The organism is Pseudomonas sp. GW821-FHT07E12 (assembly GCF_058986605.1).
Genome location: NZ_JBYSVX010000030.1, coordinates 1 through 57671 on the forward strand (window position 1 = coordinate 1; position 57671 = coordinate 57671).

51 protein-coding genes, 2 tRNA genes and 1 pseudogene (1 of these 54 running past the window's edge) are annotated in these 57671 nt (G+C 65.0%); 13 read left to right on the top strand and 41 right to left on the bottom strand.

Annotation, left to right across the window (positions count from 1 at the left end; all coding sequences use genetic code 11):
- Positions 1 to 291: 291 nt before the first annotated feature.
- The gene (locus tag AC3WJE_RS15330; protein WP_493731685.1) at positions 292 to 2643 is read right to left on the bottom strand and encodes a hypothetical protein; all 2352 of its coding nucleotides are present in this window, start codon (positions 2641 to 2643) and stop codon (positions 292 to 294) included.
- Positions 2644 to 2808: 165 nt separating this feature from the next.
- On the opposite strand from AC3WJE_RS15330, the gene AC3WJE_RS15335 reads away from it, so the two are divergent.
- On the top strand, positions 2809 to 3666 hold the full coding sequence (locus AC3WJE_RS15335) for an NAD(P)-dependent oxidoreductase (protein WP_493731686.1): 858 nt from the start codon (positions 2809 to 2811) through the stop codon (positions 3664 to 3666).
- A 222-nt stretch (positions 3667 to 3888) separates the two neighbouring features.
- Here the strand turns inward: AC3WJE_RS15335 and AC3WJE_RS15340 are convergent, their stop codons facing one another.
- From AC3WJE_RS15340 to AC3WJE_RS15400, 13 genes and pseudogenes are all read right to left on the bottom strand, one after another.
- Positions 3889 to 4185, bottom strand: coding sequence for a flagellar basal body rod protein FlgC (locus tag AC3WJE_RS15340; RefSeq protein ID WP_493731687.1), 297 nt, complete (start codon positions 4183 to 4185; stop codon positions 3889 to 3891).
- Between the two features lie 38 nt (positions 4186 to 4223).
- Positions 4224 to 5780 (bottom strand): DUF5597 domain-containing protein, encoded by a 1557-nt coding sequence (locus AC3WJE_RS15345; protein WP_493731688.1) that lies wholly within the window; start codon positions 5778 to 5780, stop codon positions 4224 to 4226.
- A gap of 95 nt (positions 5781 to 5875) precedes the next feature.
- Positions 5876 to 8164, bottom strand: a complete 2289-nt coding sequence (locus AC3WJE_RS15350; protein ID WP_493731689.1) for a S9 family peptidase — start codon at positions 8162 to 8164, stop codon at positions 5876 to 5878.
- A gap of 126 nt (positions 8165 to 8290) precedes the next feature.
- Positions 8291 to 9862: an APC family permease gene (locus tag AC3WJE_RS15355; RefSeq protein WP_493731690.1), complete on the bottom strand. Its 1572-nt coding sequence runs from the start codon at positions 9860 to 9862 to the stop codon at positions 8291 to 8293.
- A 173-nt stretch (positions 9863 to 10035) separates the two neighbouring features.
- Positions 10036 to 11874, bottom strand: a complete 1839-nt coding sequence (locus AC3WJE_RS15360) for a DUF885 domain-containing protein (protein WP_493731691.1) — start codon at positions 11872 to 11874, stop codon at positions 10036 to 10038.
- Positions 11874 to 13706: a DUF885 domain-containing protein gene (locus AC3WJE_RS15365; RefSeq protein ID WP_493731692.1), complete on the bottom strand. Its 1833-nt coding sequence runs from the start codon at positions 13704 to 13706 to the stop codon at positions 11874 to 11876. The genes AC3WJE_RS15360 and AC3WJE_RS15365 overlap by 1 nt, the downstream gene beginning before the upstream one ends.
- Positions 13707 to 13862: 156 nt before the next feature.
- On the bottom strand, positions 13863 to 15065 hold the full coding sequence (locus tag AC3WJE_RS15370; RefSeq protein WP_493731693.1) for a M24 family metallopeptidase: 1203 nt from the start codon (positions 15063 to 15065) through the stop codon (positions 13863 to 13865).
- Positions 15062 to 16660, bottom strand: coding sequence for an aldehyde dehydrogenase family protein (locus AC3WJE_RS15375; protein WP_493731694.1), 1599 nt, complete (start codon positions 16658 to 16660; stop codon positions 15062 to 15064). The genes AC3WJE_RS15370 and AC3WJE_RS15375 overlap by 4 nt, the downstream gene beginning before the upstream one ends.
- A gap of 276 nt (positions 16661 to 16936) precedes the next feature.
- Positions 16937 to 17842 (bottom strand): dihydrodipicolinate synthase family protein, encoded by a 906-nt coding sequence (locus AC3WJE_RS15380; protein ID WP_493731695.1) that lies wholly within the window; start codon positions 17840 to 17842, stop codon positions 16937 to 16939.
- Positions 17839 to 19194, bottom strand: a pseudogene (locus AC3WJE_RS15385) (FAD-dependent oxidoreductase); the annotation flags it as partial. The pseudogene AC3WJE_RS15385 and the gene AC3WJE_RS15380, both read right to left, overlap by 4 nt.
- A gap of 4 nt (positions 19195 to 19198) precedes the next feature.
- The gene (locus AC3WJE_RS15390) at positions 19199 to 19456 is read right to left on the bottom strand and encodes a (2Fe-2S)-binding protein (RefSeq protein WP_493731696.1); all 258 of its coding nucleotides are present in this window, start codon (positions 19454 to 19456) and stop codon (positions 19199 to 19201) included.
- Positions 19453 to 20583, bottom strand: a complete 1131-nt coding sequence (locus AC3WJE_RS15395) for an NAD(P)/FAD-dependent oxidoreductase (protein ID WP_493731697.1) — start codon at positions 20581 to 20583, stop codon at positions 19453 to 19455. The genes AC3WJE_RS15390 and AC3WJE_RS15395 overlap by 4 nt, the downstream gene beginning before the upstream one ends.
- Complete coding sequence (locus AC3WJE_RS15400; RefSeq protein WP_493731698.1) at positions 20565 to 21503, bottom strand: proline racemase family protein; 939 nt, start codon at positions 21501 to 21503, stop codon at positions 20565 to 20567. Before AC3WJE_RS15400 ends, AC3WJE_RS15395 begins: the two co-directional genes overlap by 19 nt.
- 172 nt (positions 21504 to 21675) lie before the next feature.
- On the opposite strand from AC3WJE_RS15400, the gene AC3WJE_RS15405 reads away from it, so the two are divergent.
- From AC3WJE_RS15405 to AC3WJE_RS15425, 5 genes are all read left to right on the top strand, one after another.
- Complete coding sequence (locus AC3WJE_RS15405) at positions 21676 to 22383, top strand: helix-turn-helix domain-containing protein (protein ID WP_493731699.1); 708 nt, start codon at positions 21676 to 21678, stop codon at positions 22381 to 22383.
- Positions 22384 to 22531: 148 nt separating this feature from the next.
- Positions 22532 to 23512, top strand: a complete 981-nt coding sequence (locus tag AC3WJE_RS15410; protein ID WP_493731700.1) for an MBL fold metallo-hydrolase — start codon at positions 22532 to 22534, stop codon at positions 23510 to 23512.
- A 75-nt stretch (positions 23513 to 23587) separates the two neighbouring features.
- Positions 23588 to 24904 carry a signal recognition particle-docking protein FtsY gene (ftsY, locus tag AC3WJE_RS15415; protein ID WP_493731701.1) on the top strand — a complete coding sequence of 439 codons (1317 nt, stop codon included), beginning with the start codon at positions 23588 to 23590 and terminating at the stop codon, positions 24902 to 24904.
- 167 nt (positions 24905 to 25071) lie between these two features.
- Positions 25072 to 26130, top strand: coding sequence for an A/G-specific adenine glycosylase (gene mutY, locus AC3WJE_RS15420; RefSeq protein ID WP_493731702.1), 1059 nt, complete (start codon positions 25072 to 25074; stop codon positions 26128 to 26130).
- A gap of 25 nt (positions 26131 to 26155) precedes the next feature.
- Complete coding sequence (locus AC3WJE_RS15425; RefSeq protein WP_493731703.1) at positions 26156 to 26431, top strand: oxidative damage protection protein; 276 nt, start codon at positions 26156 to 26158, stop codon at positions 26429 to 26431.
- Positions 26432 to 26452: 21 nt separating this feature from the next.
- Here the strand turns inward: AC3WJE_RS15425 and AC3WJE_RS15430 are convergent, their stop codons facing one another.
- The 3 genes from AC3WJE_RS15430 to AC3WJE_RS15440 form a co-directional block, all read right to left on the bottom strand.
- Entirely contained in the window at positions 26453 to 26911 is a 459-nt protein-coding gene (locus AC3WJE_RS15430; protein WP_493731704.1) for a DUF6491 family protein, read from the bottom strand.
- An 86-nt stretch (positions 26912 to 26997) separates the two neighbouring features.
- A complete protein-coding gene (locus AC3WJE_RS15435; RefSeq protein ID WP_493731705.1) occupies positions 26998 to 27219 on the bottom strand; it encodes a hypothetical protein in 222 nt (73 codons plus the stop codon).
- Position 27220: 1 nt separating this feature from the next.
- Complete coding sequence (locus AC3WJE_RS15440) at positions 27221 to 27502, bottom strand: hypothetical protein (protein WP_493731706.1); 282 nt, start codon at positions 27500 to 27502, stop codon at positions 27221 to 27223.
- Between the two features lie 648 nt (positions 27503 to 28150).
- Here AC3WJE_RS15440 and AC3WJE_RS15445 point away from each other — a divergent pair.
- From AC3WJE_RS15445 to AC3WJE_RS15455, 3 genes are all read left to right on the top strand, one after another.
- On the top strand, positions 28151 to 28432 hold the full coding sequence (locus AC3WJE_RS15445; protein WP_493731736.1) for a YkgJ family cysteine cluster protein: 282 nt from the start codon (positions 28151 to 28153) through the stop codon (positions 28430 to 28432).
- 74 nt (positions 28433 to 28506) lie between these two features.
- The gene (locus AC3WJE_RS15450; RefSeq protein WP_493731707.1) at positions 28507 to 28650 is read left to right on the top strand and encodes a hypothetical protein; all 144 of its coding nucleotides are present in this window, start codon (positions 28507 to 28509) and stop codon (positions 28648 to 28650) included.
- A gap of 9 nt (positions 28651 to 28659) precedes the next feature.
- The gene (locus tag AC3WJE_RS15455) at positions 28660 to 29136 is read left to right on the top strand and encodes a YaiI/YqxD family protein (protein WP_493731708.1); all 477 of its coding nucleotides are present in this window, start codon (positions 28660 to 28662) and stop codon (positions 29134 to 29136) included.
- 87 nt (positions 29137 to 29223) lie between these two features.
- Here the strand turns inward: AC3WJE_RS15455 and AC3WJE_RS15460 are convergent, their stop codons facing one another.
- The gene (locus AC3WJE_RS15460; RefSeq protein WP_493731709.1) at positions 29224 to 29433 is read right to left on the bottom strand and encodes a cold-shock protein; all 210 of its coding nucleotides are present in this window, start codon (positions 29431 to 29433) and stop codon (positions 29224 to 29226) included.
- Positions 29434 to 29753: 320 nt separating this feature from the next.
- Positions 29754 to 29829, bottom strand: a tRNA-Phe gene (locus AC3WJE_RS15465).
- Positions 29830 to 30313: 484 nt separating this feature from the next.
- Here AC3WJE_RS15465 and AC3WJE_RS15470 point away from each other — a divergent pair.
- The 4 genes from AC3WJE_RS15470 to dxs all read left to right on the top strand — a co-directional run bounded on the left by AC3WJE_RS15470 (position 30314) and on the right by dxs (position 35627).
- Complete coding sequence (locus AC3WJE_RS15470) at positions 30314 to 30787, top strand: LEA/WHy family protein (RefSeq protein WP_493731710.1); 474 nt, start codon at positions 30314 to 30316, stop codon at positions 30785 to 30787.
- A 45-nt stretch (positions 30788 to 30832) separates the two neighbouring features.
- Positions 30833 to 32620 carry an acyl-CoA dehydrogenase C-terminal domain-containing protein gene (locus tag AC3WJE_RS15475; protein WP_493731711.1) on the top strand — a complete coding sequence of 596 codons (1788 nt, stop codon included), beginning with the start codon at positions 30833 to 30835 and terminating at the stop codon, positions 32618 to 32620.
- A gap of 307 nt (positions 32621 to 32927) precedes the next feature.
- Positions 32928 to 33488, top strand: a complete 561-nt coding sequence (locus AC3WJE_RS15480; RefSeq protein WP_493731712.1) for an HNH endonuclease — start codon at positions 32928 to 32930, stop codon at positions 33486 to 33488.
- 228 nt (positions 33489 to 33716) lie between these two features.
- Positions 33717 to 35627, top strand: a complete 1911-nt coding sequence (gene dxs / locus AC3WJE_RS15485; RefSeq protein ID WP_493731713.1) for a 1-deoxy-D-xylulose-5-phosphate synthase — start codon at positions 33717 to 33719, stop codon at positions 35625 to 35627.
- A gap of 118 nt (positions 35628 to 35745) precedes the next feature.
- Here dxs and AC3WJE_RS15490 read toward each other — a convergent pair whose 3' ends face one another.
- The 22 genes from AC3WJE_RS15490 to infC all read right to left on the bottom strand — a co-directional run.
- Positions 35746 to 36753 carry a TraB/GumN family protein gene (locus AC3WJE_RS15490; RefSeq protein ID WP_493731714.1) on the bottom strand — a complete coding sequence of 336 codons (1008 nt, stop codon included), beginning with the start codon at positions 36751 to 36753 and terminating at the stop codon, positions 35746 to 35748.
- Between the two features lie 67 nt (positions 36754 to 36820).
- Positions 36821 to 37300, bottom strand: coding sequence for a cupin domain-containing protein (locus tag AC3WJE_RS15495; RefSeq protein ID WP_493731715.1), 480 nt, complete (start codon positions 37298 to 37300; stop codon positions 36821 to 36823).
- 52 nt (positions 37301 to 37352) lie between these two features.
- The gene (locus AC3WJE_RS15500) at positions 37353 to 38180 is read right to left on the bottom strand and encodes a WecB/TagA/CpsF family glycosyltransferase (RefSeq protein WP_493731716.1); all 828 of its coding nucleotides are present in this window, start codon (positions 38178 to 38180) and stop codon (positions 37353 to 37355) included.
- A 5-nt stretch (positions 38181 to 38185) separates the two neighbouring features.
- On the bottom strand, positions 38186 to 38980 hold the full coding sequence (locus AC3WJE_RS15505; protein WP_493731717.1) for a polysaccharide pyruvyl transferase family protein: 795 nt from the start codon (positions 38978 to 38980) through the stop codon (positions 38186 to 38188).
- 175 nt (positions 38981 to 39155) lie between these two features.
- The gene (locus AC3WJE_RS15510; RefSeq protein ID WP_493731718.1) at positions 39156 to 39950 is read right to left on the bottom strand and encodes a polysaccharide pyruvyl transferase family protein; all 795 of its coding nucleotides are present in this window, start codon (positions 39948 to 39950) and stop codon (positions 39156 to 39158) included.
- Between the two features lie 40 nt (positions 39951 to 39990).
- A complete protein-coding gene (locus AC3WJE_RS15515) occupies positions 39991 to 41184 on the bottom strand; it encodes a GumK N-terminal domain-containing glycosyltransferase (protein ID WP_493731719.1) in 1194 nt (397 codons plus the stop codon).
- A gap of 40 nt (positions 41185 to 41224) precedes the next feature.
- Positions 41225 to 42718: a lipopolysaccharide biosynthesis protein gene (locus AC3WJE_RS15520; protein WP_493731720.1), complete on the bottom strand. Its 1494-nt coding sequence runs from the start codon at positions 42716 to 42718 to the stop codon at positions 41225 to 41227.
- Complete coding sequence (locus AC3WJE_RS15525) at positions 42715 to 43755, bottom strand: glycosyltransferase (protein ID WP_493731721.1); 1041 nt, start codon at positions 43753 to 43755, stop codon at positions 42715 to 42717. Before AC3WJE_RS15525 ends, AC3WJE_RS15520 begins: the two co-directional genes overlap by 4 nt.
- Positions 43752 to 44894, bottom strand: a complete 1143-nt coding sequence (locus tag AC3WJE_RS15530) for a glycosyltransferase family 4 protein (RefSeq protein WP_493731722.1) — start codon at positions 44892 to 44894, stop codon at positions 43752 to 43754. Before AC3WJE_RS15530 ends, AC3WJE_RS15525 begins: the two co-directional genes overlap by 4 nt.
- A gap of 28 nt (positions 44895 to 44922) precedes the next feature.
- Complete coding sequence (locus AC3WJE_RS15535; protein WP_493731723.1) at positions 44923 to 46017, bottom strand: acyltransferase family protein; 1095 nt, start codon at positions 46015 to 46017, stop codon at positions 44923 to 44925.
- Entirely contained in the window at positions 46014 to 47330 is a 1317-nt protein-coding gene (locus tag AC3WJE_RS15540) for a hypothetical protein (protein WP_493731724.1), read from the bottom strand. Before AC3WJE_RS15540 ends, AC3WJE_RS15535 begins: the two co-directional genes overlap by 4 nt.
- Before the next feature lie 73 nt (positions 47331 to 47403).
- Positions 47404 to 48852 (bottom strand): undecaprenyl-phosphate glucose phosphotransferase, encoded by a 1449-nt coding sequence (locus AC3WJE_RS15545; protein ID WP_493731725.1) that lies wholly within the window; start codon positions 48850 to 48852, stop codon positions 47404 to 47406.
- A 261-nt stretch (positions 48853 to 49113) separates the two neighbouring features.
- Positions 49114 to 50520, bottom strand: coding sequence for a GumC family protein (locus tag AC3WJE_RS15550; RefSeq protein ID WP_493731726.1), 1407 nt, complete (start codon positions 50518 to 50520; stop codon positions 49114 to 49116).
- A complete protein-coding gene (locus AC3WJE_RS15555; protein ID WP_493731727.1) occupies positions 50517 to 51125 on the bottom strand; it encodes a polysaccharide biosynthesis/export family protein in 609 nt (202 codons plus the stop codon). Before AC3WJE_RS15555 ends, AC3WJE_RS15550 begins: the two co-directional genes overlap by 4 nt.
- A 691-nt stretch (positions 51126 to 51816) precedes the next feature.
- Positions 51817 to 51893, bottom strand: a tRNA-Pro gene (locus AC3WJE_RS15560).
- 73 nt (positions 51894 to 51966) lie between these two features.
- Positions 51967 to 52323 (bottom strand): MerR family transcriptional regulator, encoded by a 357-nt coding sequence (locus AC3WJE_RS15565; protein WP_493731728.1) that lies wholly within the window; start codon positions 52321 to 52323, stop codon positions 51967 to 51969.
- Positions 52304 to 52603 (bottom strand): integration host factor subunit alpha, encoded by a 300-nt coding sequence (locus tag AC3WJE_RS15570; RefSeq protein WP_002811076.1) that lies wholly within the window; start codon positions 52601 to 52603, stop codon positions 52304 to 52306. Before AC3WJE_RS15570 ends, AC3WJE_RS15565 begins: the two co-directional genes overlap by 20 nt.
- 22 nt (positions 52604 to 52625) lie before the next feature.
- Positions 52626 to 55004 carry a phenylalanine--tRNA ligase subunit beta gene (pheT, locus tag AC3WJE_RS15575; RefSeq protein WP_493731729.1) on the bottom strand — a complete coding sequence of 793 codons (2379 nt, stop codon included), beginning with the start codon at positions 55002 to 55004 and terminating at the stop codon, positions 52626 to 52628.
- A gap of 119 nt (positions 55005 to 55123) precedes the next feature.
- The gene (pheS, locus tag AC3WJE_RS15580) at positions 55124 to 56119 is read right to left on the bottom strand and encodes a phenylalanine--tRNA ligase subunit alpha (RefSeq protein ID WP_493731730.1); all 996 of its coding nucleotides are present in this window, start codon (positions 56117 to 56119) and stop codon (positions 55124 to 55126) included.
- 256 nt (positions 56120 to 56375) lie between these two features.
- Entirely contained in the window at positions 56376 to 56735 is a 360-nt protein-coding gene (gene rplT / locus AC3WJE_RS15585; RefSeq protein WP_003484828.1) for a 50S ribosomal protein L20, read from the bottom strand.
- A 10-nt stretch (positions 56736 to 56745) separates the two neighbouring features.
- Positions 56746 to 56943: a 50S ribosomal protein L35 gene (gene rpmI / locus AC3WJE_RS15590; RefSeq protein ID WP_010342861.1), complete on the bottom strand. Its 198-nt coding sequence runs from the start codon at positions 56941 to 56943 to the stop codon at positions 56746 to 56748.
- 293 nt (positions 56944 to 57236) lie between these two features.
- Positions 57237 to 57671: the 3' portion of a translation initiation factor IF-3 gene (gene infC / locus AC3WJE_RS15595; protein WP_493731737.1), read on the bottom strand. The gene runs 93 nt beyond the window's last position; only the last 435 of its 528 coding nucleotides appear in the window; its start codon lies beyond the right edge, outside the window; it ends in the stop codon at positions 57237 to 57239.

Consider the following 57671-nt stretch of genomic DNA (forward strand, 5'->3'; position numbering starts at 1 on the left):
TCCATGGATCTTCGATCCCCGGCCATCGGGCATAGCCCGATGGCGCTCAGCACCACGCGAGCCAGTGGCTCGCAAGCAGTGGCGCTTCGCCCCCGCGTTCGCGGGGATGACGGTAGAGACATAGTGGGGAACGGCAGAGAGATGGCGCGGAAGTCGCTGGGTCCCCGCCTTCGCGGGGACGACGGTAGAGGCACCCCGCGCAAGCAGCCACCCTCAGTAAGGCGATGCAAGCGCAAACATCCTCCTATCAGAAAAATTCAAACATCCAGCCGCACGAACTCAAACACAAACTCAAACATACCGCGCCAACACCACCACACTCCCCCCACCCTTCACCGGCAAAGCAACCCGATCACGCTTAGGCCCACCCAACGACACCAAACGCCCATCCACCCGCACCTCATGCAAAGTCTTCCCCGCAGGCACACGCAAACTGAGCCAGACCTGCGACGGCGCACGCTCCGGCAGCTCGACACGTCCGCTGATCGTGCCCTTTCCCGGATCAGCCTGCAGATGAAGGCTCACCCGCCCCCACGGCGTCGGCGCATCACGCAACACGATCGGCTTGCCACTTCCCAGCCAATCGCGAGGCAACGCACGTGCGAAATACAACGCGTCGTCCTGATCGAACACCAGCATCCAGCGCAACAGCAGCGGCACCGTCATCTGCGCCGGCATGCAGAACAGCGGCATGCCGCCGGTGATGCCGGCGACCTCACCTGCAGTCCAGCTGCCACGCGTATGCGCCTGGTAACGGTGCGCGTACAGGAACAGCAGGTACTCCTCGACCCGGTCCAATCGCAGCAACTGCTGCGCATGACCGTAGGAGATGAAGCCCAGGATGTCACGCCCTTCCGGCGTCGGCTTCCAGATGTTGGAAACGATGCCAAGCGTGGTGCCGCCATGGCCGCGCAGGCAGTCGATCACCAGATTCGCCAGATCCGACGGCAGCACATCGGCCTGCAACAACTCGGCATAGGCACGGTGCGACCACAGCTGCTCGCTCTTGCTCGGATCTTCCTGCGACATCGCCTCACGGAAGGTCTGCGTGGTGCCCGGCAATGGCCCGAGGTACGGCGGTGAGAGATCGCGACGGATATCGCCACGAATGCTCTGCAGCAGACGTACGCGCAGCTGTTTGGCACGTGCGCGCCACTGCGTGACCTCGGCGCCACTACCGCCGAGCGTGGTCCACACCGCAGCAAGATCTTCCCAGCCACGGATCGCCAACGCACTATTGGCAAAGTACGGCTTCCACCACAGCGACGGATCCGGATACAGACAGGCATCGGACTCGTTCCAGCCGTGGATCAGGCCGTAACCACGATCGTTCTTCGGCAGCACCAATGCGGCGTCGTGCAGCTCGACCAGGATCTGCGCGGTGGCTGCGATTTTTCCGCGATGCTTGCGCAACAACGCGGCATCGCCGGTGTAGCGCAGGTAACGCGCCAGCAGCGACAACGTGAGCCCGAACTGCCCCGTCTCCGGGCCACGCATGTTGATCAAGCCATCAGGCTGGGTGTACTCGGACAAGTAGTTGTCGAGCACCGCCGTCGCCTGCGCGAAACGTCCCCATTCGAGGTTGGCGTACAGCGAGCTGGTGAAGGTGTCCTGGAAGCCGTCGTACTCATTGCCGTAGTAGTCGCGATCGACCGCGCCGTACTTGGGATAGACCCCAAGCGGGCGTACCACCAGCTCGCGCGCGAAGGCGAAACTCGCCATGTCGGCCCAGCTCGGATCGGGCAACTTCACCACCGTGGTATCGGCCAGACGCGCCTGCCAGTAACCGGCGAAATCGATCAGGCCGCGATAGAAGTCCTCAGCACTCGCGCCACTGCGACGTGGCGGATATTCCGGATAGCTGTAGCCGTAGACAGTCTTCACCGCCTTGCCGTTCTCCACCCGCACCGCGCGATGCCAGGTCTGCACCACGAAACGGTCGTGCGCGTTCACGTCGGCAAACACGATCAGGTCGTACCAGATGCCTTCGCCGGCCGGCACCACCTTGTGCACCGCCGGCAACCAGCCACCGAGCAGGCCTTCCTCGCGATGCGCAACCTTGTCGGCATCCGCCAGCTCGGGAAAGTACTGGATCGCCCGGTAGGTGCGGCTGCGCCCGTCCGGGTAGATCTGCATGGTGTCGTTGCCCTGCACCGTGCCGACAAAGGTGGTCCATGGCAGACGGCCACCGTAATCCTTCGGATCCAGCCGCGATGCCGGCGGCGGCGCGGCATCGCGCACCTCGTGCTCGCGCGGGTCACCGTCGCGCAGCAGATGATCGGCGAGCAGATCGGCCTCGGCCATCGCCACCTCGGCCAGCTTCATGCCGAAGTACGGCATGCCCGCACTGCCCCACACCGCCTCGGTGCGCTTGCCCAGGTCGAGCACGCCCTCCGCGCAGGCCAGCACCAGCGCCCCCTGCGGCGTGCGCAGATCCTCGTGCACGACCCACGCCTGATCGCGATGCCGGAATCCGCACAACTGCGTGAATCCCTCCAGCTCCGTGGCGACCACGGGACGCAGCGCCGGCGCGACCGGGACGAGGTCGTGCGCCGGATCCGCATCGACACGGGAAAACGCCGGCGCAATGCCGGCAAAGGCAGTTGCGGCGATGCCGCCACGCAGGAAGCTTCGGCGATCCATGGTCGTGATTCTCCAAGTCTGGACTTAGCGCATCGTGCGCAATGGCGCCTTTCCCGTCTTGTGGCCTGACGCTGGCCGCAATGCGGAATCGTGCACAGCTGAGCATCTCCACGGGGCACCGGGACGCCGGCGTATGCTGAAGGTCCTCCCCCACCGAGTGCCACCATGCCCACCGCCGTCCCTTCCATCGCCCTGGTCGCGCCGGGCGCGATGGGCGCCGCGCTTGGCGCGCGCCTGCATGCGCACGGCATCCGCGTACTGACCTCGCTGCACGGCCGCAGCGACGCCAGTACCGAACGTGCCCGCCACGCCGGCCTGGAGCCCGTGGCCGACGAAGCCGGGCTGTTGCAGGCCGAGGTATTCCTGTCGGTGGTGCCACCGAACCGGGCACTGCCGCTGGCGCGCCATTTCGCCACGCTGGTGCGGGCCGGGCATGCCGGGCCGCCGCCGATCTACGTGGACCTCAACGCGATCAATCCCGACAGCGCACGCGAAGTCGGCACCGAGATCGCCCGTGCCGGCGCGGCCTTCGTCGATGGCTGCATCATCGGCCTGCCGCCGGGCATGGACGGTCCCGGACCGACGCTGCACCTCGCCGGCGAACCGGCACCTGAAGTGGTCACGCGACTGCGTGCGGGAGGACTGGATGCACACGACATGGCGGCCCCGATCGGCGCCGCTTCCGCACTGAAGATGGCTTACGCCGGCATCAACAAGGGCCTGACCGCACTCGGTGCCTGCATGTTGCTGGCCGCCGAGCGCCACGGCGCGCGCGAAGCGCTGCTGGCCGAACTGGGCCACAGCCGCCCGGAACTGCTGCGGCGCCTCGGCCCGGCCCTGCCCGACATGCTGCCCAAGGCCTACCGCTGGGCCCCGGAGATGGCCGAGATCAGTGACTTCGTCGGCGCCGAACTACCCGAGAACGGCATCTATCGCGCGATGGAAGCATTCTTCGCGCGCCTGGCCGCACTGGAAGCCGACGCTCCCGAACGGGCCCAGCTCGCCCGCGGCACCTCTTCGTAAAGCGGAGCTTGTGCAAGCGTCCCTCTCAGGACTCCCCCGGACTCCTCAAAGGATTTTTCTGTGGGAGGGACTTCAGTCCCGACGCTATCCGACGCCGCTACGCTTACCCCTTCGCTCGTCGCGACTGAAGTCGCTCCCACAAGAGGCTTCTGCGCCTCCGAGCCAGCACTTGGCATCATCAGGACTGGCAAAGGCGTTCGCCTGCGCCACCCGGATCCGCCCTCAAGCCAGCATGTCGAGCAGGCTGCCGATCATCTCGTCGCTGCGCGACACCACCACGGCGTTGGCCTCGAAGTCGCTGCTGGCCGACACGCTGTAGACCAGGTCGGTCGTCATGCCGTCGGCGTCATCAGGCGCAGCGACCAGGCTGCCAGTGACGCCACCGTCCGGTAGCGCACTGGCATCCACGCCCACACGCTGTGCGTCCGGCACCATCGCGCTGGCGATATTGCTTGCCGCTGCGGTCTGCCGCAGTTGCGCGACGTTCATTCCAGAGGTAGCGATCGAGGCAATGCTCATGACGTGGGTCCAAGGGGGATGCGCTGGACCGCTGTCGCTCAGTACGTCCCGACCCGCACGCGCATGATCGGCGGATCGGACGCCCGGAAGTTGAGGCCGTAATCGGTCTCGTCGCCGTTGAGCACTTTCTCCAACTGCCAGCGCCCGTCGACGTACCGACCCTGCTCCACCCGCAACAGTTGTCCATGCAGGTTATCGGCCGCCTGGCGGGAAAATTCAGCTCGCGCGGCGAAACCGGTAACCAGGAATTCGTCCGGGCCGAGCTGGGCCACCAGCAAACGACCGGCATGGTCGGTAGTGCCAGGCAGGATCGGCGGCGCTTCGCCCCAGTGCGGCGCGCCAAACGACACCGTGACCTGCCAATCGCCGAATTTCAGCACGCGCTGCGGCTGGCCGGGCTGCTCGGTGATGGCCTGCAACCGGCCTTCGGCACTGGCCTTGGCCAATACTCGATCGATCGGCGCCACCAATCCGAAGCTGGCCTTATGCGCGGCGATCGCGGCGCGGTTGGCCTCACTGTCGGCATTATCGTCGATACCGAACACCGAGAAGCCGACGCCGCCCTGCCCCAACACATGGAACAGGTAGGGCGCAGTGGTCGCGTCGAACCCGGTCTCGGAAATCCACGCCGGGTTGTCCGGACGCGCGTACTGACCGACGACCTTGGTGAACTCGTTGTAGTCGTCGGTATACAGATCAGTGCCGATGAAATCGACCGACGGCGTGGCCGCGCGCCATAGCTCGAACACGTTGACGGTGGCGCCGCCGGACGGATAGTCCAGGCCCGGATAGCGCTTGCCCTTGTAGCGCAGCCAGGTGTTCACATACATCGGCAACGGGTACTCGCGCTTGCCGGCGGCGGTGACCTGTTCGATGTAAGCAGCGACGCTGTAGGCGTTGAACGCCTCGGCGGCATCGCTGCCGAACACCTGTTGCCAGCTGCCAGCCGGCTTGCCCAGCTTCGCGACGATTTCCGTCGGCACCGGCCGGGCGAAAGCGGCCTCGCCGAGCGGACCGAAATCGCGCACGGTGCCGATCGCGCCCGGTTCGTTCTCGACCTGGACCAGGATCACCGTGCGCTTGTCGCCATCGACCTTGCGCAGGTGGCGCATCAGCGCGGCGAATGCACGCTCGTCCGCCTCCACATTGGCCGGCGCATGTGGCGAAAGCACGTCGACCGGTTCGCCGTTGGCGTCGCGCATGCGCGGATAACGCGCCTCATCGCGCTTGATCCATTCCGGTACGTAGTGCATCTGACCGTTCTTCCAGGTGCCGAACCACAGCAATGCCAGGCGCAGCCCGCGTTGCCGCGCCTGGGCGATCAGCAGGTCGATGCTGCTCGTGTCGTAGCGACCCGGCTCGGGCTCGAACTGTTCCCAGTACACCGGCGCTTCAACCGTGTTGACGTTCAGTGCCTGCGCTTCGTCCATCGCCTTCGGCAGCACCGCCGGCCACACGCTGGAGTTGTGCAGCTGCGCGGCGAGCACCAGATACGGCGCGCCGTCCACGTACAGCGTGTGGCGGCCGTTGTCGGTGACGTAGCGTGGAATCTCCTCGGCCCATCCCAGCAGCGGAAACAGCAGCCCGAACAACATCAGCGCTCGTTGTGGGAAGGACTTCAGTCTCGACGCTTTACCGGTAAGTCTTGTCGGGACTGAAGTCCCTCCCACATTCCTGATATCGGGCTTCATTACGGTTTTTCCTCCAGCGAATTCCAGCGAGGTGTCGGCACGCCTTGCAGATGGCGCACGAAAAAGTCGTACATGCGGCGGGTGACGTAATCGATCGGCCCGCTGGAGCGTCCGACCGCGTGTTCACCACCCGGCACATCGAGCAGATCGAAATCCTTGCCGGCGGCGATCAAGGCATTGACCACCTGTGCGGTCGAGGCCGGATCGACGTTGCTGTCCTGCTCGCCGACGATCAGCAGCAGGTCGCCGCGCAGCTTGCCGGCGTTGACCACGCCGGAAGCGCGCGCATAGCTGTCGTCCACCGGCCAGCCCATCCACTGCTCGTTCCAGCTGATCTTGTCCATGCGATTGTCGTAGCAACCGGCCATCGCCACGCCGGCCTTGTAGAAATCCGGATGACGTTCCAGCGCGCCGAGCGTGCTCTGGCCGCCGGCCGAAGCACCATAGATGCCGACACGGGTGATGTCGTAAGACGGATCCCGCGCCGCCATCGCCTTGTGCCAGGCGATGCGGTCGGGGAAGCCGGAATCGCCGAGGTTCTTCCAGGCCACATCATGGAAGGCCTTGGAACGATTGGCCGTGCCCATGCCATCGATCATCACCACGATGAAGCCGAGATCGGCCAACGCCTGCATGCCGATCTGCTTGTCGCCGCCGGAGTGATAGCCGAACGGCCAGAACGTCTTCGGCACGAATGAGTCGTGCGGACCGGCGTAGATGTTCTCGATCACCGGATACTTCCTGGCCGGGTCGTAGTCGCGCGGACGCACCACCATGCCCCAGATATCGGTCTTGCCGTCGCGCCCCTTGGCGGTGAAGCTCTGCGGTGGCTTCCAGCCGGCGGCGAGCAGACGCGAGATATCGCCGTGCTCCAGCGTGCGCACCGGCACGCCATCGATACGATGCAGCTCGGCGACCGGCGCCAGATCGGGGCGCGAATACACATCCACGTACCATGCGCCGTCGTCGGAAATCGCCACGTCATGGTCGGCATCGGCGTGGGTGAGCCGGGTCAGGTGCGAACCGTCGAAGTCCACCGCGAACAACTGGCGGTAGTACGGATCCTTGCCCGCATCCATGCCGCTGGCCGCGAACCAGATCCGGCGCTGGCGGTCGTCCACCCGCAGCACGTCGCGCACCACCCAGTCACCGTGGGTGATCGCGCGCTTCACGCGGCCGCTGCTGCCGTCGATCAGATACAGGTGACGCCAGCCGTCACGCTCGGAAATCCAGATGATCTCCTTGCCCAGATCGTCAACTTCATGGGCGAAGCTCCGGTCGGCGTAAACGAAGGTCTTGGCGTTCTCTTCCACCGCTGCGTGCGGCTTGCCGCCGGCGGCATCCACCGCGATCACCCGCATGCGCTGAAAACCGCGCTGCACGTACTGGAAGCTGAAACTGCCGCCGTCGGCACGCCACTGGATCGGTGACAACGAGTACGGATTGCTGAACAACGCATCGTCGATCTCGCGGCGCGCACCATCCACGCCGAACAGCACCGGCCGCTCGATATCGACCGCATCGCCCGGCTTGGGATAGAGCTGGGTACGCACGCGTGGCTGCAACTGGTCCGACGGCGAGGACTCCACCCGCGTCACCAACCGCGCATCGCCGGGCTTGACCCGATACAGCGCGAAATGACGCGAATCCGGCGCCCAGGCAATGCTTTCCGGATCGTAAAAAGCGTCAACACGACCATCGTTGGTGAGCTGTGCAACGCGACCATCACTGAGATGGCGCAGCGCCACGTCATAGCCCTCGACATACGCTTCCCACTGCCCGTCCGGCGAGCGATGCGGAGTGTTGTCGGCCGGCACGCGCAGATCGCGTACCACGCCGAAACCGTGCGGACGCTGTTTGTCCGGTTCCTGCGCGCAGACATAGTCGGTCAGCGTGCAGCGCCACGATGCATAGTCGATACCGAAGCGGATCGCGCCATACGGGTCGGCACCCGCACTGACGTAGTAGAAGCGATCGAACGGCAGTCGCAGCGGCGCATAGCTGCGACCGCCGGCCTTCGACAACGCCTGCGCCAATCGCGACGCATCAAACGCCGGCTGCGTCGCACTGCTGGCCGGATCGCCGAGTACGAAAGCGAATCCGCCCTCGACCGTCTTGCGGTAGTAGAAGCGCCCGTCATCGCGCCACTGCGCCGGGAAGGCGACATCACGGGTCAGGCCACTCCATGCCTCGCGCAGGCCCAGTGAGCGCGCGTAGTCGGCAGGTGCCGGCGTGGCCTGAGCAGTGCCAAGCCAGCCGAGCAGCAGTACGGCAAGGATTTTTCTCATGCGTTCCCCGATATCTCCGGTAATGCTCTCGTAGGAGCGGCTCTGGGTGGCCTAGGGCCATCAGCCGCGATGAGGCTTTCCCGGTAAAGCCTCATCGCGGCTGAAGCCGCTCCTACAAAGGCAAAACTACTCCCCGTCATCCTCTTCCAGCGCCAGTTCGTCGCTGCGCAGGCCCGTACGCGCGCCCCAGTGGTAGACGAAGAACGCGATCACCGCCACCGTCAACGTGTCCCACGGATGCGCGATCGCACCGGTGCCACCGAAGGTGCCCAGGTACGACACGCCCATCACCAGCACATAGAAACCGATCAACCAGAGCGAACCGCGCACCTGCCGCAGCAGGCGTGGGCGCGCCTCGCGCGACGGCAGCCGGAACAGCACGTAGGCCACGAACACCAGCACCTGCAGGCCGAGCAGCCACGACAGCGTCTTCCACGTCGACCAATACACGATCAACGCGGCGACCACGAACGAAAGCGGCCCCAGTACACCGAACGCGCTCACCCGGAACGGCCTCGGCAACTCCGGTGCACTGCGCCGCAGCGCCGCCACCGTCACCGGCGCCACCGCGTAGCTCAGCACCAGCGCGGCGGATACCACGTTGATCAGCGTCTCCCACGACGGGAACGGCAGCGTCCAGAACACCGACAGCGCAAAGCTCAGCCACAGCGCCGGGCGCGGGATACCGGACTTCTCGTCGATCCTGGTCAGCACCGGCAGGAAGCCACCACTGCGCGCCCAGCCGTAGACCACGCGCGGCGTGGCGTTCATGTAGATGTTGCCGGTGCCGCTGGGCGAGACCACCGCGTCACAGACCACCAGCGTCGCCAACCAGCCCATGCCCAGCGCCAGCGCGATGTCGCGGTATGGCAGCGAGAACGCCTTGTCGATGCCGGCCCATCCACCGCTCAGATGATCGGCCGGAATACCGCCCAGGAACGCCAGCTGCAGCAACACATAGATCACCGTGGATAGCGCCACCGACAGGATCAGCGCGATCGGGATCGTGCGTTGCGGATCGCGCACCTCGCTGGCGACCGAGACGATCGGAGTCAGGCCGAGGTAGGCGAAGATGATGCCGCCGGCCGAGATCGCCGCCTCGACGCCGGCCGCACCGAACGGTGCGAAACCGTGCACCTGCAGGTTGTCGGTATTGAAATGCGTCAGCAGCAGCACGATCACCAGCACCGGCACCACGAACTTGAACACGCTGACGATGTTGTTGGCCAGCGCGAACGTCTTCACGCTGAAGTAGTTGAGCAGGAAGAACAGCACCAGCAGGAAGAACTGCAACAGCCAACCCGCCACGCTGGGATGCGAGCTGTCCGGCTGGCTCAATGACGGGAACCAGGCCGCGGCGTACTGGCGACAGGCCTCGACCTCGATCGCGATCAGGCTGGAGAACGCGATCAAGGTGATGAAACCCATCAGCGAGCCGAGCAGCACACCGTGGGAATACTCCGGATAGCGCACCACACCGCCGGCACGCGGCAACGCCGCGCCGAGTTCGCAGTACACCAATCCCAACAGCAACACCGCGATGCCGCCGACTACCCAAGACAGGATGCCGGCCGGCCCGGCGATCGCCGAGACGTGGCTGGCAGCGAACAGCCAGCCGGAACCGAAGATCGAACCGAGCCCGATGAAGGTCAGGTCGGTCAGGCTCAGACTCTTGTGGAACTTGCCTTGTGCTGCCATGGATTTCCCCCTGGAATGAAGTGATCTAGCTCCCCTTCTCCCCTGGGGAGAAAGTGCCCCGAAGGGGCGGATGAGGGTTCGGGCGAAGCCTCGTGCAATCCAAACATCACGAGGCTTCGCCCGTGCCCTCACCCCAACCCCTCTTTCGGTGGGAGAGGGGCTTCAGTCCATGCCTACTGCTCGCCTGCCGCGAAATCCGCCCAAGGCGACTTACCACCACCGGCGATGAACCGATCGATCTGCGCTTCCAGCACCGGCAGCGGCACCGAACCGGTCTGCAGCACAGCATCGTGGAACGCACGGATGTCGAACTTCTCGCCCAGCGCCGCCTCGGCCTTGTGGCGCAGCTCCAGGATTTTCAGCTCGCCGAGGTAATACGACAGCGCCTGCCCCGGCCACGCGATGTAGCGATCGACCTCGGTGGTGACCTCGTGCTCGCTCAGCGCGGTGTTGTCGCGCAGGTAAGCGATCGCCTGCTCGCGGCTCCAGCCGTAATGATGGATGCCGGTGTCGATCACCAACCGGCACGCACGCCACATCTGGTAAGTCAGATAACCGAAGCGATCGTAGGGCGTCTCGTACATGCCCATCTCCTGCCCCAGATACTCCGAGTACAGCGCCCAACCCTCGCCGTAGGCGGAGATGTAGCCGTAACGTCGATAGTCCGGCAGCGTGGTGTCCTCCGCCGCCAGCGGCATCTGCAACGCATGGCCGGGCGAGGACTCGTGCAGCGTCAACGCCGGCAGGTTGTACAGCGGCCGCGACGACAGGTTGTAGGTGTTGACCAGATAGATGCCCGGGCCACCGCGACCACCGGTGTAGAACGGCGCCAGATCGGCCGGCACCGGCTCGATCGCGAAACGCCTGCGCGGCAGCCTGCCGATGTAATCGCCGACCTTGGCATCTACGCGCTTGGCGATCCAGGCTGCATCCTTGAGCAGTTCCTCCGGTGTCTTCGGATAGAACTGCGGATCGGTACGCAGGAAGTGCAGAAACGCCGGAAAGGTCTGCTCTCCGGCCGGCGTCTTGAAGCCGCTGGCGACGATGGTCTCGTCCATCTGCCTGCGCAGCTGTGCCACTTCCTTCAAGCCCAGCTCGTGGATCTGCTCAGGGCTCAGGTCCAGCGTGGTGTATTCCCGGATCTGCGCACGGTAGTAGTCCTTGCCATCGGGCAACGCTTCGCCCGCCAGGCTGGTGCGCGCCTTCGGGAAATACTCCTGGCGCATGAAGCCGAGCAGCTTGGAGTACGCCGGCACCACCTTGGCGGAAATCACCGCAAGTGCCTGCTTGCGCAGCTCGGCCTGCCTGGCTGCCGGGATCGTCGCCGACATCCGCTTGAACGGGGTGTAGAACAGGTTGGATTCGCCCGTCGCATTGGCGACATCGGCGATCGATTCATCGCGCCCGTCCAGCGTCACCCGCGGCTGGCTGAAACCACGCGCCAGACCGGCACGCATGTTGGCGATCTGTTCGTCGAAGTAACGCGGGATGTCGGCCAGTTGGCCGAGGTAACGCCGATAGTCCTCGGCGGTGCGGAAACTGCCTCGCGCGGTGAAGCCGAGATCATTCCAGAACGCGGTGTCGCTGTTGAACGGCATCTCCCAGGCGTGGAAACGCTGCTGGTCGAGAAACACCTCGATCTGCTGGCGATAGACCTGGTAGTTGACCAGTTCGGGCTGCGGCAATTGATCCTGCGGGATCGCGTCCAGTTCGCGTATGACCTGCTGCCAGTACGCGGTACGCGCCTGCTGCGTGGCCGGATCGACCTTGGGCAGGTGATCGGCGGCCGCACCCGGGCCGTTCTCGTCATCGGCCCCGGCGAACTGCTGCTGCCGCCACTTCCACTCGCGCTCGTACAGCGCCTTGAAGCGCGTGGCGGCATCGGCGCCCGGTGCAGCTTTTTCTGTGGAAGGGACTTCAGTCCCGAGAGAACTTGCATGACCCGCGGTCGGGACCGAAGTCGCTCCCACAGCCAGCCACCAGGCCAATGCGAATGCCATGGGGCGTCGCATCACACGCCCTCCTTCGCCGGCGCGGTGCTGGCCTTGACCTTCGCGATCCAGGCCTCGATGCGTGCATCCAACAGGTCCAGCGGCATCGCACCGCCGCCGAGGATGGCGTCGTGGAAAGCACGGATGTCGAACTTGCCGCCCAGTTCCTTCTCGGCCTTGGCGCGCAGCGCCAGGATTTCCAGCTGACCGATCTTGTAACCCAGCGCCTGCCCCGGCCAGACGATGTAGCGATCGGTCTCGGCCTGGATGCTCGGCTCGTCATCGGACGGATGCGCGTGGAAGAAGTCGACCATCTGCTGGCGGGTCCAGTGCTTGTAGTGCACGCCGGTGTCGAGCACCAGCCGGTTGGCGCGCAGCAGCTCGCCGGCCAGATGACCGTAGCGGCTGTAGGGATCCTTGTAGAAGCCGATCTCCTGGGCCAGGCGCTCGGCATACAGCGCCCAACCTTCGATGAAGGCGTTGTAGCCGGCCTGCTGCCGGAACGGCGGCAGCGGCAGCGTCTGCGCGAGCGAGATCTGCAGGTGATGGCCCGGCACGCCCTCGTGGTAGGCGGTGGTCTCGATGTTGACCAGCGTGCGCTCGGTGGCATCGTTGGCGTTGACCATCACGATCGCCGGCTTGGTGCCTTCCGGATTGCTCTGCCAGTACTCGGCACCCGGCGCCTCGCGACGGAACGCCGGCATCGCCTGCACGATCAGCGGGGTCTTCGGCAGATGCCCGAACAGCTTGGGCAGCTCCGGCTCCATGCCGGCGATGTAGCCGCGATACAGATCGAGGATCTGCTCGCTGTTCTTGGCGAAGTGCGACTTGTCGGTGTCCACCGCCTTGCGGAAGCTCGCCAGATCCTTGTAACCCAGCGAGGTCGCGATCGTGGTCATCTCGCCTTCGATCCGCGCCACTTCCTGCAAGCCGATCTGATGGATCTGCTCGGGCGTCTTGTCGCTGGTGGTCTGGATGTGGATCGCGAACGCGTAGCGCTTGTCGCCATCCGGCAGCGACCACAGGCCTTCGTGCTCGCGGCCCTTGGCTGCGTATTCGTCCTGCACGAACACGGCCAGCTTCTCGTAGGCCGGACGCACCTGCTGATCGACTGCCGCCACCAGTTGCTTGCGCAGTTCGTCGCGCTGGGCGGCATCGGGCACGGCCTTGTCGAGCTTCTTCAGCGGCGAGGCGAACGGGCTGTCGGCGCCCTTCGATGCGGCGATCTTGCGGATCTGCCCGGGCAGCTTCTCCAGCAGGTAGCGCGGCTGCACCAGCCCATCCTTCGCACCCTGGCGCGAGACCTCGATCACCTGATCGATCAATCCCGGCACCGCTTGCAGACGCTTGATGTAGTCCTGGTAGTCCTTGGCGCTCTCGAACGTGAACGCGTCGCCATAGCCGGCCAGCGCCAGTTGGATGCCGCCGACCGGCTCCAGCGGCATTTCATAGTTCTTCAGATCGATCGAGTCGAGCGCGTCCTGCAACTGGCGCAGCATCATCTGCAGGCTCAGCTGGCGCTGCTCGTCGAGCGTGGCCGGATCCATGGACTTGAAGCGCTGCAGGAAATCGTCGGTGGCCTTGCGGTCGGCCTCGACCGCGGCCAGCGAGTGATCGCTCCAGCGATCGTTGTAGCGCTTGTCGCCGATGATGCTGGCGAATTCCGGGTTGTGTTCGAGCTGGTACTGCCATTGCGTATCCAGCAGCGTGTCGAAAGCCTGCGCGGCCTGTTCCGGCGTGGCGCTGGCGCTGGCCGACTCCGCCTTCGGCGCGGCCGGCGGCTGGGACGATCCGCAGGCCGACAGCAGCGCGGCGGCCAGCAAGGAAACGGCAAGAGGTCGGATCAGCGGCATGCAATCACTCCGGAAGATGGTGGTGGTTCTGTTTTGCTTGGCATGTGGGCGGGACTCTGCGTGGCCTAGGGCCATCAGTCCCGACGCCTTGCCGGTAATGCCCGTCGGGACTGATGGCCCTAGGCCACGCAGAGTCCCTCCCACAAACCGCTTCTTTCACGCGAATGGCTGGTCAATCGCCACCGACGGCGGCGTGAACCACTGCGCGCCGGTCTCGGTGACATAGAAATGATCTTCGAGCCGCACGCCGAACTTGCCCGGCACCACGATCATCGGTTCGTTGCTGGCGCACATGCCCGGTTGCAGCGCGGTGCGATTGCCACGCACCAGGTACGGCGCCTCGTGGATCGCCAACCCGCAACCGTGGCCGGTGCGATGCGGCAGCCCCGGCAGGCGGTAATCCGGGCCCAGTCCACCCGCTTCCAGCACTGCGCGCGCGGCGTTGTCCACGTCCTCACAGGCCACGCCCGGGCGGATCGCCGCGAACGCTGCGGCCTGCGCCGCCTTTTCCAGATCCCAGATCCGGCGCTGGTCGTCGTCGGGCGTGCCGAAGATCCAGGTGCGGGTGATGTCGGAGTGATAGCCCTGCACGGTGCAGCCGGTATCGATCAGCACCAGCTCGCCTTCGCGCAGGTGCTGCACGCCGGGGATGCCATGTGGGAACGAGGTGGCGTGGCCGTACTGGACGATGCAGAAGGTCGAGCCGTTGTCGGCACCAAGCGCACGATGCGCGCTGTCGATGAAGCGCACCAGTTCGTCGGTGCCCAATCCTTCACGGGCGATACCGGCGGCAAGGCGCTGCACCTGCAGGGTCATGTCGCAGGCCTGCTGCATCAGCGCCAGTTCGGCCGGCGACTTGCACAGCCGGCAGCCGTCGATGATCGGGGTGGCATCGACGATCACCTGCGCGTCCAGATGCACGCGCAGGCCGGTGTGGATCGCAAACGCGGCACCGGGATCCAGCGCCAGCGTGCGCGCGCCACGCTCGGCCATCGCTTGTGCGACCAGTGCGTACGGGTCTTCGTGTTCTTCCCAGAGACGCTTGAGCGCGGGAATCTTCAGCACTGCGTCGAGCGAACCTTCCTCGAACGCCGGGCAGATCAGCAACGGATCGCCTTCGACCGTGACCAGCAATGCCACCAGTCGCTCGGTGGCACCCCACGGCACGCCTGCGAAATAACGCAACGAAGTACCGGCGCTGACCAACAACGCATCCGCACCGAGCGAGCGCAGCAACGCGCGCGCCTTCTCGATCCGCTGCTGGTATTCACTGCCGGAGATCGCCGGCGCACGCTGCATCCACGGACGCAACTGCGCCTGTGCTTCGGCCAGGCTCACATGACCGATCTGCGCACTCATGCCTGCGCCCCCACGTCGGCGCTGCTCCACTGTCCATCGATCAGGCGCTGCACGCAGCCAGGATTGGCATCGCGCAGTTCCACCGGCAGCAGCGCATCGGGCACGGCGTCATAGCTGTGCAGCGCGGCGAAGCGATGGATCGCCGCCGGCATGCCGACCGCGGTGAAACCCGGATGTCCGGTACTCGGGAATGGCCCACCGTGATTCTGCGCAGCGCTGACCGCAACGCCGGTCGGCATCTTGCTGTTGCTCAGTCGACCGACGCGGGCACGCAGCACCGGCGCGATCGCCTGCCAGGCGGCATCGTCGGAACCATCGGCGGCGCGGTACAGCGTGCCGGTCAGGTTGCCTTCGAACGCACGTGCGACCGCGACCATCTCGTCGGTATCGTCGACCCGCACCAGCAGGCTGACCGGGCCGAACGCCTCGGTCTGCAGGGCGCGTGGATCGGCCAGGAAATCCACCGCATCCACCGACAGCAGCGTAGGCGGATAGCGGAAACCGCCCTGCCCCGCATCCGATGCCACCGCCAGCACCTCCGCGCCCGCCTTGCGCAGCGTGTCCACGCCGTGTGCGACGTGATCGGCACCACTCTGCGAGAACAGCACCATCGGCGCAGCCGCGGCGAAATGTGCGCTGGCCGCAGCAACGAAAGCATCACCAGCGGCGTCGCGCGGCACGATCACCACACCGGGGTTGGTACAGAACTGACCACTGCCGAGCGTGCACGAGGCGAAGAATTCCTGCGCCAGTGCCTCACCGCGCTCGGCCAGTGCACCGGGCAGCATGAACACCGGGTTGACGCTGGACAGCTCGGCGTAGAACGGAATGCCGGCCGCGTCGGCGGTGGCCTTCAGCGCCAGCCCGCCACCACGACTGCCGGTGAAGCCGATCGCGCCGATCCGCGCATCGCCGGCCAGCTTCAGGCCGGTCGGGTTGTCGACGTGATAGAGCAACTGCACCGTCGCCGCCGGCAAGCCGCTGGCGAGCAATGCCTGATGCGCCAACTGCGCCATGCGCTGGCTGGTGGCCGGATGCAGCGGGTGCGCCTTGGCGATCACCGGGTTGCGCGCAGCGATCGCCGAGGCGAAATCGCTGCCGGCAATCGCGTTGAAGGCGAACGGAAAATTGTTGGGACCAAACACCACCACCGGTTTGGACAGCGGCGCCAGATGCGAACGCAGGCCGGCTGCGGTATCGATCACCGGGTTGGTCCAGGTGTAGCCGCGCACCGCCTTGGCTGCCTGGCGCAGCTGACCGCTGGTACGCGGCAGCTCGTTGCCGCGCAGCCGCGTGGGCGCCGGCAACGCGGTCTCGGCATGCGCGAGTGCGACCAGCGTGTCGGCATCGGCGTCGAGCGCATCGGCATACGCCTCAAGAAACGCTGCGATCTTCTCCGCCGGCAACGCGGCCAGCTCGGCGGCAACGGCGCTGGCCGCCGCGACGGCGGCCTCGACGTCGGCGGGGCCACTGACCGGGAACACCGGACCGATCGCCTCGCCGGTGGTCGGATCGGCGGCGCGGAAGCTGCCCTTCACCTCAAGACTCGGTTGCCAGGCACCGGCGAGCAGGACAGGTTGGATCGCATCGTTCATTGCATAAACCTCGTTGCACTGGATCATTCCCTTCCCCCGCATGCGGGAGAAAGTGCCCCGAAGGGGCGGATGAGGGGCACCGCAGAAAACCTGCGGAAGCCACCACGACAAACGCGTCGCCACACGCCAGCAAGCAAAACCATCGCGGAACGCACGCAAGCCCGGATTGTTCACCATCCGGGCGCGTGGCGACGCATTTCATCTCACGGACAGCGACGCTTCCTTGCGGCACCCCTCACCCCTGCCCCTCTCCCGCGCGCGGGAGAGGGGCTTGTTTCACAGCTTCGGCGCAGTCGCGATCGCGTGATCGATCACCTTCAGCGCAGCCTCGCGCTCGGCACCTTCGATCACCAGACGCGGTGCACGCACGGTCTCGCTGCCCAGGTCGACCTTCGCCTGCACCAGCTTGATCAGCTGCACGAACTTCGGCACGGTGTCCAGGCGCAGCAGCGGCAGGAACCAGTTGTACAGCTCCGCCGCAGCCTTGTAGCCGCCGTCGCGAGCCAGTTCGAACAGCTTCACCGACTCGACCGGATAGGCGTTGACCAGGCCGGCGATCCAGCCCTCGGCGCCCATCGCCAGGCCTTCGACGATCGCATCGTCCATGCCGACCAGCAGCACCAGACGCTCGCCCAGCAGTTCCTTGATCGCGGCGAAGCGACGGACTTCGCCGGAGGATTCCTTGACTGCCTGCAGGTTCGGGAACCCGCTGGCCAGCTGCGCGATCTGCGTCGGCAGGATGTCGGTGCGGTAGGCCACCGGGTTGTTGTAGAGGATGCACGGCAGGTCGGTCGCACCCAGCACCGCACGCGCATGGGCAGAAGCCTCGTGCCAGTCGGAGGTGTAGACGTAGACCGGCAGCACCATCAGGCCGCCGGCACCGGCCGCCTTGGCCGCCTGCGCCAGCTTCACCGCCTCGGCGGTGGACAGCGAGGCGATACCCGGCACCACCGGCACGCGGTCGCCGACCGCCTTCACCAGGGTCTCGATGATCGCGACCTTCTCGTCGAAGCTCAGCGTGGCGGCTTCGCCGAGCGAGCCCAGCGGGACGATCGCGGTGGAGCCGGCATCGACCAGCTGCTTGGCGTGCTTGGCGAGGAACGCGTGGTCGACGCTGCCGTCGGCGTGGAACGGCGTGGTGATCGCGGGCAGGACGCCCTTCCAGAAAGTGGCATTGCTCATGGCTGTGTCTCTTGCGGTTCGTGGGTAGTTGAAAACCCGCACATGGATGTGCGGGCTCTTCCGAGGGACTCGGAGTTATCGGAGTTGAAGGAATCGGCCAGCGCCGCGAGGCGGACCGGGAACAGAGGCGGCCGGCGGCCACCGTCGGAAGAAGTTTCAGGGCGGCTTACGCCCAGCTCGGCCAGCGCGGTACCGCAGATGCGGCCCTGGCAGGCGCCCATGCCGCAGCGCGAGACCAGCTTGGCGTCACGCGCATCGGCGATGCCCTGCACCGCGCTCAATGGCACGTCCTCGCAGCGGCACACCAGCGTGTCGGGTGTGGTCAGTGCGTGGATGCGCGGGTCGAGCGCGAAGGTTTCATGCAGCAGCGTGGCGAAGGCGCGCGCATGCCGACGGCGCTCCTTCAATGCGCGTGCGGCGGTTTCGGCGCCGGCGGCCATGTGCCCGGCCATCGCGCCTTCGACCAGCGCGCAGTCGCGACCGCCGATGCCGAGTGCTTCGCCTGCCGCGAACACGCAACTCACACTGGTACGCAGCAGCTCGTCGGCCAGCACACGCGGATGCCGTCCGACCGATTCGAGCTGGCAACCCAGCAGTTGCGCCAGTTCAGTGTTGGGCACCAGTCCGTAACCGACCGCGAGCTGGTCGCAGGCAATGCGCTCACGCCCGCGTGGTCCTTCGATCTCGACCTCGCGCAGCGCGTCATCGCCATGCGCGGCGACCACCACGCTGCCGGTGCGATAGGCCACGCTGGCCAAGCGCGCACGCAGCGCCAGTGCCTGCACCGCCTTGCCCGGCCAACGCGGCAAGCGCAGTGCGAAATCGCGCAGCGCACGCGCCGATGCCTGTTCGTGGATGCCCAGCACCTGCGCGCCATGCGAATGCAGTGTCGCCGCCGCCGCCAATAGCAGCGGCCCGCTGCCGGCCACCAGCGCGCGCTTGCCGCGCAGTGGCCAGCCCTGCTTGGCCAGCGCCTGCGCACCACCGGCACCGGTCACGCCCGGCAGCGTCCAGCCCGGAAACGGCAGCAGCAACTCACGCGCACCGGTGGCCAGCACCAGCGCGCGATAGCGCAATTGCAGCGGTCCGCGTGGGCCCTCGGCCAGCAGCCAACCCGGCTGTGCCAGTGTCACCTGGGTGCGCGACAGCCATTCCACGCCGGGCATCGCCAGTGTCGCGAGCGCACGCTGCGCCATCGCCGGCACGCCCTGTTCGATATCGTGCCGCCACACCTGCCCGCCCGCACGCGGCTGCGCATCGACCAGGCCGACACGCGCGCCATGCGATGCAGCCGCACGTGCCGCCGCCAGTCCGGCCGGACCGGCGCCGATCACCAGAACGTCGTAGTGATGAGCTCTATTCATCGGTCTGCTCATCGGTCTGCACCCGCATGCCTGCACGCACCGGCGTCATGCATGCACGCATCTGCGCCACGCCATCGATCCACACGCGACATTCGAAACACACGCCCATGCCGCACAACGGCGCACGCGGCTGACCCTCACGCGAGCGCCGGAACGGCACGCCGAGCGTCGCCACCGCCGCCGCCACACTGGCACCAGCGGGGACATCCACTTGCCGGCCATTTACTTCAAGACGGACCAGATCCCTCATGCCGACGCTCCCTGCAGCGCGCGCGCCGGCAGGTACGGCGTCGGGTCGATCGCCGGCACACGCCCGAGCAGGCTGTCCACGATCAATCGCGCACTGCCCAGCGCAGTGGTGACGCCAAGCCCTTCATGACCGGCTGCGACCCAGACATCGCGACGTCCCGCCACCGGGCCCAGATACGGGCGTCCGTCCGGCGTGGCCGGTCGCAACCCGGTCCAGATCCGGATCGCCTGCAGCTCGCGCAACACCGGCAGGAACGAAAAAGCACGCTGCAGCATCTGCCGCAGCAGTGGCAACGACAGCTCGCGATCGACCGCGCCGAACTCGCGCGATGAACCGATCAGGATCTGCCCAGTAGGACGCGGCTGCACGTTGAAAGCCACGCTGCTGTCGGCATCGCCATGCGCGGAGTCGGCATAGCCCAGTTCCAGCAGTTGATGATGGATCAGCCCGGGATAGCGATCGGTGATCGCCAACTGGCCCTTGCGCGGCCGCAGCACCAGTTCCGGCAGCAGCCGCGGCAATTCCACGCCAGTGGCAACCAGCACCGGCCCTGACAGCGTGCTGCCATCGTCCAGGCGCACGCCGTCGTCCAGCAGTTCGATCACGCGCCGGCCGGCGTACAGCGTGGCACCCGCCTGCGTTGCCAGTCCGAGCAGGTAATGCGCCATCCGCGGCGGATACACCACCGCTTCGTTCGGCACCCGCATGCCGCCGGCCAGGCCGGGCACCAGGTGCGGTTCCAGTTCGTAGAGCTGGCGCGCATCGACCGGCTCGGCGCTCAGGCCCGCCGTCGCCAGCCGCGCGATCTTGGCCGGTACCGCCGCCAGTTCGCGCTCGTCGCGCGCCACCCACAACGTGCCGCAACGGCTGAATTCGGCCTCCGGCAGCGTCGCGTAGCGTTCCCACAGGCGCAGCGAGTACGCCGACAACGCCAGCTCGGCCGGATCGTCGTCCATCGCCACCAGATGCCCCATCGCCGCCGCCGTGGCGCCGCCGCCGACCGGGCCCGGCTCGACGATCGCCACGCGCAGCCCTTCGCCCGCCGCCGCCTCGGCACAAGCCGCGCCGACAATGCCGGCGCCGACGACGATGAGGTCGTAGCCGATCATCAGATCCGGATACCCCACGCGAACGGATCCGCCGGATCGATCAGCAGTTGCGAACGCGCCGTGATGTACGCGGTGCCGGCAATGCGCGGCGCGATGCCACGCCCGGCGGCGCGATAGCTGCCTTCGAACACGCTGCCGAGAATGCCCTGCTGCAGCCACACCTCGCCTTCGGCCAGCTTGCCGTCCGCAGCCAGGCACGCCAGCTTGGCGCTGGTGCCGGTGCCGCACGGCGAACGATCGTAGGCCAAGCCCGGGCACAGTACGAAGTTGCGGGCCTGCCCGCTGCCGTCCGGCGCCGGGCCGTTGACCTCGATATGGTCGATCTCGCCACCGTCCGCCCCGGTGATGCCGGCCGCTTCCAGCGCCTGCCGAATCGCCTCGGTGTAGGTGGTCAGCTCGCGCTGATGCGCCAGGTCGAGCGCGCACGGCGACTGCTCGGTGATGTAGAACCAGTTGCCGCCCCAGGCGATGTCGCCGCGCACTTCGCCATGCCCCGGCACCTGCACCGGCACGCCCTGCGCATGGCGGTAACTCTCGACGTTGTCGATCGCCACCTGCCCGTCCGCGTCCAGATCCACGCCGACCGTACCGACCGGCGTCTCGATGAAATGGCGACCCGGCTGGATCCGCCCCAGGTGCTGCAACGTGCGCACCACGCCGATCGTGCCGTGGCCGCACATGCCCAGGTAGCCGACGTTGTTGAAGAAAATCACCCCGGTGCAGGCACGCGGATCGCGCGCCGGCAGCAGCAGCGCGCCGACCATCGTGTCCGAGCCCCTCGGCTCGCAGGCGATCGCACTGCGCCAATGGTCGAATTCGGCACGGAAACGGTCGCGGCATTCGGCCAGGTCGCCGTCGCCCAATTCAGGGAAGCCGGCAAGCACGACACGGGTCGGTTCGCCGGCGGTGTGGGAGTCGATCACGTCGATGATGTGCATGCCGCCATGCTCACATTCGGCGCCCAATCCCGACTAGCGGAGAATGCCGGCGGGAAATGCGGAAATCCGCATAACACGCGATTGCGTGAACGGCCACGGTTTGCGCTAGCATCGAGCAGCCGGTCACACCCGGCAATCCCATCCTCGTACCAGCGCAACGCCAGAGAACACGATGGAACTCAACCTGCCCGCCCTCGAGATGCAGACGCTGTTCGACGCGCTCCCGGACGTGGTGTTCTTCGTCAAGGATCGGGAAGGCCGCTACACCCATTGCAACCTCACCCTGGTGCGCCGGCTCGGGCGCAAGCAGCGCAGCGAGGTCATCGGCCGCCTGCCGCTGGAAGTGTTCCCGATGACACTCGGTGGCAGCTACATCATGCAGGACCGTCGCGTGCTGTGCGGCGAGCTGATCGACAACCAGCTGGAGATGCACCTGTACCCGAATCGCATGCCGGGCTGGGCACTGACGTTCAAGCGTCCGCTGGTCGACGGCGATGAGGTGATCGGCATCATCGGCGTGTCGCGCGACCTCGGCCAGCCCGACAGCAAGCACTCCGCCTACGAGCGCTTGAACCGGGTGATGGAATACATGCAGGCCAGCTTCGGCGACAACGTGCGCGTGCAGACGCTGGCCGATCTCGCCGGCCTGTCGGTCGCGCAACTGGAGCGGCATTTCCGCCGGGTATTTCAAGTTACGCCGCAGCAGTTGCTGACCAAGCTGCGCATCGAGGCGGCCATGCGCTTGCTGCATGGCGAAGACAGCATCGCTTCGATCGGCCAGCACTGTGGCTTTGCCGATCAGAGCGCGTTTGCAAGGCAATTCAAGGCCACCGTCGGCATGACCCCACGCGACTACCGCACTCTGAAAGGACAGCTGTAATCGCGTTGCCGGTGGCGCAGATGCGCAGAACTGCCGAATCCATCGCTGCTCGCACACCTCAGCCACGCGATCCGCCGTGCCTCGCACGCTGCCACGCTGACACCCGTATCAGACCCGTTGCCGTGCCCATCGCCAGGAGTTCTCCCGCATGACGTTCTTCGAGCGCGACCACTCGCGTCGCGATCTGCTCCGCAATGCATTGGCGGCGGCCAGCCTGGTTCCACTGGGCGGCCTGCGTGCAGCCATCGCACCAGCACCCATCACTTCCGGCGACAACACGTCCGCGGCCACGCAACTGGTGCTGCTCGGCACCAAGGGCGGCCCGACTCCGTCCACGCTGCGCGCCGCACCCGCCAACGCATTGCTGATCGAAGGCCAGCCCTATCTGATCGACTGCGGCAACGGCGTCGCCCAGCAACTGGCCAAGGCCGGCATCGCGCTGCCGTCGCTGCGCGACATCTTCCTGACCCACCACCACTCCGATCACAACGCCGACCTGCTCAACGTCGTCTGGCTCGCCTGGGCCAGCGGCTTGAACACACCGGTGCACCTGTACGGCCCGCCCGGCATCGCGCAGATGATCGACGCCTTCGTCGAAATGAACGCGATCGACATCCAGGCGCGCATCCGCGAGGAAGGCCGGCCGCCGTTCCGGCCGCTGCTGCACGCGCACGAGTTCGACGCACCCGGCATCGTGCTGGAGAACGCCCAGGTCAAGGTGAGCTGCTCGCTGGTCGACCACTACACGCTCAAGCCGGCCTTCGCGTACCGCTTCGATGCCCGCGACCGCAGCGTGGTCTTCTCCGGCGATACCGCCTACCACCCGGCGCTGGCCGACTTCGCCAAGGACGTGGACGTGCTGGTCCACGAAGTGATGTACCTGCCGGCGCTGGAAAAACTGCTCCGCACCATCGACAACGCCCCCACCCTGCTCGACCACCTGGTCAAGAGCCACAGCACCAGCGAGGACGCAGGCCGGATCGCCGCCGCGGCTGGCGCGAAGATGCTGGTGCTGAACCACTTCGTCCCCGGCGGCGACCCGGCGATCACCGACGAAATGTGGACCGAGGGCGCGCGCAAGGTCTACAGCGGCCCGATCGTGGTCGGGCGTGATCTGATGCGGATATAGACCTCCCGCCCCCCGGCGCACGGCTCGCCTCAGCCCGGGTGGTAGCATGTCGGTCTGTTCAAGTCCCCCTGCCCGATGCTCAGTTTTTTCCGCCGCAAGAAGCCCCAGGACGCCGCCGGCGACCCGCCACGGACCTCGCATTACAGCTCTGACGACCTGGCTGCCGCGTTCCCGCAGGCGCCTTCAGCTCCCGAGTCGGAAGCCCCGGTCGAAACGCCCGCACAGCTGGCAAGCCCCCCCCAGTCGCCGGTTACCGCAACCGTCGCAGAGGTCAGCGAGACCCAGCCGACTCCAGTCGTGCCGACGGAGGTGACACCGGCTGCCGCAGCGCCTGAAGCGTTCACTGCAACACCGGCTCCAACCGCGGCGATTCCTGATACCGCGCCGGCCATCGTCCCACCCGCGCAGCTCCCCATCGCCGCATCCGACGATGCCCTGATACCCGCCGACGCCGCACCCGCCGCCTCGGCCGGCAAACCCGGCTGGCGCGAACGCCTGCGCAACAGCACCTTCGCACGCAGCTTCGGCGGCCTGTTCTCGCGCAACCCGCGCCTGGACGATGACCTGCTCGACGAGATCGAGACCGCGCTGATCACCGCCGACGTCGGCGTACCGGCCACGACCGCCCTGATCGAAGACCTGCGCAAGCGCATGAAGGCGCGCGAGTTCACTGACGCCAACGCCCTGCTGGCCGCGCTGCGCGCCGACCTGATCGGCATGCTGCGGCCGGTGTCCAAGCCGCTGCTGATCAACCACGACGCCAAACCGTTCGTGGTGCTGACCGTCGGCGTCAACGGCGTCGGCAAGACCACCACCATCGGCAAGCTCTCCAAGCGCTTCAAGGACGAGGGCCACAGCCTGATGCTGGCCGCCGGCGACACCTTCCGCGCCGCCGCAGTCGCCCAATTGCAGGCCTGGGGCGAACGCAACGGCGTGACCGTGATCGCGCAGGGCCAGAACGCCGACGCTGCCTCGGTCGCCTTTGATGCACTGCAGGCTGCCAAGGCGCGCGGCACGCAGGTCCTGATCGCCGACACCGCCGGCCGCCTGCACACCCAGACCGGCCTGATGAACGAGCTGGGCAAGATCCGCCGTGTGCTTGGCAAGCTCGACCCCGATGCCCCGCACGAAGTGCTGATGGTGATCGACGGCACCACCGGCCAGAACGCGCTCTCGCAACTGCGCCAGTTCCATGCCGCAGTCACCGTCACCGGCCTGGTCGTGACCAAGCTCGACGGCACCGCCAAGGGCGGCGTGGTGTTCGCGCTGGCACGCGAGTTCGGCATCCCGATCCGCTTCGCCGGCATCGGCGAACGCCCGGAAGACCTGCGCGTATTCGACCCGGAAGCCTTCGTCGACGCCCTGCTGCCCGAGGCGCTGGGCAGCACCTGAGTACCTCGGCCCATGCTTGTCATGTCGGCCCATGCTTGCCATGTAGGAGCGGCTTCAGCCGCGATGGGCTTTACCGACAACGCCGCCACGATGGGCTTTACCGGTAAAGCCCATCGCGGCTGAAGCCGCTCCTACACACCCGCAGACACATCGCACCGCCCGCCAGCATGAGCCAGCCCCCCATCCCCTACGCCCACCGCCTGCTCGCCTGGTTCGACCAGCACGGCCGCCACGACCTGCCCTGGCAGCATCCACGGACGCCGTACCGCGTCTGGCTGTCGGAAATCATGCTGCAGCAGACCCAGGTCGCCACGGTGATCCCGTACTTCCTGCGCTTCATCGAACGCTTCCCGGCCCTGCCCGACCTCGCCGCCGCCTCCACCGACGAGGTGATGGCGCACTGGGCCGGCCTGGGCTACTACGCCCGTGCCCGCAACCTGCACGCCGCCGCCAAGGCCTGCGTCGAACATCACGGCGGCGACCTGCCCCACGACTTCGAAGCGCTGCATGCACTGCCCGGCATCGGCCGCAGCACCGCCGCAGCGATTCTTTCGCAAGCCTGGAACGACCGTTTCCCGATCCTGGACGGCAACGTCAAGCGCGTGCTCGCGCGCTACCACGGCATCACCGGCTGGCCCGGTCTGCCGGCAGTGGAAAAACAGCTGTGGGCCCAGGCCGAGACACACGTCGAACAGGTGCCCGCTGGCCGCATGGCCGACTACACCCAGGCGCAGATGGATTTCGGCGCCACCCTGTGTACCCGTGCCAAGCCCGCCTGCGTGCTGTGTCCGCTGCAGGACAGCTGCATCGCACGCCGCGAAGGCCAGGTCGAAGCCTTGCCCACGCCCAAGCCCGGCAAGCAACTGCCTGAGCGTGAGGCGATCGCGTTGCTGCTGGAAAACAGCGCCGGCGAGATGCTGCTGCAACGCCGTCCACCCACCGGCATCTGGGCTTCGTTGTGGACGCTGCCGCAAGCCGACACCGAAGCCGGCCTGCGCGAATGGTTCGCCCGCGAGATCAAGGGCGACTACGACGCAGCCGAAACATTGCCGCTGATCGTCCACACCTTCAGCCATTACCGGCTGTACCTGCAGCCATTGCGTCTGCGCAAGGTCGCCCCGCGCGACGCAGTGCGCGACAATGACGATCTGCGCTGGGTGGCGCGCGCCGACCTCGTCGCGCTCGGCCTCCCGGCCCCGATCCGCAAACTGCTCGACGGCCTGTAGCGCGTCGACGCGCAAGGACCCACGAATGCCCCGCACCGTCTTCTGCCAATACGAACAACGCGAAACCGAAGGCCTGGACTACGTCCCCTATCCCGGCGAACTGGGCAAGCGCGTGTTCGAACAGATCGGCAAGACCGGCTGGACCGCGTGGCTGGCCCACCAGACCATGCTGATCAACGAGAACCGGCTGTCGCCACGCGATCCCAAGCATCGCGCGTTCCTCGAGGAACAGCTGCAGAAGTTCCTGTTCGTACGTGATGCCGAGAAACCCGCCGGCTACGTGGCACCCGACGCGGAGTGAACCGCACCGGCAGCGGTCATCTCAATGACCGTCGCCGTTCTGCTGCTGGGCCCGCTCCTCGACCCTGGCTTCACGTAGTTGCTGTTCGGACAGCTTCAGCGCCTTCACGTCCAATGGCCGGATGCTCTGGATCCGGCAGGGAATGCGGATGCTGCGCGGCCCGCCAAGCACGATCACATCGTCAAAGCGCGCCGATACGCGGCCCATCATGTTGGTGATCGAGATCGTCGACACATAGTCCAGGTCGTTGCACGGCCCGGCCAGCTCCAGCAGATAGGCGGTCCCTGGCTTGGTCCACACCGCCAGTGCGGCATCGCCCAGATTGCTCCAGCCATTGAGGCTGCCGAAGTACTGGAAATCCTTGACCGGCGCACCGGCGTGCGCCCGATACAGGTCCAGCCGCTCCTGATCGGAAAGTCGCCCGGTCGCGCACCCGGCCAGCAGCGACACCGCAAGCGCCACACTCCACGCCTTGTTCATTGCCCACCTCAGGGCGTCTCAGGTGGGCTCAGCCTGCGCCCGTCACGCCGGATACGACGTGAACCTGCCGACGTTGCCAGATGCCTTCATTCCTTCCCGTCATTCGAAGCAAGCTCGCCTGGAGCGGCGGTGCCGGCTGCCAACGCTTCCGATCTGGCGAGGGTACGACGCAGGGCCGGCGTATTGCCCAACACCTCGATCGTTCCACCGGACTTCTGGAAAGCATCGATCTGCTCACTGAGACTCTTCTCGGAGATCCTCACCGACGATGCCTTGCTGGACGCGTGATGATTCTTGTAATGGGCCATCTCAATTTGACTCCTCGAAACGGAAATCGATGTTCCTGGCACACTCCAGAATCTGCTTTTCGGAGGTGGCCACTGCCTTCAGCGCGCAGAGCCAGGAACGGGCCAAAGCACTGTCGCCAAGCAGCTCGCCCAGATCCGATACCAGACATTCGGCACATTGGCCGCCGTCGGGACTGAGCAGATCGCACCCTGTACAAGCCGCAAGTTCGACAGCCGGACGCGGACGCAGTTGGTAAACGACCCTCATCATCAGGTCGATGACAGCGCTGCTGGCGGAACACATTCGGAAGCGCCCCTCGGAACGGAAGCAAACCGCAACCCGGCCCTTGGGTGACCGCACATCGACTTGTCTTGAAGGCCTGGGTCACTGCTTGCGAAGAACAAGCGGCACGACGTCGAATGCGATCAACGGAGCCCAGGAAGAAATGGAAGGAGGGCGGTCCGATCGACCTTACTCCCCTTTGATCGCAGTTGCCAGCAGACACCCGGCATGCGCTCATCACCATGATTCGTGGTCTCAGCACGAGATGATCCACCCGCTTCCCGCAGCGCAAACCGGGAGCCTGCACACCGCTTGGTGTAGGATGGGCGCCACGAGTCCCTCGCATGCTCTGCGCGTCCCGCACGGCCAACCGGCCCTTCGATTCGCTCCCTTCCACGCGTGATCTGCCCGTTGACGCGGCATGACACCCTCTGGGAGCACCATGCGGGACATTCCACCCACGATGAGCCTGTTCCCCGTCGGCGGACGCATGGATCGTCCTCGTTACTGACCCTGCTCAGCTCAACAAAACTCGCCCTGGCTGAAGCGCACCGCTCCATGGATGGCGATGATCGACCGTTCGCACTGCAGACAACTGCTGCCCCATGTCGCGCCAAACAAACAGATATGAAACCATCCCAAGCCCGTCCCGCCTCTGTTCCCGCCTGCATGAAGTGCGACGCTGTCTGTTGCCGTTTGACCGTGGTCCTGCAGTCGGAAGATCGTATCCCCTCCCACTTCACCACCCACCTTCCCACCGGCCTGCATGTCATGGCCCACGATGAGGAAGGTTGGTGCGTCGCCCTCGATGGCGCACGCATGAACTGCGGAATCTACGAAACCCGGCCCAGCGTATGTCGCCGGTTCGTGATGAACGGGCCGTACTGCAAGGCCGTGCGTTCCGACTATGCCGAGCAACGCAAATCCGGCATCCCCTTGCTCCTGAGATGACCGCCCACCCGCTCCGGGCGTAAGCTGTAACCCGCTCACCCCATCTACCTGCCACCAACCAAAGAGACCTGATCTTGGCCAAACCCAACTACTCCTTCGAGAAGCGCCAGCGCGAAATCGCGAAGAAGAAGCAGCAAGACGAGAAACTCGCGAAGAAAAAGGCTGCGCGCGAGGCCGAGAAAACCGATCAGGCACCCGCACCTACCGACAGCCAGTGACACGCACGAGTGCCCCTGACTGACCCCGGACATGCCGCGCCAAGGATCTGGGTAGACGGAGATGCCTGCCCGGTGGCAATCAAGGACATCCTTTTCCGGGCGGCCGAGCGTGCACGCATCCATCTCACGCTCGTAGCCAACCAACTACTGCGCTGTCCTCGTTCGCCTTACCTGCATTCGCTGCAGGTGCAAGGCGGATTCGACGTGGCAGACAGCGAGATCGTCGAACGCCTGCAGCCCGGCGACCTGGTCATCACCCAGGACATCCCATTGGCCGCACGCGTGATCGAGAAAGGCGGACACGCCCTGGGACCACGCGGCGAGTTCCACACTGCAGGCAATATCACGGAGCGCCTCTCGGTCCGCAATTTCATGGAAGAACTTCGCGGCGCCGGCGTGCAAACAGACGGCCCCGCCGCCTTCAATGCCCGTGATCGCCAGGCCTTCGCCAATCAGCTTGATCGCTGGCTGAGCCGGCATACCTGATACCGCCACGCCGGCCCACGGCAAGTGAAGCAACCACGGCACAAAAAAAAGCCCGGCCTGAGCCGGGCTTTTTTCAACGCAGAAGCGTCAGAGCACCTGGACCTGCTCGGCCTGCATGCCCTTCTGACCATTGACCGCGACGTACGAGACGCGCTGGCCTTCCTGCAGGCTCTTGAAGCCCGAGGACTGGATCGACTTGAAGTGCACGAACAGGTCCGGGCCGCTTTCCGGGCTGATGAAACCGAAGCCCTTGGCGTCGTTGAACCACTTCACGGTACCGGTTTGAGTCTGGGACATCGTTATTCTCCTTGGAGCAAAGTAATTGAAGGCCGCATGGCGGCAGGAGCTGGCTGCAAGGAGGGAAGCGGGTACAACGATGTAGTAAGAATTCATCTACAGCAGCAGGCCACGATTCAATGGTGACCCTTGTAACTCAGCCCCGCCACGGTAGGCTTTCCGAGCGTAGAAAGCAAACAGGCAGCGGCACGATGAACACCGACGGACAGAAAGTTCCGAATGGATAGCGCGCATTCCGCGTTTATAGAATCCGGCTCAAAAACGCTGCAAGACCAGAAAAAATGAAAAGGGCCTGCATCTCTGCAAGCCCTTGAATTTCATGGTGGCCGGGGAGGGAATCGAACCCCCGACACGGGGATTTTCAATCCCCTGCTCTACCAACTGAGCTACCCGGCCACTTCGCCGCAATGCAGTGCCTGCGTTGCGAGGACGCGCATGATAGCGACCACTCGCGGATTGAGCAAGCCTTTGCGTGCAACTTGCCTTCACGACGACAAATTCGGGCGGCTTATCCCCGTCAATGACGCTCCCAACGAAGCACGGAAACGGCGTCAGGATCGCTGCCTAGCACGTCATGCCATGGCACCCGAGCCGACCGATCGGCATCACCAGCGACCACGCCAATATCCCCTACTCATCCAGCCCTCATCGATGAAGACGAACGAACCAGAACGCGTGGCGTCCCTCGCCCTGCAGCGGGGACCGCCGGCCCGGATGTTTCGCACCGCATCGATCGATAAGCAACCTGCTCTTCCCCCTCCCACGCCCGCTGAATCCAAAGCACGCCCAGTCCCCTCGCCCGCCATCGCAGCCCACGCCATCGCCCCATACGCCGTAGTATCCTTGAGGCCGTTTTTCAGCCACCGAGGGGCATGCGGCAATGCGTCTTTACCGAGGCTTGATCCTGGCATTCATCGCGCTGGCATTGACCAGTTGCGGCGGCGGCATGGTGCGACGGGTATCCGAGCCCACCGCCAGCATCCAGCAACTCACCGTGCGGCCCGACGGCAACTGGTCGCTGGAGCTGCGCCTGCAGAACTACAGCAGCATCCCGATGCAGTTCGACCGTGTTTCGCTCGACGTACTGATCGGTGACCAGAGTGCCGGCAAGCTCGATCAGGCGATAGGCATCTCGATCGGTCCGGAAACCGCCGATGTCGTGCAGGTCTCGCTGCAGCCCTCCTCGTTCGCCAAGCTCACCATCGCCGACGTGCTCGCCGGCCGTCGCTCGCTGCCTTACCAATTGAAGGGCAAGGTCTGGGCGACGCCCGAAGAGAAGAAGCAGCGCGAATTCGACATCGATGCACGCAACACGCTCAGTCCGGCCCCAGGCCTGGATGGCGTCCTGCGCTGATCTCCAGTCCGGCCTTACGGACACGCCATAGATTCCAGGATCATCATGAGCAGCTATTCCGCACCCCTTACCGATCTGCGTTTCGCGCTGTACGACGTGCTTGGCACTGAAGCCCTGTTCTCACGCCTGGGCTACACCGAGGCCAGCCGCGACATCATCGATGCGGTGCTTGATGAGGCCGCGCGCTTCACCGGCAACGTGCTGGCACCGCTGAACAGCGTCGGCGACGAGATCGGTTGCGCCTTCGACAAGGGCACCCACGAGGTGACCACGCCACCGGGCTTCAAACAGGCCTACGACCAGTTCGTCGAAGCCGGCTGGACCGGTTTGACCGCATCGCCGGAGGTCGGGGGCCAAGGCCTGCCGCATACGCTGGGCGTGCCACTCAACGAGATGGTCAACGCCGCCAACCTGGCCTGGGGCAACTTCCCGCTGCTCTCGCACGGCGCGGTCGAGGCGTTGAAGCATCATGGCGAAGCCTGGCAGCAGGAGGTCTTCCTCAAGCCGCTGATCGAGGGCCGCTGGACCGGCACGATGTGCCTGACCGAGCCGCACTGCGGCACCGACCTGGGCCTGCTCAAGACCCGCGCCGAACCCAGCGCCGACGGCAGCTACGCGATCACCGGCACCAAGATCTTCATCACCGCCGGCGAGCATGACCTCACCGACAACATCGTCCATCTGGTGCTTGCCAAACTGCCCGATGCGCCGCCTGGCGCGAAAGGCATCTCGCTGTTCGTCACGCCCAAGTTCAAGGTCGGCCGCGATGGCGCCGTCGGCGAGCGCAATGCGCTGCACTGCGGTTCGATCGAACACAAGATGGGCATCAAGGGTTCCGTCACCTGCGTGATGAACTTCGATGGCGCCCAAGGCTGGCTGGTCGGCCAACCGCACAAGGGGCTGCAGGCGATGTTCACCATGATGAACACCGCGCGCCTGGGTGTCGGCCTGCAAGGCATCGGCCTGTCCGAGCGTGCCTACCAGAACGCCTTGCGCTACGCCCGCGAGCGCCTGCAATCGCGTTCGCTGGCGGGCGCGAAATTCCCCGACAAGCCGGCCGACCCGATCATCGTGCAGCCCGACGTGCGCCGCATGCTGCTCACGATCAAGTCGCTGACCGAGGGCAGCCGCCTGCTGGCGCTGCACGCGGCCACGTTGATCGACGTCGCCCACCGCTCGCCGGATCCGGCCGAGCGCGAACGCGCCGATACGCTGGTGAGCTTCCTGACGCCGATCTCCAAGGCCTGCCAGACCGAATGGGCCATCGAGAACACCTACGACGCGCTGCAGTGCTTCGGCGGCCATGGCTACATCCGCGAACACGGCATGGAGCAGTTGGCGCGCGATGCCCGCATCACCACGCTGTACGAAGGCACCACCGGCATCCAGGCGCTGGACCTGATCGGCCGCAAGACCGCTTCGACCCAGGCTGCCGGCCTGAAGCTGTTCCTGGCAGAAGTCGAGGAGTTCGCCCGAGCACACGAAGGCGATGCGGCACTGGCGGAATTCCTCAAGCCGCTGCGCGACAAGGCCAGCGAGTGGGCGATGCTGACCCGCGACGTACTGGAGCGTGCATCGAAGAATCCGGAAGAGCTCGGCGCGGCCAGCTACGACTACCTGTTCTATTCGGGCTACGTGGCCCTGGCCTATTGGTGGGCACGCAGCGTCGCCGCCGCCAACGCTTCCGACCATGGCGAGGATTTCAAGCGCGCCAAACTGGAAACCGCGCGCTTCTACTTCGCTCGCCTCCTGCCGCGCACCTTGTCGCACGCCGCCAATATCCGCGCCGGCGCCAAGTCGCTGATGGCGCTGGATGAGGCGTTGTTTGGCTGACATTCGCTCCCTGTAGGAGCGGCTTCAGCCGCGATGAGGCTTTCGCGCAGGCCTCTCTGCAAAAGCCCGCACATCCATGTGCGGGGATTCAGATGGGAAAGCCCCATCGCGGCTGAAGCCGCTCCTACGGGAGCTGTCCCGATATCCGGGATCAATCGATACACAAATTGTCAACAATCAGGTATAAGCTGTCTTCCCGATGGAGACAGACACTACCTCGCGTAATCTGATCGACACCGGAGCCCCTGCAGCACCGGTGCTTTCCGCCTCCGCGGAGTTCTCTCGACTTCCCCGTCCCATCGGCCCGATGCGATTCCTTTCGCTCGATGCGCATGGCCGGGTACTGGACTGGATCAACTGGCAGGACGCTGCCTGCCTGTATGCCCGCGACGCGGTTTCCTGGACGCTCGGCGAACCCTGCCTGCAGATCCACGGCGGCATCTCACGTGCGACCGGTGAGCGCAGCGTCCTCGACCTGCATCCGATCATCGCCGCGCGCGGCCATGCCCATGCGCGCGCGCTCGACCCGACGCCCTCGCTGACCAACACCGCGCTGTTCGCCCGCGATTCGCAGCTGTGCCTGTACTGCGGCCAGCAGTTCAGCCGGCCGCACCTGACCCGCGATCACGTGATGCCGATCTCCAAGGGCGGCCGCGATACCTGGGAAAACGTGGTCACCGCGTGCTTCCATTGCAATTCGCGCAAATCCAACCGCACCCCGCAGCAGGCCAACATGCCGCTGCTGGCGGTGCCCTATCGGCCGAGCTGGATCGAGCACCTGATCCTGTCCAACCGCAACATCCTGGCCGACCAGATGGCGTTCCTGAAGGCGCAACTGCCTCGGAAAGCATTGCGGCGAATCGGTTGATGCCTCGCGGCCATCGCCCCTGATTCAGGGTCACCGCGGCATCCACACATGGCGGTCGACAAGTGCCGCAACACCTGTACCGGCGGGCTCCTTGCCCGGCCAGGCTCTTCCGCAACGGCTGCTTCCACGACAACCGTCTTCATCACCCCGCGCTGACACCTGAACCGGCTTGCTTGCCCCATCACGACCCGGGGGGCGAAAATGCCGGCTCAGCTGAAAGCCAAGACGATGATCGATCCCAGCCATTACCCGCGCCTGGCGCGTATCCAGACCCCCGACGATCTGCGCCAATTCGACGAGGCCGAGCTTCCGGCTGTGGCCGAGGAACTGCGCGCCTACCTGATCGAGTCGGTCGGTCGCAGCGGCGGCCATTTCGCCGCGGGGCTGGGGGTGATCGAACTGACCGTCGCCCTGCACTACCTCTATCAGACGCCGGTCGACCAGTTGGTGTGGGACGTGGGCCACCAGACCTATCCGCACAAGATCCTCACCGGGCGTCGCGACAGCATCCATACGGTCAAGCAGAAGGACGGCGTGGCGCCGTTCCCGAAGCGCGAGGAAAGCGAGTACGACACCTTCGGCGTCGGCCACTCCTCGACCTCGATCTCGGCCGCGCTCGGCATGGCGATCGCCGCGCAGCAGCGTGGTGATGAGCGCAAGGTCGTCGCGGTAATCGGCGATGGTGCGATGACCGCCGGCATGGTCTACGAGGCGCTCAACCATGCCGGCGGCATGGAGCCGGAGCCGAACCTGCTGGTGATCCTCAACGATAACCGCATGTCGATCTCCGAGGCGGTTGGCGGGCTGACCAAGATGCTCGGCCGCATGAGCGGCAGCCGCACCCTCAACGCGATCCGCGAGGGTGGCAAGAAGATTCTTGGCGACAAGAAGAACAACGCCACCGCGCGCTTCGTCAAACGCTGGGAAGAACACTGGAAAGGCATGTTCGTGCCGTCCACGCTGTTCGAAGAGATGGGCTTCCACTACACCGGCCCGATCGACGGCCACGACCTGCCCGCGCTGCTGGCCACGCTGAAGACGCTCAAGGGCCTGAAGGGCCCCAAGCTGCTGCACGTGATCACCACCAAGGGCAAGGGCTACGAGCTGGCCGAGGGCGATCAGATCGGCTATCACGCGGTCGGTCCGTTCGATCCGGAAAAGGGTCTGGTCGCCAAGGGCGGCACGAAGAAACCGACCTATACCGATGTCTTCAGCGATTGGCTGTGCGATGCCGCCAAGGCCGAGCCGCGTCTGCTGGGCATCACGCCGGCGATGCGCGAGGGCTCCGGCCTGGTGCGCTTCAGCAAGGAATATCCGGAGCGCTATTTCGACGTGGCGATCGCCGAGCAGCATGCGGTGACGCTGGCGGCCGGCATGGCCACGCAGGGTGCAAAGCCGGTCGTGGCGATCTATTCGACCTTCCTGCAGCGTGCCTACGATCAGCTGGTGCACGACGTGGCGATCCAGGAACTGGACGTGCTGTTCGCGATCGACCGCGGTGGCGTGGTCGGCCCGGACGGCGCTACCCATGCCGGCAATCTCGACCTGAGCTTCCTGCGCTGTGTACCCAACATGGTGGTGATGGCACCGGCCGATGAAGCCGAGTGCCGGCAGATGCTCACCACCGGCATGGAATATCGGGGACCGGCGGCGGTGCGCTATCCGCGTGGTACCGGACCCGGGATCGCAGCGGGCAACGACCTTTCCAGCCTGCCGATCGGCAAGGCGCAGTTGCGCGCCTCCGGTTCGCGGATCGCGCTGCTTGCGTTCGGCGCCACCGTGCCCGCCGCCGAGCAGGCGGGTCGCGAGCTGGGGCTGACGGTGGTCAACATGCGTTTCGTCAAGCCGCTCGATCGCGCACTGGTGCTGGAACTGGCCAGGACCCACGAGGGTTTCATCACCATCGAGGACAACGTGGTCGCCGGTGGTGCCGGTTCCGGCGTGGCCGAACTGCTCAATGCCGAAGGCGTCCTGCTGCCGGTCCTGCACCTGGGCCTGCCCGATTCGTTCCAGCACCACGCCAGCCGCGAGGATCTGCTGGCCGAAGCCGGTCTCGATGCCCCCGGCATCCGCGCTGCGGCACTGCGCCGCTGGCCGTCGCTCGCAGTGGCCAGCAACCCGCTCAGCGCGGCGAGCTAGCAGCCAGCTTCCGTAGCGCCGAGCTTGCTCGGCTGGAACGGTCCCGAGAAGGCTTCAGCAGAGCAAGCTCCGCTCGGGAACAGGCGCTGCGCGACAGGCGCGTATGCGTACTGGCCGGTCACGGCGCTTCTACCGTATAGCCACGCGCCTGTAGCCGCTCCAGGTAGCCCTGCGGCGCGAGCAGCTCACTGATCGGCAGCAGCGCGAACGTGCTGCTGTTCTTCTGCAAAGCAGCTTCGGCGAGCGCGAGCCAGTGCTGCCTCAGCTTCTCGCCAAGGTCGCCATAGCCGCGTCCTTTGGCGAAGCCCGATTCCGACAGGGCGCGAGTGCAGACGCTGCGAGGGTCTTCACGCGGCAAGCGTCGCAACGCTTCGATGTCGCCCACCGACCACGCATTGGCACGCTCGACCATCGTCGGCAGATCGTGTTCGACCGCCCCCAGCACGCTGCGGAAGCACGCCACATCGTCCATGCCGCCGGCGCGGAATTCCTTGATCGCCGCCTTCGGGTTTTCGACCTTGACTTCCAGCCGGGTCGCGGTGAGCTTGATGCCCGCCTTCTTGGCGGCCTTCTCCACCACCGGCCCGATCGGCGACTTGCGACCCAAGCCGGACTTCTTGACCGCTGCCTCGTACAGTTCGCCTGCCGCGACCATCGGGCGCTTCTTCTCGACACCGCCGTCGCGCCCCAGGTAACGCGGCTTCTGCAGCAGCCAGCGCGCATAGAGGTCTGCCGGCAGGACGTCGCGCAGCTCGGCACCATTCTCGTTCTTCATCGCCTTCATCGCCGACGGTGCCAGCGCCAGCTTGCCGAAGAACCCCACATCGGCCTCGAACGCCAACGAGGGCGAAAGCAGGATCTGCTGCGAGTTTGCGATGACGGTCTCGACCTCGTCCGGCTTCCACTCGATGTTGCTCGGCAACGGCGCCACCGTACCGAGAATCCAGAGTACGTGTTCGCCCTTGCTGACCTTCCAAAGACCGGGGCCGGGCTGCACGCCGTGCACGACCATGGCATTCAGGTCCACGATCGGCGCAGCGGGCGCCGCGACCGGCGTGGACTCGGAGGTCTGCGCACACGCAGCGAACGCTGCCAGCCACAATGCGATGCCCCATCCCTGCTTCATGCGGTGCCCCCTGTTGGCCCGTAGACGAATCCGGACGCGAAACTACCGGATTCCGCATGCATCAGCGTTAGCGAATCGTTGCCACTGATCCATCGAACCATGCATCGGCTTCGCGCAGCGGCGCGACCAGCGGGTCATCGGAGGCCATCAACTGGAAGCCCTCCCAGACAAAACCGGGCGAAACCGTACAGCCCACCAGCGTGAAATCGCCACGCGGACGCGCGGCCTGCCAGACCCCGCTCGGCACCACGCGCATCGGCTGGACGTCCACCGCATCCGGCCCCAACAGTTGCCGCTGCAGACCACCAGCGCGTTCGTCGAACGTCAGCAATTCCAGCACGTCGCCCTGCTGCCAGTGCCAGCATTCATCACCATCGACGCGATGCCAGCGACTGACCTCGCCCGCTGCGAGCAGAAAACGGATGCCGGTAACGGCCGGGCGTCCGTGGCTACGCGACAGCGATTCGTAGATGCGGCGGTAGTGCCCGCCCTCGGGATGCGGTTCCAGGGCAAGGCGTGCGATCAGATCGGAGGCGGCTTCGTTCATCGCCCGATCTTACCTCGCACGCCGATGTCTCCGCCCCACACCACTAACCCACTCAGGCACTGGCACGCATCTTCCTCGGTACACGTTTGCCGGAACGCAGGCAGACCGCGAAGAACGACAGCAGATCCCAGCTGTAGCGCTTGATCAATCGCCGCGGCTCGTTGAACAGGCGGAACAACCATTCGCCGTGGACACGCCGCACCCAGGCCGGTGCGCGCTGAGCATTGCCGGACAGGAAATCCAGCAATGCACCCACGCCGAAGACCAGCGGCGTGCGCAACTGGGTGCTGCGCTCGACGATCCAGCGCTCCTGCAGCGGATTGCCGAACGCGACCAGCAGCACGTCCGCATCGCTGGCATTGATGCGATCGACCAGGCTGTCTTCGCCGGCCGCGAACTCGCGATAGCCATCGCAGGTGCCGACGATCTCCTGCCCCATGTCGCGCAGCAGATCGGCGGCCTCGAACCCGATTCCCGCACCAGAGCCGAGCAGGAAGAACCGCAGCGGACGCGATGAACGCCTGCACAGATGCGGGATCAGATCGGTGCCGTTGAGGTTCTGGGCGAAACGCCGGCCATGGATCAGCAGCGCTCCCAGGTCCATGCCGATGCCGTCGTTGACGATGCGCCACGACGGCCCCGTCATCCGCCCGCGCAACGCCTGGCACTTCACCAAGAAATTGGTATTGGCAAAGCACACCCGTCGACGCTGGCCCCGCTGCATCGCCCGGAACAAATCCTCGGTGAACGCATCCTGGGTGGTCGACAGAATGGGAAAGCCGCCCAACGGCACGAATTCGCCAACTTCGAACCGGCCACGCACGATCGGCGCGTCGTCTTCCAATGTCGATACGCGGGTTCCACGGTATTTGTCAGTCATGGGGGTCACCATAGATCGTAGGGAAACGAATCCAGCAGCCGTCCCTGGACGGCGGCCAGGTCGAACGAGGCGTTCCCTCCAAACGCCAGGCATTCCTCTACCGAGCGTCCCAGGTGCCATTGCGTGCGCCCGGTGCCCAGGTAGTAGTCGTCGTATTTCAGGCGATCGTCGCCATTTCCCCAATCCAGATACACGGCGGGGATACCGTAGGCCTCGGCCAACACGAGGCCATGCAACGAGCTGCTCACGACCAGCTCCGCGCCCAGCAGCTTGCGCACGAAGGTGATCGTCTTGACGTTCGGAAACACCAGGTGCTCGGCGTAATCCTTGTACTTCACCGCCGGCTCGTTGAAATGCGGAACCACCACGTAGCGACGCTGCTGGCGCGGTCCCAACGCATCGGACGGGAAGAACCGCGGCATCAGCAGGCCAGGATCGCCATAGACCTCCGGCACCTTGATACCGCGCTCCAGCAGCAGATCGCGCGTACGCGGACCCAGCACGGCGCGCACGTCAAGATGCGTTATCGCATCCATCTCGGCCATGACCCGACTGTCTCCGCTGCTGCCCCAGACCGCATCGCCCTGCCGTGCGTAATGCAGGATCGAACCCGTCGCCAACAGGCGACGCGTCGGATCACGCTTGTCGATCAGCTCCTTCCCGCGCAGCGCCAGCATCGAGCTGACGATGACTTTCGAAAGGTGCGAGCCAACGTTCACTTCCCCGTTACGCGGCTGCCACCAGAACAACGCGCGACGCTCGGCGCTTTCGAGCATGCGATGTAGCAATGTTTTTGGCATGACGCTCAATCCGTTCGAAGGTGGAGGGACGGTCCGTCCTGACTGCGATGCGAACTTGCCATTGCATGCGCCCGGCGGCGCGTCACGTCCCTGTGGCTTCGGGCCTGCAGGAACATGCGCAGGCCATCCATGCGGAAATCATTTCGAATAGCGGACGTGCTGCTGTTCATCGGGGTCACCACAAGTCATACGGAAATGCCGTCAGCAATCCGGCCTGCAATCGCGCCAGGTCGAAACTGCCGTTGCCCCCGAGCTGGAGGCACTGCTCCACACTGTTGCCGGCATGCCACTTCGTTCGCCCCGTACCGAAGTAGTAGTCGTCGTACTTGAAACGGTCTTCACCATTGCCCCAGTCCAGATACACCGCCGGGATGCCATACGCCTCCGCCAGGATCAGCCCGTGCAGCGAACTGCTGACCACCAGTTCGGCACCCAGCAAGCGGCTGGCGAAGGCGGCTGGCTTGCCTTCCGTAAACACCAGGTGCTCGGACCAGGCGGCGTATTTCTCGTTCGGCTCATTGAAGTGCGGCACGATCACGAAGCGACGCGGACGCGGCGGACCGAGCGCATCGGCAGGAAAGAACTTCGGCATCAGCAGACCCGGATCGCCATAGACCTCCGGTACCGAGATACCGCGGGCCAGCAGGAACTCGCGCGTCTTCGGGCCACGCACCGCGCGAACGTCGAGCATGCCGAAGGCGTTGCGTTCAGCCGGAATCTTGCCGTTGATACCGCTGCCCCAGACCGTGTCGCCGGTGTTGGCGAAATGCAGCACCGAGCCGATCGCGATCAGCTTGTTGCCGGTCTGGCGTTTCTCGATCAGTGTCTTGTCGCGCTGCGCCAACACACTGGACACGATCACCTTGGACAGGTAATCGCCCATGTTGATGCGGCCGCTCTTGGGCTGCCACCAGTACAAAGCCTGGCGCTCGCTGTGATCGAGCCATTTCTGCAGCAACGGATTCGGCATCGGGTTCCTTTCTGGCGGATGGGGGAAACGGGCGGTACGGTCAAACGGGTACTGCGCGCAGATCGGTTCGATCCGCAACGCCTGCAATCGGCGAAAGCCGGGTTTCCGGGTACGCGGTTGGATTGAGCACGCGATCGGTGGTCTCGGCCCAGCTCAGGCATTGCCGATGGCGCACACGCGGTGCGGCCACCGCTTTGCCAATCGCGGCAACCAGTGATTCCGCATCGCCTGGTGTGTAGCCGAAGCGTGCCTGGTAGCGACCCACCACGCGATGCGGACATACCGCCGGCAACCCGAAGAAGTCGTACTGCAGCAGTTTCATCGAGCTGTCGGCGAGGTAATCCGGCACCTGCTCGGACGCGTAGGGCGCGATGCCGAAGCGCGCGTGCTTGATGTAGCGGATCGTCTCGGCATGCTTCATCTCGCCGTAGACGATGATGTTCTCGCCATAGTCCGGGTGCCGCCCCATGCCCGAGCCGATCACGTGGAAGGTGACCTCGGGGAAAGCACGCCCTGCAATCACAAAGAACAAGGGATCGAACAACATCGAACCCACGGAAACGGCGTGGATCCCCTCCGCGTACGGCGACGGATCGCCCAGCTGTTCGAGGTTGTGATCGACGCCATGACCGACGTGGAACACGTTGTCACAGCTGGCGATCTCCACCGCCATCGCCGGCGACACCAGCGCGATCACGTCCATCGTCGGCGCCACCCGATCGAAGGTCCGCTCGATCCAGGATGCCACGTTGATCGTGCTGAGTCCGTCGGAGGCGCGGTAGACCAGTCGCGCACGCGGATTCAGTCGCTTGGCCAACTCGATGAAGGCCACCGCGTAACCGCTTTCGAACACGATCACGTCGGATTGCTGGATCCAGTCCACCAGCGCGCTTGGCGGGTGCGAGGCATACCAGCGGAACATCGCGTCCTCGACCGGCCGCAGCCAGGGCCGGCGCGTATTGAACGGATGCACCGTCGTTCGCCACAGGTAGCACTCGACCCCGTTGTGCTCGACAACGGTATTGGCGGTGCCGTCCAGCGGCAGACGCATGTCGCCCTTCATCCGCGACAGCCGGCTGTAGCGCAGCGAGAAGAACCGTGTCTGTCCGCGCTTGGCCAACTCATCGGTGATGAAGTGGATGTTGGCGCGGCGTGGGGTGCGATAGTCGTGCGCGGACAGCACGAGATAGCGCGGACGCCGCGAGGCTGGGATGTCGGTGCGGATCGCGTTCACGGCTGGACTCCCATGGATTGCGGAAGAAGGGCAACGATGGTCATGAGCGCCCCCGGGTTTCGCGGAGCAACTTGTGGATGCTGGCGATGGCGAGCACGTCGCGGCGGAATGCCGGCCAAGCCAGGAACACGGCGATGCAGCCCAGCGCCATCACCGCGCTGCCGATCGCCAGTACCTGCCAAAGCGATCCACCGATCCGCCACGACACATACCAGGACAGTGCGGCGGCCAGGCCATAGCCGACAAAGGCGCGCAATCCGTTGGTGAACAGCGCCATCGCCGGCGCATCGGACACCCGCCCGATCCACACCAGTGACAGAGGCCACAGCAGCAGCAGACCAAGCGAATAGCTGGCCGCCACTCCCATCACGCCCCACAGCGAGCCGACGAGGATGCAGACGATCAGCAATACTCGCGCCGCAACCGAATAGACCAGTTGCTCACGCATCAGCCCCTTGGCCAGGAACACCCAGTACGCCGCATACGCTGCGGCCTGGAAGATGCCGCCCAGCGCCAGTACCTGGAACAACGGCACCGCATCACGCCACTGCTCGCCGAGCAACAGAACTATCAGCGGCAGCGCCTGTGCGCAGGCGAACGCGAACAGCGCGACGATCAGATGGACCATCACCGTCTGCCCGCGCAGCAGGAACGCGCCAAACCGCTCGCGCTCGTCCTGCAGCTGCGACAACACCGGCAGCGCCACCGTCGTAGCCGGCGCATTGATCTGGTTGAGCGGCATCATCAACAGCTGGAATGCACGGTTGTACAACCCGAGCGCATCCGCGCCGGTACGTGCACCGATGATCACCTGGCCCACATTGCGACTGGCATAGCCAAGCAACTGCGCCGCCATCAGGTTCCAGCCGAAGCTCAGGAAGCTGCGCATCGGTGCATCACGCTGGTAACCACGTGGCAACCAGCGTGCGCAGACCACGGCGATGGCGAGATTCACGAATGCCTGCACGACCTGCTGCAACACCAGTGCCCAGTAGCCCCAGCCCAGCAGGGCGGCGGCCACGCCGGCGACGAGTCCGGCGATCTGGGCGCCGACATCGCTCAACGCCACCTGCCCGAATCGCAGGCCCCGGCTGAGATGAGCGCGATACTGCGTGGTCATGCCATTGAGCAGGAACGTCACTGCCAATGCCTGCGAGATCGTCACCAACACCGGCTCGGCATAGAAGGAGGCAATCGCCTGCGCCGAAACGAACACCACGACCGACAACACCAGGCCAATGCCGCTGTTGATCCAGAACAGGTTGTCGCGCTGCTCGCGGCTGACCTCCCGGGCCTGGATCGCAGCGGAAGAAAGACCGAAATCACGCAGGATCTCGGCAACGCCGACGATCGCGGTGACCATCGCCATCAAGCCGTAGTCGTGCGGCGTCAGCAGCCGCGCCAGCAGCACGATGCCGCCGAACTGCACCACCATCTTGGTCGCCTGCCCGACCATCGTTACCGCTGCACCACCCGCCGCACGCGACGCCAGGCTGCGCGGGGGAGCGGTGATCCGGGACGATTCAGCACTCATCGTGCCGCGTCTCCGTCCAGGCCCAATGCTTCAAGGTAAGTCCGATAGTGTTGACGACCGATACCTGGCCAATCGCGACGCGAGAGATCGGGAGCATCGCCGCGGGGCGTGTTGCGCATCCTGTCCAGCGTCGCCGTCAGCAGGGCCGCATCGAACTCGCCTTCGTACAGGAACACCCAGCCCGGGCCGACCTCCTCGGCCAACGCAGCGTTCGCCTCACTCCACGGTGCCAGCACCGGCCGCGCCAGCGACAAGGCCAGCAGCAAGGTCCCGCTGTTGTGCATCTGCCGATACGGAAGCACCACCAGTTCGCACTGCCCGACCTCGCTGGCCAGCGCCGGCTCCTCCACATAGGCCAGCAAAGCACTGATGCGCGTGTCGCCCGTACAGGCCTGTTCCACACGCTGTCGCATCTGCGGTGTGGCTGGATTGCCGACAATACGCAGCGACACGCCTGGAACATCGACGTCCTGCATCACATCAAGCAGCGTCTCGACACCCTTGTAGGGACGAATCAGGCCGAAATGCAGCAACCTGCCTGGCACGCTGCGCATGCGCGGCGCATTCGCGAACCAGTCGCGATAGTGGCCATGCAGGATGGTGTCGGTGAAGGGCGCACGTACCGGCGTTGCGGCATTGATGCGGATCCAGCGCCGCGTCATCCCGTCCATCCAGCCGAGCAGGATGCGCTCGACCACCCCACGATCCTCGTGCGGGGCGACATTGTGCAACGTGCGCACGATCGGCGTACCGGTCAGCTTGAGCCGCAACAGCAACAGCGCCGCCGCCGCCTGCTTCGCCCATGTACCGAGCCGCGAGGAATGCCGCAGCACGTACTCCGGCCAATGCAGATGCAGCACGTCGTAGCGCGACAGCAGTGCATCGCGCATCGAGAAGAAACGTGGCGTCACCTGCTCCGGCAAGGCGTCGTAGAGCTGGGTCAGATAAGGATTGGTCTTGTCACCGGGTGCCTCGGTGGAGAACAGCACGGTGATTGCCGGGAGCGTCGCATCGCGCGTCATCGACAAGGCATTCATCGCAATGCCTCCCGCGGGGCGGGATGCCCGAGCGCCGCGCGGTACTCGTCGAGATAGCGCCCGACCACGTGCCGCCAGTCGTAGCGCTCCACGTACGCCATGGTCGCGTTGCGGCGCTGCTCGAAATCCTGGGCGATGACCTGCGCCAGCTTTTCGACAACGGCGGCAGCTCCGATGGGATCGTTCCGGTCCACCATGACGCCTTGGCCGGACTCGTTCAACAGGCGCGCGAACGGCGGGATATCGCTCAGTACCGGGATCAATCCCGCGCTCATCGCCTCCACCGCCGCAATGCCGAAACCCTCATGCTGGGACAGACAGACGAAGAACTGCGCTTGCCGCATCAACAGCCGTAGCTGCTCCTGCGATGGCGAAACATGCAACTTCACGCGCGACCCGAGGCCACGTACCGCGATCGCGGCACGTAGATCGGCCTCGTCGAAGTCGTACTCGCGGCCCGCGATGATCAATTGCCAGGCCGGATCCAGTGCAGCCAGCGCCTGCAGAAGATCCAGCGTCTCCATCAATCCCTTGTTGACCGACCAGCGACCGAAATAGAGCAATGTGCGTCCGGGAACGGTGCCGCCCTGCCCGGCATACTTGCCCACGTCCACGCCGTTCTCGATGACACGAAGCCGCGCCGGCGCCACCACGCGGGAGAACAGTTCACCGTCGTTCTCGCTGGTGGCGATCACTCGCTCGTACGCCCACGCCGAGGCGCGGGTCAAGGTGTTGAACCACACCTTCTTCAACCGCGACGCATACCCGGTATGAAAGAACCCGCCATGGGTGGACACCACCATCGGCTTGCCATGCAGCAACCGTGACAAGGCAAGGAAGTCGTAGAAGAAATCAATGCCGTGGACATGTACCAGATCGGCCGACGCCAATGCAGCGAGCACCGACGGCGCCAGCGGATAGCGGGTGGAGCCGCGATACGGAATGCGGGTGACCGGCAGGTCCTCGTAGTGTGCATCCCGCGCCAGAGTCGTTGCCGGCGCAGTGAACAGGCGATCCAGCGTCACGACGCGCACGTCGTCGCCCGTCACCGCGCGATGCTGTCGCGCGATGTTGAGCACCACCTCCTCCATGCCACCGATGGAGGGATGGAATTGACGAACGACATGCACCACTTTCATCTAATCCAGACTCCTCTAAACGGATGGATCACGCGACGGCACCTGCACTGGATCGACGAGCCCCCAGCGACCACGGGGCCCACCGCATCAACACCGCGCGCATCGGCACACAGGCAAGCAACGCGACGATCGATACCGACAATGCCCATCCCAACCCCGGCCCGGCCGCGCCAAAGCCGCCGAACAACGAGGCCACGCCAGAGAGCACGAAGAACACCAACAGATGCGTGCACAACACCAATAACGTATTGCGACCGATCCATTGCACCCATCGCATGCGCATGAACAACTGCGCCGCACATAAGGCCATCGCGGTACCCAGCATCGCCGCCACCATGAAGGCAATGCGCGAGTACCCGAACTCCAACTGGTTGATGTCCACCCGCCCATTGCGCCAGGCCAGCACCAACCACGGCAGCCCCAGCACCACCATTGCGATCGCGCTGCCTGTCCCTGTCCGTGGCAACAGCCACCCGGCATGCGAACACAACGCACCACCGGCAAAGAAGAACAGCGCCACCGGCAGCACATCCAACGCGAAGGGCAGCCGCACATCCTGCGCAGGGAACCAACCGATCCAGACCCAGGACAGCACACCCATCGACAACGCCAGCCAACCTGGCGAGACACGTCGCCGCAGATACAGATAGGCCAGGGTCGTGACGAACAGCGCCGGCAGGAACCAGAGCGCTGGCTGCACATACAATTCGGGGCCGATCCCGCTGAACAGCCCGCGCAACGGCTCCCACCAGGGCCGCTCGCCCCAGCGCGCGGCCTTCTCGCCGATGTTGCGGGTCAACAGCCAGTACACGTAACCCAGCGCGAAGAAGCACACGTACGGCACCAGCAAGGTACGCGCGAGCTTCTTCCATGCCGTCCAACCCGCGCGCGCGGAGCCGTGACCTTCACCAACCCATCCTGAGATGAAAAAGAACAACGGCACGTGGAAGCTGTAGACCAGGATCGTGAACGCCTGCGGGATCCCCTTGGCGTGTCCCAGCACGACCAGCACGATAGCCAGCGCCTTTGCGGCATCGATGCGCAGATCCCGTACACGTACCGGCGCCGCTACCCTGCCCATGGGCAGCGTGTTGGCAGAACCCGCCTGGAGTACGCCACTCATGAGGCTGCCCCCACTGGAGTCCCGTCATTCCCCCGCTTCAACTGCAATGATGTGGATGGCTTCGCGTTGCCGCCCGGACCCGCAAGCTCCGGCATCGGCAGCGCGCGCATCTGCCAAAGGCAGCCGCAGGCAAACCACCACAGCGCCGAGGTCTTGATCGAGAAGTAGCCATTGGAAACCAGCAGACTCAACGCGAACGCAAAGATCGCCAGGTTCTTGAACACCTGCCCTTCGCGCGTCGGCAATATCAGCAAGAACGAGTACGCCAGCAGGAACGCGAGCACGCCGACCACCGACTGCGAGGCGACGAAGTAAGAGATGCCGCTGTCGAAATAACGATATGCCGCAGCGGGATCCAGACCCATCCACGATGCAAACGACAGATGATTGATCGAATAGACCGTAAAGAAGACCCGGCCGAGCGTCGTATCCTCGTACTCCTGGATACCGGAGGCCCAGACCAGCAACCATCCTCCCGCCAGCACCAGGAAGAACAACAGAAACGCCAGCCGCTGGTCGACCCTCACCAGCAACGGCGCCAGCAGCAGCATCAGCACGCAGGTTCCGGCGGCCAGCCGTCCATCCGATGCCACGATCAGGAATCCGATCAATCCAATCGCCAGCAACAGCACGGGCGGACGGAACCATCGCGCGAATGCCAGCACGATCGCCGCGAAGAAGATGATGTAGTTGCCCATCGTCACCGGCTCGACGAACACCGACGAGGCGCGCGGCAAGTTTGTACTAGGCAGGAAGTTGCGCGCGCCCGGCCGCGTGGCGCTGACATACAGGTTGCTGTCCTGGTTCCAGAAGCCCTCCGCGCTCGCGCCGCGCGCATTGACGAAGTAGCTCTTCGGGTTGACCACATCGCCATACACGTTGGGCGCGGCCAGCTCGAACAATGCCACCAGCGCGATCACCACCGATATGCGCAGGAACAACTTGGGCAGCGAACCACGATACGACGCGCCCAACACCAGGAACGCGAACGCGATCAACGCATCACGGAAGAACTTGGGATCGACCTGCCACGAAAACAGGAACCGCACCAGCATCAGCCCGACCACCAGCCCGAGCCCGCTCACCACCAACGCCAGATGCCTGCGTTCCAGCGACCAGATGCCGATCACGAAGCAGGCGATGTAGATCATGAACTCGACCGCGTATGTCATCACCGGCCTGACCATGAACACCTTCGCATTGACCACGGCCAATACGAAGTTGTAGCCAACCGCCAACAACATCAGCACCTCGATGCTGAGGTTCATCCAGCGCGTACGCTGCGACCGGATATCAGGCGTCACGGTCGTCATGGCGTGCGCCCCAACGACCGCATGGCGGCCCGTTCCGGCAAGACGCTGGCTGGCTGCCCCTTCTCCATGGCCGTCAGTACGCGCTCTTCTGGCCGAGCACGCGCACCGCGGTCAGCACGATGATCCGGATATCCAGCCACAACGACCAGCGCCGGATGTAATCCAAGTCGTACTGGACACGCTTCTTCATCGTGCGCAGCTCCGGTGTCTCGCCGCGGAACCCGTTCACCTGGGCCCACCCGGTGATACCGGGCTTCACGTAATGACGCTGCATGTAGCGATGGATCAGCTTCTCGTAGTGCGAGTTGTGCTGCGCCGCATGCGGCCGTGGCCCCACGATCGACATGCTGCCGCCCAACACATTGAAGATCTGCGGAAGCTCATCCAGGCTGCTCTTGCGCAGGAACGCACCAAAGCGGGTGATGCGCGGATCGTTGCGCGTGGCCTGCACGACCTGCGGACCATCGCCATCGTGCACGCGCATCGAGCGGAACTTCATCATGTAGAACTCGCGCCCGCCCAGCCCGTTGCGGCGCTGGCGGAAGAACACCGGCCCCGGCGAACTCAACTTCACGCCGAGCGCGATCGCCAGCATCAACGGCCACAGCAACATCAGCGCCAGAATCGCCACCGCCTTGTCCTGCAGAGCCTTGACGACGACGAAGTAATCGTCGCGGTCCACGCCCCCCTGGCGCAGGTTGATCACCGGGACATTGCCGATCTGCTCGCCAGACTGGTTGAGCATGCCGAAGTCGAACAGGTCCGGCACCAGCTTGACGTTGATCGGATAGCGCTCGAGCTTCTCCAGCAACTGCTTGATGCGATCACGCTCGCCGAGCGGCAGCGAGATCCATACCTGCTCCACCTGGTTCTGCTCCAGGTAGGCGACCAGCTCGTCCGGTGCGCCCAGGCAGGGAATGGAAACCCGCTCATCCGACAGGTCATAACGGCTGGTGAAGTAACCCACCACGTTCATGCCGACCCAGGGATTGCGGTCCAGATAACGATGGATCTTCACCACCGGATGGCGCAAACCGACCACCACGACGCGCTGCACGTCCATGCCGAGCGTACGCAGATGGTTGAGGAACATGCGCAAGCCGGTACGCGCCAGCACCAGCACCGACAACCCACCGGCGAACCACAGCCCAATCCACAACCGCGAGACCGTCTGGCCAAACTGCACGATCAGCGCATGCACGGAGAACAACGCGAAGATGCCCGCGAATGCCGCGCCAAGCACCAACAACTCTTTGGTCAGACCGCGGCCACGCCAACTCCGGTACAGCGGGAACAGCGCAAAGCAGATCACTGCGTACAGCAGCGTGGTACCGATGGCCACGCGATAGGCCACGGGCGGCACCCAGGTGCCGTACAGCACCCGATAGGCCACAAGGGCCGAGACAACGACAACGGCCAGGTCCAGCACCCGCAAGGCGAGATCGGCGGCCGCCGAGTATTTGGAAAGAAGACGCCGCGACGAAGTTGTGTAGGTCGCACTACTGAGGTCTGCCAAGAGCATGGGATGGTCCTCCAAACCCGTCGGCCGGCACGCGGGGGAACGTACCGATTTATCGGGTCTCGATTCGTCTGTCGCACTCCGCTGCGGCGCCCCTAACACCGACCCCAGGCTGTGCGACAGCCCTTTACAGTCAACAGATCAAACGTTCAACACGCGAACCTGCAAGGCAATGGATCACCTCCTTTTTTCACCGAATCACCTGTCATCATCGTCAGCTCCCTTTATCAAAACCCTCTCCATGTAGTAACGCGGAATCCGTGCTCATCTCACCTGCTTCTCATCACGCAGGAAGTAGCGCAGCAATGCGAAGGCCACCGCGAGGAAAGCACCGAAGATGAATCCGATTGCCAGATTGAGCGGCCATTTCGGCGAGGACGGCGTGCTCGGCACATCGGCCATGTCGATGATGGAGATGTTGTTGCTGCCGATGTTCCCGGCGACGCCGATCTCCTTGTAACGCTGCAGCAACGCGTCGTAGAGCTGGCGATTGGTATCCACCTCGCGCTTGAGCATGTTGTAGCGGATGCTGCGCGACTGCAGGTCCAGCTCATCGCTCTTGAGCGTACCGATGCGCGCTTCAAGCATCTGGTCCTGCTGGCGCGCAGCCTCGTACTCCGCCTTCAGCGAGCCGCGGATGTTGTTCAGCTCGCTGTCGATCTGGCGCTGCAGTTCGTTGCGCTGCGACAGCAGCTGCTGCATCTCCGGGTACTGCGGCTTGTACGTGGCCAGCTTCTGCTGGTACTCGGTATCGATCTTGACCTGCTCGGCACGCAGGTTCTGGATCAAGGGATTGGCGATTGCCTGGGGCAGGCCCAGGCCATTGCCGGTCGACGCCTGCCGCCACGCGGACTCCGCCTTGATCCGCGCATCCTGCGCTGATGCCAACAATGCGTTCAGCTCCGTCAGGTTCTGCGCCGGCAGCGACAACTTGTCATCGCCGACCGAGACGATCTTCTCCTGGCTCGAATAGTCGACCAGATTCTTCTCGGAATCCTCGACCTTGGCGCGCAGCTGCGCCAGGCGCTCGGACAGGTATTGCGTTGCAAAGGTCGAAGCCTGAAGCCGCCGCTGCTGACTGTTGACGATGAACACCCGTGCGTAGGCATTGACGATCTTGGCAGCAAGAGCAGGATCGGGGGAATCGAAGTTGATGTAGACCAGGCGCGAGTTGAGGATCGGCTCCACATCCAGCCCGGACAGAAGCACCGGAGTCAGCACGCGCTCGGCGATGCTCTGCCTGGTGATCAGTTCACCGCCGCGCTCACGCGTGGCCGCCTGCATCTTCTCCATGGCCTCGTCGACCACCGGCTTGAAGGTCGGCTCCTGATCGAGCTTGGCCTCGCGTATGACCGCACGTGCAAGCGAGCGGCTCTGCAGCAATTGATACTGCGTCTGGTAGAAGTCCTTGTCCTGCGGCGACTCCACCGGCATCAGGCTTTCGACCTTGACGACATTGAGCGTGTCGCGCTCGATCTGCAACGTGCTGCTGGCGCGATAGCTCGGAGTAAGCAACAGCGTCACCAATCCCACCAGTACGACTACGGCGGCGGTGATCAACGCGATCAGCCAGCGCTGGCTGTAGAGCGCGTGCCAGTAGTCGCGCAGGTTCATGTCTGCGGGCTGCAGGAATCCCTGCGGTACGGAGCGATGTTCGGGATAGGTACTCATCGGTAAGCGCGCCACACCATGACGAAGGGTGTCATCTCAAGCGCGGTGCGTAGCAGCAACCGCGCATCGGAACGGTAGACCACGACGATGTCGCCACCGTAGATCTCCGGATCCGGTGCCTTGCCCGCCTCGATACTGCCCAGGTCGAACCGCGCGATCATCTTCTGACCCTGCACGGTCCGGAACACGATGACGTTGCCCCGACTCGCCACGTTGCTCACGCCCTTGGCCTCCGCCAACGCCTGCTGCAACGTGAGATTGGAACCGATGACCGGATAGATCCCGGGTTGGTCCACAGCCCCCGATACCGTCACCCGGCGCCCGTTGGCCTCCTGCACGAACAGCGAAACCTGTGGATCCTGCAGATAGCCATCGCGATAGCGATCGGCCACCTGCTTCTCCAGCTCGGCCACGCCGATGCCGGAGGCCTGTATCGATCCGATCAGCGGAAGCGTGATGTAGCCCTGGTTGTCTACGCGCACCGTGCGTTCGAGGTCATTGACCTGGAACACCTTCACTTGCAGCAGGTCGCCAGGAGCCAACCGATACTCCGGCTGCACCGTCGACAGCGCGAGCGGGTCAGGCTCCGGCAGTTCGGTGGCCATATGCGAAGTTGTGCTGCATGCGCCCAACAACATCGAGCAGATCAGGGCCAGGCACACGCCTTGTCCAGGTCTTCCGTTCGGTGTCTTCATGCGTCGTGCTTATCCGCCTTGTTGGATGGATTTCGGGAACTCCAGCACCTTCCGACGGCGCATGCGCGCCAACGGCAGGAGAAGAATCGCGGAGGTTTTCCGATCCCGGCATTACCGCCCGGAACCAACAACGGAGCTACGTGTTGCGCTGCACTATCGCATAGAAAATTCACTCCGCAACCGTCAAACGTCGGTTTTTTGACGCACGTTCAACGCGCCATTCAAGTTCGCGCCTTGATGCTTTCACGAAATAAAAACATTTTTCGAGAAAAAAGCGGCGCAGGCCAATTCGAAAGACGGAATCAAGTCACATGTTTACGCGTTCATGCATCAACGTCGAAACGCACGTTTTTTTCGCTCGGCTATTACGCGATGGGCGCGACGAATGCGCATCTGGTTATAACCAATGCGCAAAAGGTCTCATTCGGTCGCACGCACCACTGCGCAAGCGCGCATGGATTCGCGATGGGCGACGACCATGGCGCCACCTCGCATCACGTGCGCTCGAAGACGGGAAGGGAAACGGCCCCACCAGCCCACGATCCACCCAAACGAAAACGGCGACCCGCATGGTTGCGAGTCGCCGTTTCGTGTGGAGATTTGGTCGGGGTAGCCGGATTCGAACCGACGACCACCAGTCCCCCAGACTGGTGCGCTACCAGGCTGCGCTATACCCCGAGAGGTCCCGCCTTTCAGCGGGCTGGCGATTATAGCGGCTTTGTGAAGGCTTTTCCTAGCTGGAGGAACACGCTCAACGCCGCAGCAACTGCATCACTTCTTCCAGCTCCATCCGGACCTGCCGGATGATCTGGTTGCTCAGCGCCGATTCCTGCCGGGCGCCCTCGCCCTCCAGTCGCAGGCGGGCGCCACCGATGGTGTAGCCCTGTTCGTACAACAGGCCGCGGATCTGACGCACCATCAGCACGTCATGGCGCTGGTAGTAGCGGCGATTGCCACGACGCTTGACCGGCTCCAGGCTGGGAAACTCAGTCTCCCAGTAACGCAGCACGTGCGGCTTGACGTCGCACAACTCGCTGACCTCACCGATGGTGAAGTAGCGCTTGGCCGGGATCGGCGGAAGTTCTCGGTTACTGCCCGGATCCAGCATAAGCCTCCACCCGCTCCTTGAGCTTCTGGCCCGGACGGAAGGTGACCACCGTACGGGCGGAAATCGGAATTTCCTCGCCGGTCTTGGGGTTGCGACCGGGTCTCTGGTTCTTGCGGCGCAGATCGAAGTTGCCGAAACCGGACAGCTTGACCTGCCGTCCCTGCTCCAGCGCGTCACGCAGCACGTCGAAGAACGCGTCCACGAACTCCTTGGCCTCACGCTTGTTCAGACCGACCTCATCGAACAACCGCTCTGCCATTTCCGCTTTCGTCAATGCCATCACATTCCCCAGGCCTACCGCCTCAACTACGAATCCGGGCGCGATGCTCGCGCTCGATGACGGTTACCACCTCGGTTACGACGGCATCCACGTCTCGGTCGGTCAGAGTGCGCGAGTTATCCTGCAAAATCAAGCCCATAGCCAAACTCTTGAAGCCCGGCTCGACCCCGGCACCGACATAGCGGTCGAACAGCTGGACCTCCCGCAGCAGCGGCCCGACCGCCCCGCGCACCGAGCCTGCCAGGGCCGCCCACTGCACCTCATCCGGGACCACGAAGGCCAGGTCGCGGCGCACCGAGGGGTAGCGCGACAGCTCGGCCGCCCGTGGCAGCACGCGCCGGGCCAGGGCCTCGAACTCCAGTTCGAAGCCGAACACGTCCACGTCGATGTCCAGTGCCCGTGCCAGGCGCGGGTGCAACTGGCCGATCCAGCCAATGCGCTCACCATCGCGGTAGACATCGGCCGAGCGGCCCGGATGGCCGAACGGCTGCGTCGAGCCGCGGTACTCGAGGACAGCACCGGACGCCGCAGCCAGGGACTCCAGGTCACCCTTCAGGTCATGGAAGTCGACCTTGCGCGCCGACTCGCCCCATTGCAGGGCCAGCGCGTCGCCACAGACCGCCGCCGCCACGCGCAGCCGCTCGATCGGCGCCGCACCGGCTTCAGCGGCACGCGCGAACACCTTGCCCAGCTCGAACAGGCGCACCCGGCCCAGTTGGCGGGCAACGTTGCGGCCCAGCGCCGCCACCAGTCCCGGCAGCAGTTGCGGGCGCATCACCGCCAGCTCGGCCGACAGCGGATTGGCGAGCGCGACGGTATCCGCATCGAGCTGCCACTGCCCGAGCAGGCCGGCATCGACGAAGGCGTAATTGATGGTCTCCTGCATTTCACGCGCGACCAGCTGGCGACGCGCGCCGGGTTCGTCCAGCCGCGTCTCGGTCGGCATCGCGATACGCGAGGCGCCGCCCGGCAGCGTGGTCGGGATGCGCTCGTAACCATGGATACGCGCCAACTCCTCGATCAGGTCTTCCTCGATCGCAATGTCGAAACGGCGGCTCGGCGCGATGACCTGCCAGCCCTCGCCGGCGGCGGTCACGTCCATGCCCAGCGCGCGCAGGATGCGCTCGATCTCGACGTCATCGATCGCAATGCCGAGCACACGCTGCACGCGTGCACGACGCAGTGTGATCGTCGCCGGACTCGGCAGATCGGCCTCGCGCACCGCCTCGACCACCGGCGACGGCGTGCCACCCGCCAGATCGAGCACCAGACGGGTGGCGTACTCGATCGCCACGCGCGGCAGCTCCGGGTCGACACCACGCTCGAAACGATGGCCGGCATCGGTGTGCAGGCCGAGCTTGCGGCCACGCCCCATGATCGCCGCCGGGGCGAAATGCGCCGCCTCCAGGAATACGTTGCGGGTGGCGTCGGTGACGCGGGTGTCCCAGCCGCCCATCAGGCCAGCCAGGGCGACAGCGCGATCACCGTCGGTGATGGTCAGGAAGCTGTCGTCAAGCTCGACTTCACGGCCGTCGAGCAGCTTGAGTGACTCACCGGCGCGCGACAGACGCACACCGACCGGCCCGGACAGGGTATCCAGATCAAAAGCATGCATCGGCTGGCCCAGCTCCAGCATCACGTACTGGGTGATATCGACCAGCAGCGAGACCGGACGCACACCGCTGCGGCGCAGGCGTTCGGCCATCCACAGCGGCGTCTTTGCCGCTGTGTCCACGCCCTCGATCACACGCCCCAGGTAACGCGGCGCAGCGGCGCCTGCCTCCAGCGACACCGCCAACGTGCGCGCACCCGTGGCCGTCACCGGCGCGGCCGCGAACGGCACCACTTCGCTGGCGCACGCGGCGGCCACGTCGAAGGCGATGCCACGCAGGCTGAAACAGTCGGCGCGGTTCGGAGTCAGCTTGATCTCGATACTGGCGTCCGGCAGCCCGAGGTACTCGGCCAGCGGCTGGCCAACCGGCGCAGCGCCCGGCAGCTCGAACAGGCCGGAAGCATCGCCGTCCAGCCCCAGTTCCTTGGCCGAACACAGCATGCCGTTGGATTCCACCCCACGCAGCCTGGTCGGCTTGATCGTCAGCTCGCCGATCTGCGCACCGGCCAGCGCCAGCGGCGCAAGCAGCCCGGCGCGCGCATTCGGCGCACCGCAGACGATCTGCAGCAACTCGCCCTGCCCGGCATCGACCTTGCACACCTGCAGCCGGTCCGCTTCCGGATGGCGCACCGCCTCGACGATGCGCCCCACCACCACGTGCCGCAGCGAATCGCCCAGCGCGACCACGTCCTCGACCTCCAGGCCGATCGCGGTCAGCGTGGCCGTCAGTTCATCGCGGGTGGCCTGAGTGGGGACGTGACTGCGCAGCCAGTTTTCAGAGAATTTCATGGGAGCCGTGATGGGTGATTCGTGATGGGTGATTCGCGAGAGCGGTTGACGTGGAGATTGGGACCGAGACTGGAGAACGCATTTGCGAATCACCCATCACGAATCACCAATCATGCTCCTCAGGCAAACTGCCTGAGGAACCGCACATCGTTCTCGAAGAACGCGCGCAGATCGTTGACGCCGTAGCGCAGCATCGCGAAACGCTCCACGCCCAGGCCGAAAGCGAAGCCGGTGTAGCGCTCCGGATCGATACCGCAGTTCTTCAGCACGTTCGGATGCACCATGCCGCAGCCGAGCACTTCCAGCCAGCGCGTGCTGCCGTCCGGCTGCTGCCAGGCGATGTCCACCTCCGCACCCGGTTCGACGAACGGGAAGTAGCTGGGACGGAAGCGCATCTCGAAATCGCGCTCGAAGAACGCGCGCACGAATTCCGACAGCGTGCCCTTCAGATCGGCGAAGGTCGAATGCTCGTCGACCAGCAGGCCCTCGACCTGGTGGAACATCGGCGAATGGGTCTGGTCGCTGTCGCTGCGGTAGACCTTGCCGGCGGCGATCATCCGCAGCGGCGGACGATGCGCATCCATGTAGCGCACCTGCACGCCGGAGGTGTGGGTACGCAGCAGGCGCCCATCGCCGAAATAGAAGGTGTCGTGCATCGCCCGCGCCGGGTGGTGCGGCGGGAAGTTCAGCGCTTCGAAGTTGTGCCAGTCGTCCTCGATCTCCGGACCGTCGGCCAGCTCGTAGCCCAGCCGCGCGAAGATCTCGGTGATGCGTTCCTGCGCGCGGGTGACCGGATGCAGCCCACCCCGCTCGCCGCGCCGGCCCGGCAGGGTCACATCGATCTGTTCACCGGCCAGGCGCGCGTCCAGCGCTGCGTTCTCCAGGACGGCCCGACGCTCGCCAAGTGCCGTGGAAACGGCATCGCGCACCACGTTGATGGCCTCGCCGGCCAGCTTGCGCTGATCCGCCGGCAAGGTGCCGAGCTGCTTGAGCTGGGCGGTGACACTGCCGCTCTTGCCCAGCAGCGCGACGCGCAGCGTCTCCAACTGCTCGGGATTCTGCGCGGCGGCGATGTCCGCCAGCGCCTGATTGCCCAGGGTCTCGATGTCGCTCATGGATTCCAGCACCCGCCTGCCTTGCTGGGACCGCACCGGGGCGCGGCCCGCCAAAAGGATCCCCGCACATGGATGTGCGGCGCTCATGCGAGGGACCCGCCCCAAGGACACCGGCACAAGGATGCGCCGTGCTCTTGCGAGGGACCCGCAAAAAAACAAAAAGGGGAAGGGCTCACGCCCCTCCCCTGCATATCAGCGATGCCTCCCTTCAAAAGTCCGCGCACGGATGCGCGGGCTCTTGCGAGGGACTCGCACCTTATGCCGCGAGCGCGCCCTTCGCCTTCTCGGCCAGCGCGGCAAAACCGGCCGCGTCGTGCACGGCGATGTCCGCCAGCACCTTGCGATCCAGGGTGATGCCAGCCTTCAGCAGGCCGTTCATGAAACGGCTGTAGCTCAGGCCGTTGATGCGGGCAGCCGCATTGATGCGGGTGATCCACAGCGAACGGAAATTGCGCTTCTTCTGCTTACGGCCGATGTAGGCGTACTGCTGTGCCTTGATGACCGCCTGCTTGGCGACGCGGAAGACCTTGCGACGGGCGTTGTAGTAGCCCTTCGCCAGAGTCAGGATTTTCTTGTGACGGCGGCGCGCCTGCACGCCACGCTTTACTCGTGCCATTGTTCAGTCCTCAGAGGTAGGGAAGCATGCGGTCCAGACGGCCTGCGTCTTCTGCGCGGACGTGATTCGTCTGCCGCAGGTTGCGCTTCCGCTTGGTCGCTTTCTTCGTGAGGATGTGGCTACGGTTGGCGTGGCCAGCCTTGTACTTGCCGGAGGCGGTCTTGCGGAAACGCTTGGCCGCCGCCCGGTTGGTCTTGATCTTGGGCATTGCAATGTCCTTGATGGTGTTATGTCACTGACGAGGGCGGTGGCATTGCCACGCTTTCCGTCCTGCCCTGCCTGCTTGTAAGCCCCTGATTCCACAAGGAAACGGGGCCGGTCCTGTACCACTTGCGCGGCACCCCGACGAATCGGAGCCGCATATGATGCCAGATCGCGGAATGCCTTGCAAATCAGCGAATTGGCGACAGCGCCCCGGATCGGGGCACCGAATCTACCGCGCAGGATTCGCCGCTTCGAACCCCGCACATGGATGTGCGGGCTCCTGCGAGGGACTCGCCCTCAGGTCTTCTTCTTGGGCGCGATCATCATGACCATCTGCCGCCCTTCCAGGCGCGGACGCGACTCGATGACGATGTCTTCACCCAGGTCGCCCTCGATGCGAGCCGCCATCTCGCGACCCAGCTCCTGATGGCTCATCTCGCGGCCACGGAAGCGGATGTTGACCTTGACCTTGTCGCCCTCTTCCAGGAAGCGGCGCATGTTGCGCAGCTTGATCTGGTAGTCGCCCTCGTCCGTGACCGGACGGAACTTGAGCTCCTTGATCTCGACCTGCTTGGTCTTCTTCTTGGCCTCGTTGGCCTTCTTCTGCTGCTCGAACTTGAACTTGCCGAAATCCATGATCTTGCAGACCGGCGGATCGGCCTGCGGCTGGATCTCGACCAGATCCAAGCCCTCTTCCTCGGCCTTCGACAGCGCTTCGTCGCGCGTCAACAC

Bases quoted from the DNA above. Each gene is read 5' to 3' on its own strand.
- AC3WJE_RS15335 (WP_493731686.1), top strand. From the start codon at position 2,809: ATGCCCACCGCCGTCCCTTCCATCGCCCTGGTCGCGCCGGGCGCGATG.
- AC3WJE_RS15520 (WP_493731720.1), bottom strand. From the start codon at position 42,718: ATGAGTGCTGAATCGTCCCGGATCACCGCTCCCCCGCGCAGCCTGGCG.
- pheS (WP_493731730.1), bottom strand. From the start codon at position 56,119: ATGAGCGACATCGAGACCCTGGGCAATCAGGCGCTGGCGGACATCGCC.
- AC3WJE_RS15505 (WP_493731717.1), bottom strand. From the start codon at position 38,980: ATGCCAAAAACATTGCTACATCGCATGCTCGAAAGCGCCGAGCGTCGC.
- AC3WJE_RS15500 (WP_493731716.1), bottom strand. From the start codon at position 38,180: ATGACTGACAAATACCGTGGAACCCGCGTATCGACATTGGAAGACGAC.
- rpmI (WP_010342861.1), bottom strand. From the start codon at position 56,943: ATGCCCAAGATCAAGACCAACCGGGCGGCGGCCAAGCGTTTCCGCAAG.
- AC3WJE_RS15370 (WP_493731693.1), bottom strand. From the start codon at position 15,065: ATGAGTGCGCAGATCGGTCATGTGAGCCTGGCCGAAGCACAGGCGCAG.
- AC3WJE_RS15525 (WP_493731721.1), bottom strand. From the start codon at position 43,755: ATGAATGCCTTGTCGATGACGCGCGATGCGACGCTCCCGGCAATCACC.
- AC3WJE_RS15360 (WP_493731691.1), bottom strand. From the start codon at position 11,874: ATGCGACGCCCCATGGCATTCGCATTGGCCTGGTGGCTGGCTGTGGGA.
- AC3WJE_RS15425 (WP_493731703.1), top strand. From the start codon at position 26,156: ATGCCCCGCACCGTCTTCTGCCAATACGAACAACGCGAAACCGAAGGC.
- AC3WJE_RS15345 (WP_493731688.1), bottom strand. From the start codon at position 5,780: ATGTTGTTCGGGCTGCTGTTTCCGCTGCTGGGATGGGCCGAGGAGATT.
- AC3WJE_RS15460 (WP_493731709.1), bottom strand. From the start codon at position 29,433: ATGTCCCAGACTCAAACCGGTACCGTGAAGTGGTTCAACGACGCCAAG.
- AC3WJE_RS15400 (WP_493731698.1), bottom strand. From the start codon at position 21,503: ATGCACATCATCGACGTGATCGACTCCCACACCGCCGGCGAACCGACC.
- AC3WJE_RS15530 (WP_493731722.1), bottom strand. From the start codon at position 44,894: ATGAAAGTGGTGCATGTCGTTCGTCAATTCCATCCCTCCATCGGTGGC.
- AC3WJE_RS15405 (WP_493731699.1), top strand. From the start codon at position 21,676: ATGGAACTCAACCTGCCCGCCCTCGAGATGCAGACGCTGTTCGACGCG.
- AC3WJE_RS15340 (WP_493731687.1), bottom strand. From the start codon at position 4,185: ATGAGCATTGCCTCGATCGCTACCTCTGGAATGAACGTCGCGCAACTG.
- AC3WJE_RS15470 (WP_493731710.1), top strand. From the start codon at position 30,314: ATGCGTCTTTACCGAGGCTTGATCCTGGCATTCATCGCGCTGGCATTG.
- AC3WJE_RS15430 (WP_493731704.1), bottom strand. From the start codon at position 26,911: ATGAACAAGGCGTGGAGTGTGGCGCTTGCGGTGTCGCTGCTGGCCGGG.
- AC3WJE_RS15365 (WP_493731692.1), bottom strand. From the start codon at position 13,706: ATGCCGCTGATCCGACCTCTTGCCGTTTCCTTGCTGGCCGCCGCGCTG.
- dxs (WP_493731713.1), top strand. From the start codon at position 33,717: ATGATCGATCCCAGCCATTACCCGCGCCTGGCGCGTATCCAGACCCCC.
- AC3WJE_RS15445 (WP_493731736.1), top strand. From the start codon at position 28,151: ATGAAGTGCGACGCTGTCTGTTGCCGTTTGACCGTGGTCCTGCAGTCG.
- AC3WJE_RS15510 (WP_493731718.1), bottom strand. From the start codon at position 39,950: ATGCCGAATCCGTTGCTGCAGAAATGGCTCGATCACAGCGAGCGCCAG.
- AC3WJE_RS15380 (WP_493731695.1), bottom strand. From the start codon at position 17,842: ATGAGCAATGCCACTTTCTGGAAGGGCGTCCTGCCCGCGATCACCACG.
- AC3WJE_RS15495 (WP_493731715.1), bottom strand. From the start codon at position 37,300: ATGAACGAAGCCGCCTCCGATCTGATCGCACGCCTTGCCCTGGAACCG.
- rplT (WP_003484828.1), bottom strand. From the start codon at position 56,735: ATGGCACGAGTAAAGCGTGGCGTGCAGGCGCGCCGCCGTCACAAGAAA.
- ftsY (WP_493731701.1), top strand. From the start codon at position 23,588: ATGCTCAGTTTTTTCCGCCGCAAGAAGCCCCAGGACGCCGCCGGCGAC.
- AC3WJE_RS15355 (WP_493731690.1), bottom strand. From the start codon at position 9,862: ATGGCAGCACAAGGCAAGTTCCACAAGAGTCTGAGCCTGACCGACCTG.
- AC3WJE_RS15350 (WP_493731689.1), bottom strand. From the start codon at position 8,164: ATGAGAAAAATCCTTGCCGTACTGCTGCTCGGCTGGCTTGGCACTGCT.
- AC3WJE_RS15410 (WP_493731700.1), top strand. From the start codon at position 22,532: ATGACGTTCTTCGAGCGCGACCACTCGCGTCGCGATCTGCTCCGCAAT.
- AC3WJE_RS15475 (WP_493731711.1), top strand. From the start codon at position 30,833: ATGAGCAGCTATTCCGCACCCCTTACCGATCTGCGTTTCGCGCTGTAC.
- AC3WJE_RS15435 (WP_493731705.1), bottom strand. From the start codon at position 27,219: ATGGCCCATTACAAGAATCATCACGCGTCCAGCAAGGCATCGTCGGTG.
- AC3WJE_RS15375 (WP_493731694.1), bottom strand. From the start codon at position 16,660: ATGAACGATGCGATCCAACCTGTCCTGCTCGCCGGTGCCTGGCAACCG.
- AC3WJE_RS15555 (WP_493731727.1), bottom strand. From the start codon at position 51,125: ATGGCCACCGAACTGCCGGAGCCTGACCCGCTCGCGCTGTCGACGGTG.
- AC3WJE_RS15440 (WP_493731706.1), bottom strand. From the start codon at position 27,502: ATGTGTTCCGCCAGCAGCGCTGTCATCGACCTGATGATGAGGGTCGTT.
- AC3WJE_RS15490 (WP_493731714.1), bottom strand. From the start codon at position 36,753: ATGAAGCAGGGATGGGGCATCGCATTGTGGCTGGCAGCGTTCGCTGCG.
- AC3WJE_RS15535 (WP_493731723.1), bottom strand. From the start codon at position 46,017: ATGAGTGGCGTACTCCAGGCGGGTTCTGCCAACACGCTGCCCATGGGC.
- AC3WJE_RS15390 (WP_493731696.1), bottom strand. From the start codon at position 19,456: ATGAGGGATCTGGTCCGTCTTGAAGTAAATGGCCGGCAAGTGGATGTC.
- AC3WJE_RS15550 (WP_493731726.1), bottom strand. From the start codon at position 50,520: ATGAGTACCTATCCCGAACATCGCTCCGTACCGCAGGGATTCCTGCAG.
- AC3WJE_RS15565 (WP_493731728.1), bottom strand. From the start codon at position 52,323: ATGCTGGATCCGGGCAGTAACCGAGAACTTCCGCCGATCCCGGCCAAG.
- mutY (WP_493731702.1), top strand. From the start codon at position 25,072: ATGAGCCAGCCCCCCATCCCCTACGCCCACCGCCTGCTCGCCTGGTTC.
- AC3WJE_RS15545 (WP_493731725.1), bottom strand. From the start codon at position 48,852: ATGCTCTTGGCAGACCTCAGTAGTGCGACCTACACAACTTCGTCGCGG.
- pheT (WP_493731729.1), bottom strand. From the start codon at position 55,004: ATGAAATTCTCTGAAAACTGGCTGCGCAGTCACGTCCCCACTCAGGCC.
- AC3WJE_RS15330 (WP_493731685.1), bottom strand. From the start codon at position 2,643: ATGGATCGCCGAAGCTTCCTGCGTGGCGGCATCGCCGCAACTGCCTTT.
- AC3WJE_RS15480 (WP_493731712.1), top strand. From the start codon at position 32,928: ATGCGATTCCTTTCGCTCGATGCGCATGGCCGGGTACTGGACTGGATC.
- AC3WJE_RS15570 (WP_002811076.1), bottom strand. From the start codon at position 52,603: ATGGCATTGACGAAAGCGGAAATGGCAGAGCGGTTGTTCGATGAGGTC.
- AC3WJE_RS15540 (WP_493731724.1), bottom strand. From the start codon at position 47,330: ATGACGACCGTGACGCCTGATATCCGGTCGCAGCGTACGCGCTGGATG.